The organism is Arthrobacter sp. HMSC08H08 (genome assembly GCF_001807575.1).
GTDB classification, from domain to species: domain Bacteria; phylum Actinomycetota; class Actinomycetes; order Actinomycetales; family Micrococcaceae; genus Pseudoglutamicibacter; species Pseudoglutamicibacter albus.
This window is the reverse complement of record NZ_KV789376.1, coordinates 107,116-164,786: the sequence shown is the minus strand read 5'-3', so window position 1 is coordinate 164,786 and position 57,671 is coordinate 107,116. Positions and strand designations below refer to the sequence as shown.

Below are 57,671 nucleotides of genomic sequence, written 5' to 3'. Positions count from 1 at the left end.
ACCGCCCAGCGAACCGGTACGTATGGGATGCGCAGAGCTTCGAAGATCTCATCCCAGAACTCGTCAGCGAGCAGCTGGTTTTCAATCTCGCGCAGGAACTCGCCGGATGCTGCACCCTGGATGACGCGGTGGTCATAGGTCGAGGTCAGGGTGATGATCTTGCCCACGGCATTGCGTGCTTTGACTTTTTCGCTGGTGCCGCGGTATTCGGCTGGGTAGTCGAGAGCGCCCACACCGATGATGGTGGCCTGGCCCTTGGATAGGCGCGGTACGGAGTGGACGGTCCCGAGCCCGCCTGGATTGGTCAGTGAGACGGTGGTGCCGGCGTAGTCTTCGGCAGTAAGTTTGCCTTCGCGGCCGCGCTTGACGATGTCTTCGTAGGTTTCCCAGAAGGTCGAGAACGTCATGTTCTCAGCGCCCTTGATGTTCGGTACCACAAGCAGGCGGGAGCCGTCAGGGCGTGGCAGGTCGATTGCGATACCGAAGTTCACCTGTGCGTTGTGGACTGCGACTGGCTTGCCGTCTTCTTCGTCATAGCTGACGTTCATCGCTGGGTTGAGCTTGAGTGCCCGGCAGATCGCGTAACCGATCAGGTGGGTGAAGGACACCTTACCGCCGCGTGCACGGCGCAGATGGTTGTTGATCACGATGCGGTTGTCGATCAGCAACTTCGCCGGGACAGCGCGGACCGTGGTTGCGGTTGGGACGCTGAGGGACTCGTCCATGTTCTTGGCGATCGCACGTGCTGGGCCGCGCAGACGCTCAACCTTGGTTGCGCTTGGCTCGCTCGGAGATTCTTCCTTAGCCGGCTGAGCTGGCAACTGGCTCTTCTGACGCGACGGGCGCACTGCTGGGGAGGCCTGCGCCGGGGTTGCGGCTGGGGCATCCTTCTTGGAGGCGGAGCTAGCCTTCTTTGACGTGGAAGCCGGTTTCGCAGGTTCCTTCTTGGCTGGCTTGTTAGCGGCTGGTGCCGCTTGCTTGGTAGAAGTCGCTGCGGTGTTCTTTTCGTTCTTCTCGGGTTTCACCTGTTCGAAGAGGGAACGCCACTTTTCATCGACCGACGACGGGTCAGAGAGAAACTTTTGGTAGAGCTCGTCAACGAGCCACTCGTTTCCCCCGAATTCCTCTTTGAGCTGGTCGATAGACACGTCAGACACTAGGGATACGCCTCTTTCCGATGTTTCGGCTCGGAGTGTTTGATGGTGCTTCTGAGACTTTTTGCCCGTGCTCTCTGGGAACACGTGTTGTGAGCGCACAGTTCAGGAGCGTGATTATTCGACTCAACATCATACCGAACACCGCGCGCTAGCGCAGTTGATCTTCGCCACTGGTTGTAGCGGATGTTTCGCGGCCAGATTTTCAGTTAATTCTGAGGGTTTTCCCGCGGTTTGCTGGGGGGCTTGTCCTGTATAGTGGAGCCACTATGACGTATAAGAATTACCTGGGTGTGCGAGCCTCTGCGGCCGGCACTGCTCAACGATCGGAGCCTTCTAGTCCGGGCTCCGGATGTTTTTTCTATAACGCTAATGTTCTACCCAGCGCCAACTTCTTCTATTGCGCTGAGTGCGGAGCCGACATCTGATGTCGTGGCTCATGCTTCTTCTGGGTCTCCTCTTGGTCTTGGGGACTGCGTTCTTCGTTGCTGTTGAATTCTCGCTTGTTGCACTAGATTCGACCTCTGTTAAAAAGGCCATCGACGAGGGCGATACGAAAGCCCGCCCGCTTTATAAGGCGTTGAAGTCGCTTTCCACTCAGTTGTCTGCGGTTCAGCTGGGCATCACGATTACGACGCTACTGACCGGCTATGTCATTGAACCCGCGTTTAGTGCGTTGTTGGGGCCAGTTTTGCTGGGGTGGGGTGTTCCTCAAGCTGCCGCGGGCGCTATATCGCTGGTGGTCGCGATGGTGGTTGCGACTCTGTTGTCGATGATTTTGGGTGAGCTGATCCCTAAGAACATTGCGATCGCGGACCCGTATCGGATTGGCCGCGCGCTGGCCCGGCCCCAACTGATTTTCACTGCGGTTTTCAAGCCCGTGGTGATGGGGTTGAACGGTTTCTCGAACTGGGTTCTGGGTCTGTTCGGGATTGAGGCGAAAGAGGAACTTTCTGGCGCCCGTACGCCTGCTGAGCTTCAGAGTTTGCTTGCGCGTTCTGCACAGCAGGGGACTATGGATGCCAAGACCGCTAAGTTCTTGGCACGCACCTTGTCCTTTTCGGAACGTACGGCAGCCGATGTCATGACGCCTCGCATCAAGGTCGAGATGATCGAGGACGAGGTCCCATTGCCCGCCTTGATCGATCTTGCACGCCGCACTGGTTTCTCCCGTTTCTTGGTGATCGGTGAGGATGCTGACGATGTACTGGGCGCGGTGCACGTGAAGAAGGCTGTTTCGGTTCCGCGTGAGCGCCGCGATGAGCTGGTTGCCGGAACGATCATGCAGGATGTGATCCGGGTTCCGGAGACGGTGCAGCTGGATGACCTGATCGGTGAGCTGCGTGAGGCCCCGCTGCAGATCGCTGTTGTGGTCGATGAGTATGGCGGCACCGCCGGCATGGTCACGTTGGAGGACTTGGTTGAGGAGATTGTCGGTGAGGTCGCCGATGAGCATGACCGCACGTCTCCTGGTGTTCTGCAGACTGCCGATGGCCGCTGGTTCTTACCTGGCTTGTTGCGCCCGGATGAGGCAACGGATCAGATTCCGCGGCTGAAGGTTCCAGAAGGTAACGCGTATGAGACGGTGGGCGGCTTTGTGATGTCGACGCTGGGGCGTCTGCCGGTTGTGGGCGACACGCTGGGCGTTACAGGTGGCGTGCTTCGGGTGACGCGCATGGAGAAACGGCGGGTGGATCGGCTCGAGTTCTCTCCCGCGCCGGAGCCTTCGGAGACGGATGAGCAGGCCGATGCTGAGGAGGTGCAGGCGTAATGGACTGGTGGGGTCTTGTATGGCTTGTGGTTCTCTTAGCGGCTAACGCGTTCTTTGTCGCGAGTGAGTTCGCTGTGATGTCGGCTCGCCGCGCCCAGATCGAACCGAAAGCTCAGGCCGGAAATAAGCGTGCGAAGACGGCTCTGCAGGCGATGGAACACGTCACGATCGTGCTTTCGGTGTGCCAGCTTGGCATCACGGTGTGTTCGCTTCTGATCCTCATTGTTGCCGAGCCTGCGGTGCATCACCTCTTTGAGATTCCGTTGCATGCGATCGGTGTGCCGGATGCGGCGATCTCCATCATCGCGCTGGCTATCACGTTGATTGTGGTGACGTTCTTGCACGTGACGCTCGGTGAGATGGTTCCTAAGAACTTCTCGGTTTCGATGGCTGATAAGGCTGTTGTGATTCTGGCGCCGCCGCTGATGTTGATCGATAAAGCGTTGCGCCCCATCGTCCTCGCCTTGAACTGGATCGCCAATCACTCGGTCCGGGCTCTGGGCCTTGAACCCAAGGATGAGGTTGCCTCCTCCTTTACGGTGGATGAGGTCCAGCAGATCGTTGAAGAATCCACGCGTACTGGCCTGGTGGATGACGAGGCCGGCTTGCTCTCTTCGGCTTTCGAATTCTCCGATCAGGTGGTGCGTGACCTTGCAGTACCTATCGATGAGGTTGTGACTCTCGATGTGGACATCACTCCGGAGGAGTTTGAGCGTGCTGTTGGCCGCACGGGCTTTTCCCGTTTCGTGATGGTCGACGAGGACGGCGACTTGATGGGGTATCTGCACCTGAAGGACGTTATGGGGGTCCCGTTGGCGGATTCGCACCGTCCGATGCCGATCACTCGCGTTCGATCGCTGGTCAACCTGGGCGCCGATGTGGAGGTTGAGAAAGCGTTAGCCGTGATGCAGCGAACAGGCTCTCACGTGGCGCGCGTCCTGGACGAGGCGGGGGAGACCACCGGGATTCTGTTCTTCGAGGACGTTTTGGAGACGCTTGTTGGTGAGATTCGCGATGCGACCCAGCAACAGGGACAGCGCCGCCGGAATGTGCCTACAGAATCGGAAGCGTCGGCCGAAGCCACGTGAACCCGTTGTTTCCGGCGTGAGTAAGGCATCTCACTTTTGTCAGTTTGCTTAGGCCCTGGCCCCGTGCGTTATTGTTACTGAGAATAGTTTGCAATAGCGATGCGGGGCCTTGTGGTGTCCATCGCGCTAACACGGAAGGTTCTACGCATGGCGTTCGCAACCCCAACGCGCACTCGAGGCGCTAAAGTCAAGGGCCTGCTCGGCCTGGCTACCGCTATCGGTTTCGGCCTGGCCGTCTCTGGTTGCTCAGCAACTGGCGGCGATAAGGCTACGGAAGAAAACTCCACTGATCAGCTCAACATCGTCGCAACCACCAACGTCTACGGCGATATCGCATCGAGCATCGCGGGTAATCACGGCGAAGTCACCAGCATCATCAGCAATGCGGCGCAAGACCCTCACTCATATGAAGCCACCGCGAAAGACAAGCTCCTGATCAAGAAGGCCGACGTCGTGGTCATTAACGGCGGCGGCTACGACTACTTCGCTGAACAGATCATCGAAGAGCTGGGAGACAAAGCCCCAACCTTGATCAAATCCTTCGATGGCGAAGGCCACAGCCACGATCACGGCGACCATGACCACGGTGATCACGACCATGACCACGGCAGCCATGACCACGGCGACCATGACCACGGCGAGAAGGGCCATGATGAGAAGGATCATGACCACGATCATGATCACGGCGAAGAAGGCCACGACCATGACCATGGAGATCACGACCACGGTCATGAAGGCCACAGCCACGATCACGGCGGGGAGAACGAACACGTGTGGTACGACTTGGATCACATGGAGGAGTTCGTAGGCGACCTCGGTAAGGAGCTTGCCAAGGCTGATTCGGATAACGCCAAGACGTATGAGGCCAACGCCGGCAAGCTGGCCGAGGAGATCGCTGGCCTGAGTGACTCGGATGAGTTCAAGTCCGCTAAGAAGGCCCTTGACGGTAAGTCCTTCATGATGACGGAGCCAGTTCCGGAGGCGCTGTTGAAGGAGCTCGGCATGAAGGATGCGACTCCAGAAGGGCTTTCCTCCGCGGTGGAAGCAGGCCAGGAGATCCCTGCTCTGGTGATTAAGCGTGCCGAAGATTCACTCAAGCAGGGTAAAGTTCAGCTGTTCGCTTTCAATTCGCAGACTGCTGACCCGCAGACCAAGAAGCTGTACGAAACGGCTAAGAAGGCGGGCGTGCCAACGGTTGATGTCACTGAGACGATTCCGGAAGGTAAAACGTTCGTTGAATGGATGAAGGACAACATCGCTGCCATCGCGAAGGCCGTGGACGCGAAGTAGTCTTCACCTGAACTAGTCCTGAACTGGATTAGTCGTGACTTAGGAATTCTGGAGTACACCTCACTTATGTCCGAGAACACCAAAGCTCCCGCAGTTGAGCTGATCGATGCTCACCTGTGCTTTGGGGACCGCGTCATTTTCGATCGGCTCAATCTCACGATCGAGGCGGGGGAGTTCGTCGCCGTCTTGGGGCCTAATGGCGCCGGGAAGACCACACTGTTGAAGGTTCTGCTGGGAATGCAGAACCTCACGAGTGGTCAAGCGCGGATTGCCGGGCATGGAGTGAGCGCGAACGCCCACGACGTTTCCGTGATCCCTCAGCAGCGTCCCATCCCCGAGGGGACCCCTCTTCGGGGATGGGACATGGTTGCCCAAGGCTTGGATGGGCAACGTTGGGGGCCGCGGCTGTTCGATCCCCGTCGGCGTAAGTTGAAGAAGCGGGTGGAAGAACTGATTGAACGGGTCGATGCGTCCTCATACGCGATGCGGCCTGTATGGCAGTTATCGGGTGGCGAGCAGCAGAGGCTACGTGCCGCGCAAGCGTTGGCGAGTAATCCGGCGTTGCTGTTGTGCGATGAGCCTCTGTTGTCCTTGGATGTGGCCCGCCAGCAGGAAGTGACCCAGCTGATTGCGGAGCAGGCCCGCCAAGAGGATTCGGCGATCATTTTCGTAACACACGAGATTAATCCGATCTTGCCTTATGTTGATCGGGTTCTTTACCTGGTTGAAGGCCAGCACCGCATCGGTGCCCCGGAGGACGTCATCAACACGCACACGCTCTCTGAGCTTTTCGGCCGCAGGATCGATGTTGTTCGTCTGGGTGGGCGCGTCGCGATCCTAGGCAGCGAGGATCACGCCCATCACGATCACGGCCACAGCCATGGTCACTACGGTGAGGAGTTGCGCCGTGGGGCCTGAGTTATGGGAGCGGATCTTTTCATTCGAGGATTATGGCGAGCTTCTCGCGCTCGTGTGGCCAAGCATTATCGCGGGCGCACTGCTCGCGGTGATGGGCGGTGTCGTCGGCGTCATGGTCATGACCCGCGATATGGGTTTCGCGGTCCACGGGATCGCGGAGCTGAGTTTCGCCGGAGCCTCGATCGCGTTGTTGCTCGGCTACGACGTGGTGACAGGTTCGATGGTCGGCTCGATCATGGCGGCCCTCATCATGGGCTTGCTGGGTTCTGGTGCGCGTGAACGTAACGCGATCACGGGTGTGATGATGCCGTTCGGCTTGGGTCTTGGCATCCTCGCGTTGGCCCTGTATCAGGGACGTAGCGCCAATAAGTTCGGTTTGCTGACTGGCCAGATTGTGGCGGTGGATGATTCGCGTCTGCCGTCGATCGCGATCGGAACCTTCGTTGTCTTGGCTTTGCTAGCGCTGATGTGGCGGCCATTGATGTTCGCTTCGACTGACCCGTGGGTTGCTCGCGCCCGCGGTGTTCCGGTGGCGGGTTTGTCCACAGCGTTCATGATCGTGTTGGGTGTAGCGGTCGCGTTGTCGATCCATGTCGTGGGTGCGCTGTTGGTTTTGGCGTTGCTGATCACCCCGGCTGCGGCGGCGATGCGGCTGACGGCTAGCCCCGGGAAAGTCGTGGTGCTCTCCGTTATATTCGCTGAAATTTCGCTCGTAGGAGGGATATTGCTTTCCCTGGCAGGATCGCTTCCGGTGAGCCCCTACATCACAACGATTTCGTTTGTGATCTGGCTGATCGCCAGGGCCGTGGGGTCACGCACGATGGCGTGGAAACAGTAACGCTGAACGCGGGCGGAACACTGGAGGCAACAACACCGGCGTTGTTTACCGGTTGCGGGAGCACGTCGTTTATCGGTTGCGGGAGCACTCAGGGCAGTAGCCGTTGAGTTCGAGGTTGTGGTCTACGCCGGTGAAACCGTAGGCGGCGGCGAGCTCGTCGGCCCATTCTTCGAACTCGGGGGCGTCAACTTCTTCCGCGGCGCCGCATTGGCGGCATACGAGGTGGTGATGGTGGCCTTCGTCGTGGCAGCGGCGAAAAGCCATCTCGCCGCTTTCAGTACGGACCTGGTCAACAACCCCGTCTTCATGCATTTGGGTGAGCGACCTGTAGATGGTTGCCAGCGAAACCGTATCGCCATGGCTGAGCATGCACTGGTGAATCTCTTGTGCGGTACGGAAGTCTTCGTGGCGGCGGAGCTCTTCCTCAAGAAGCGCGCGTTGACGAGTGTTACGACGCACAGTTGTTGCCGGTTTCTTCGACATGCGTTCTCCTAAACTCACAACCTGGTCAGGGTTACAGCTGCATAGGTTACAGCCTCGATGCTCTTTCAGCATGACAGTCATCTACAGGTGCCACCAGTTTAGTGCGCCCGTGTAGTGCACGTGCTTGCCCTAGGAGTACTGCAACACTCCTAGGCTTCAAGCAGGGCTTGCCCCACGTATCCTTCCGCGCCCACTCCCGGAGGGACTAGATACACCCCGGAGCCGGTGGTTTTAAGGTATTCGACGAACATCTCATCGCGTGACATGTTTCTATGTACCTGAGCGAATCGAGCGGGGTCGTTGACGAACGCAATGAAGAACAGGCCTGCGTTGAGGCGTCCTTGATCGTCGTTGCCATCCACAAAGTTGTAGCCGCGGCGCAACATGCGAATGCCGTTGTTGTTGTCTGGGTGCACACGAGCCACATGCGAGGTCTCCTCGACTAACGGATTCCCTTGGCTATCGAGCTTGTGGAAGTCCACGGCAGTGAACTCGTCGCCGCCAGAGAGGGGAGCGCCGTCATGCTTGAAACGGCCGGTGACCCGTTCCTGTTCGGCTAGTTGGAGTGTGTCCCATATTTCGATCGTCATATAGATACGCCTGGCCACCAGGTAGCTGCCACCGCGTGCCCATTCGGGGCCGGAGGTAATCCATACATGCTCGTTGAGGGCATCGGTGTCTTCGGCTTTGATATTGGCCGTACCGTCTTTCTGCCCGAAAAGGTTGCGCGGCGTTTCTTGGCTGCGCGTGGTTGAGGAGGTGCGCCCGAACCCTAGCTGTGACCATTTGATGCGGGTTTTGCCTACCCCTATCCGGGTGAGGTTGCGGATCGCATGCACCGCCACTTGGGGGTCGTCCGCACAAGCCTGGATGCATAGGTCGCCTCCGCAGCGGTGAGGATCCAGAAAGTCATTGGTCATCACGGGCATGTCGATGAACTCTTTGGGCATGTGCTTACGCAATCCGAAGCGGTCTTTCCCGTCTGCGGTAACGAACAGTGAGCGGCCAAACCCGAAAGTCAGCGTCAGGCCGGCCGGGTCGAGAGCGTATGCTTCACCGGTGTCATCTGGCGGGAAGTTCGGCCCGCCCCCAAAAGCGCCTCGCGCTGTTGTCTCACCACCCAAGACGAGGCGACGTGCCGCTTGGGTCCAGTCTTTTAAGACCGCGATAACGTCCTCGCGTGTGGCTCCGTCCACCATGTCGAAAGCGGCGAAGTGCATGCGGTCTTGCGCTTCGGTGGTGATTCCTGCTTGGTGCTCGCCTTCGAAAGGATATGTACTCGCTATCTCGGTGGGTTCTGTCTGGGAACGAGTTTTTCCCCAGGTGAACCCTGAAGCGCCTCCCAGGGCCAGTCCGGCGGCCCCGGCGCCGATCGCGCCGAGCAGACTGCGACGTCCAACGTTTCGGCTCGGTTCTGACTGTTCGGTTTCCGCCGATTTCTTATCCGGTTCGGTCATCACTTGATCTCCAAGACGGTTCCGGTGAGCTTGGATAGGGGTTCACGGAGTTTGTCGATCTGGTGGGTCAGCTCGGCTTGCTGTTCCGCTGTGACGGTGTCGTAGCTGACGAAGCCTTTGTCCAAGCTTCCGTATTTACCCAGTAGACGGTTGAGTTCGGTATATTCCTCCTCAATTTCTTTTATAAGCTTTTCGCCTTCGGCACCCTTGCGTTCAGCGATGGGTTTCACGAGGTCAAACGCAATCTTGGAGCCTTCGACGTTCGCTGCGAAGTCGTAGAGGTCGGTATGCGACCACCAGTCTTCTTCACCGGTGACCTTGCTGACGGCTACTTCTTCCAACAGATCTGAGGCCCCGTTAGAAACAGTTGCGATGTTGATCTGCTGATCTTTGATGAAAGTATCGGCCTCGACGGTCTTGCGAAGTTTCTTTACATCGGCTTTCAAAGAATCCGCAATCCGCTTGCGGTCCTTAGCGGTGGATGGTTTCCACTCGGCAAACGCATCAGAGCCGTCCGCGTTCTTCTCACCCTTCTTAGGTGGGAAGAGGTCTTTCTCCATGCGGTGGAAGCCGAGCCATTCCGTGAATGTTGGGTCGTCCTTCTTGAGGATGTCGGCCTCGGCGAGGTAGTCGACTTCGCGGTAGTCGATGCGCGGATCGAGCACACCCAAGGCTTCAGCGATAGGTTCGATGCGTTCGTAGTGCGTGCGTGTTGGCGCGTACAGCTTGCGTGCCTTATCGTCATCACCGGCCGCGTAGGCTTCAGCGAATTCAGTCACTTTAGGCTCAAGCTCGGTGACTTCCTTCTTCACGAACGCAACGTAGTCTTTGACGGCCTTGTCAAAGAGCTCCTTGTCCTGACCGGAGACCTCAACAGGCTTGCCGGTGACTGTGAACTGAGCTTCACCAACATTTGCTCCACGTAGCCCAGGCTTACACGCCGTGAAATACGTTCCTGGTTGGAGTGAAACGGAGAGCGTGGCTTCGGCGCCGGGAGCGATGTTCTCCTTTTCCGCTACGATGCGCAGTTTGTCTTCGCCTAAGAGGTAGAACTCCGTGACGATATCGCCTTCGTTTTTGATGGTGAATTGGCGAGAACCTGACTCCGCAGTATCGCTGGATACCGAGCATTCCGTATTCGTTGCCTTGACGTTGAGCGCACCATCAGATGCGTTAGGCTCACACGCCGTCAGCGCGGCCATCGTCAGGGCTATAACAGGCACGGAAGAAACGCGGATGATCTTTTTCATAGGTTGTCCTCACTCGTTGAGACTGATTGGGGATGTGGAACTGGTTTGGACTCGTTGGCCTCAGTGCGCCTCGGGTTCTTGGCTTCGCGTGCACGCCGAATAAACCTCGGGATCACAAGGACCATGTAGATAAACCATGCGAGTACTTCGAGCCACGACATTTGCGGAACGAATCCGACTGTTCCTTTGAGGAATGTGGCGAGCACACCGGAGGGGTCAAGCACATCGGAGATGTCGAAGGCCCACCCGAAAGGGAAAGCCGCACCCCAGAACGGGTAGGTGAAGAATCCGGTCAGGACTTCGCCGGTACGCGGGTGCGTAGGTGTGATGGGTGCACCGGAAAACGGTCCAGGCAGCACCGCGGCTTCCTGCAGGTCATGGATGCCGTATGCCAGCACACCGCCAGCCACCACGATGAGGGCGGCGCCTGACCACGTAAAGAAGGTGCTTAGATTGAAGCGGACGAGCCCTTTGAAGAGCGCCCAGCCCAGCGCAACCGCGACAATCACACCTGTCAACGCGCCCATGATCGCCAGTGGTTCGTTGACCCACCCCCACAAAATAATGGTGGTTTCGATCCCTTCGCGGCCCACGGAGATGAACGCGACAAAGAAGACGGCATATCCCACACTTTTGCGGCGGGCACGCAGCTTGTCGATGTCGCCTTCGAGCATCGAGTTCATTTTCTTGCCCGCGTTGAGCATCCAAAAGATCATGCCGGTGATCATGACAACGGCCAGGATCGACATCGAGCCGCCGATGATCTCCTGCGTGCGGAAGGTCAAACGCGAACGGCCAAAGGTACTCACTGCACCAATTGCTGCGGTGAGCACGAGGGCTATGATCACTCCGCTCCACATGGGGCGCAGGCTGTCACGGCGACCCAGTTTGCCGAGGTAGGCAACTAAAACGCCGATGATGAGCGAGGCTTCCAGGCCTTCGCGCAATCCAATCAACAGTGAAGCTAAGAACATTGAAATCCGAACTCGAGAACGGGGCACGGGGTCAAAACCCGCAGCCTCATCTAATTAGCGAATGATTCTATTCGCTAATTAGATGAGGCTAACCTATATCAGGCTGTTGGGTGAAAAAAGTCGGTTACGTTACACAGCCCAAGGGCTACCAAGCTCAGAGCCGAGTTGTGGGTCCAACGCAACGACTATGCAAGGGTGGAATCAAATAAAGTAGAGACATGACTCCTGCGAAGATCCCTTCCGTAGCCGTTCTCGCTGAAGCGCGCCGCCGCGCTGAACAAGCCGCCCACGATGCCGACGCCGCCAACAGCACTCAAGCCACGAGCGTTGATGCGCAACAAGACAAACCCAGCCCAGCGGCAGGGGAGCACGAAGACGAACCTGACCCGCGCATCGGGCGTAAGGACAAGGTTCTGCCAGCCCGTTTCGCCCAAGCAGGACAGCAACTCTTCACCTCTCAGGAATGGGAGGCCCAGCGGCTCGCCGCCTTCCAAGGCCACGCACACGAAGCGCTCGCCTTGGGCGTGCGGGAACTGGGTGGTCCGCTCGAGCAGTTCGCGATCCCACGTCGTGCGGCCGGGCCTCGGGACATCGTGATCGACCTCGAATACTGCGGCCTGTGCCACTCGGACGTCCACACCGCCCGCGGCGAATGGGGTTCCCGCGCGCTACCGCTGGTGACGGGACATGAAATGGTCGGGCGTGTGTGCGCGATCGGTTCTGAGGTCTACAACCGGCAGGTCGGCGAGCGCGTGGGCGTGGGGTGCATGGTTGGTTCGTGCCGTGTGTGTGAACCGTGCAAACGTCAAGATGAGCAGTTCTGCATTCATAACGCGGTGGGCACCTACGGTGCATGGGATGCCCCGCATTCGGAGCGGACGCAGGGCGGGTATGCGACGAGCATCGTGGTGCCGGAGGATTTCGTGCTGAGCATCCCGGAGCAGATCGGCCCAGCGCACGCCGCGCCGCTGCTGTGCGCAGGGATCACGATGTATGCGCCACTTGAGGATCTGCGTGTGGGGCCGGGGGACAAGGTAGCCGTAGCTGGTATCGGCGGTTTGGGACATATGGCGATCAAGCTGGCAGCCGCGATGGGCGCCGAGGTCACAGCGTTGACGCGGACTCCAGCGAAAGCTGAGGACGCCCGTCGGCTAGGTGCCCACGACGTCGTGCTCACCACGGATGAAGACGCTCTGGATGCTGCCCGTGGCCGATTCACGGTGCTGGTGGACGCGATTTCTGCGCCGCACGATGTGGGTGCACTGTTGGATCTGTTGGCTCCGCGAGGCACCGTGGTGCTCGCGGGCCTGCCGGCAGATACGGACGGCGCGGCGATGCCGTTGGTTGATCCGCGAACGCTAGTGAACCGGGGCCTGCGTCTGGCTGGCACTAAGATCGGCGGGATCGAGCAGACTCAGCGGATGCTTGAGTTCTGTGCCGCCCACGGTGTTGTCCCGGACGTCGAGATTGTGACCGCAGCGGACATGAACGAGGCATGGGACCGGATGGTCGCCGGTGAGCTCCACTACCGTGGGGTGCTCGATATCGGTAGCTTGGAATCCAACCTGAACGCCTAGCGAGGGCGTGAGGATTCAGGGCCCGCAATTCAGAGTAGACACTAAAAACTAGACGGCCCGCGGGGGCGGGTTGTTGGAGAGGAAGTTCCGTGGCAACGTTGTTTACCCGCATCATCAATGGAGAGCTTCCCGGCCGTTTTGTGTGGTCGGATGAAACGTGTGTGGCGTTCTTGTCGATCGGTCCCATCACTCAGGGGCACACGCTCGTGGTCCCGCGTGAAGAGGTCGATAAGTGGACGGATGCCTCGCCGGAGTTGATCGCGCACTTGTCTACGGTTGCTCAGACGATCGGTCAGGCGCAGCTCAAGGCGTTCGGTGCTGAGCGCGCGGGCCTCATGATTGCTGGCTTCGAGGTTGATCACTTGCACGTTCACGTGTGGCCGACCAACTCGCTTGAGGACTACAGCCTCGATAATGTTCAGAATGATGTGGCGGACGAGGTCTTCGATGAAGCCCAGCGCAAGATTCTCGATGCGCTCAAGGCGGCGGGCCACGAAGCCAACCTGCCTCAATAGCGCGGCGGATTGCCGCGGCAACTCCCGCAGTATGGCGGGGCGTTCCGCGGTTAGTGTTGGGCTTCTCGCAGCGCGGTTCGGATCCGTTTAGGGGATACGGACCGCGCTGTTCCCAATTCTTGGGCGAACAGCGACACGCGTTGCTCTTCGAGCAACCATTTGATGTCCAGGAGCTTCTCCGAGGGTGCGGTGCCTTGTGGGACGGCATCGAGGGCGTTGTCGTAGGCGTCTTCGAGCTCTTGGATGATGTCGGTGTTCTCGAGGTCGCGGGTCAGCGCCCCGGCCTCAACCTTCTCCATCCGCTTCTCAATCGCCTCCATATAGCGCGGCAGGTGCATCACGTTGTGACCGCCCGCCGCGGCAACGAACCCGGGATACAGCAGTCCGCGAAGTTGGGAGCGGATGTCTGAGACCGTATCGGCCAACGCGCTCGAGGTGTTCGAATCGAGGCGCGCCTGAACCCGGTTAGCGCTTGCCAGTGTCTTCTCGAGGCTCTTGATGAGCCCGAGTGTGGCCTCTATCAGCTCGCCACGCACGTGGTTAAACAGCGCCTTAAACCCGGCCTCATCCAGAGGCGCGTGCGGTGGGGTCAGCTGGTCGATCGCGGCGTAAACGGCGTCCTTGACGAACGTGTCTACGTCCCCGTGCGGGGTACGTGCGAACGCTATCTTTTCGCGGCTGGTCAGGTGATCCATGACGTAGCGCTGAGGTGAAGGCACCGTGAGCGCGAGCAAACGGATAGTCCCGCGGCGGTGGCCCGTGACGCGTTCGGACTCGGAGCGGTAGATCGTAACTCCCACGGCGTTCGTGAGGTCGCTCAGCCCCGGATAGCCGGTGATGTCACGGCCACGCACGGATGCTGAAACCTCGTGCGGGAAGCGGTTCTCAGGTAGCCCGGAAGGCCACTGGGTGAGCCCGCGCTGCTCCCACATACTGGATGCCTTATCAGCGCCCGATGCGGTGCCCGGGTTCTGTTTGGGCCCTGGCTTAGGTGCTGGCTTGCCGGCAGGCTTAGGCGTTCGCTTGCCCGCACCCTGTTTCTGGTTGCCGCCTCCCGCGCGCCGCTTCGCCTCACCGAGTTGCTCGGCAGAAACCCCGAGTTCGGATGCGATCGCCGCCCGGTTCTGGCTCGCAAGCTGAGCCTGCAGGGCGCTCAGGTCCTTCGAATCGCCGAGGATCTTGCCTCGGGCACCGATCACCTGGAACGTCGGTTTCAGATAGTCCGGCACCCGGCCCCAGTCCCAAGCCCCTTCAGGGATCACCTCGCCGCGCAGCCTGCGCAGAACCAGTTCGAGGCTCGGAAGCAACGCATCGGAGGCCGGATCAAAATCCTCAGCTAGCGCATCGGCGGCGGCCTGTGCAACATCGGGCGCTGGGACGAAAGCCTTCCGCACCTGTTTAGGCAACGAACGGATCAAAGCCGTGATCAGCTCGACCCGGAACCCCGGAACATGCCACTGGAACGGCTCGGGGCTCAGCTGGTTCAAGAACACGATCGGCACACGAACATACACGCCATCGCGGCCCGCGCCCGTGGGATCGAACGCATAACGCAACTCAAGCGAGAGATCATCATCCACACGCCACTGCTGCGGGTACGCATCGTGATCAAGCTCTTCACCATCGGCCTGCAGAAGCTTCTCCGGATCGAAATCCAGCAGGTGCGGATCCTCGCTGCGGGCCCCCTTCCACCAACGGTCCAGAGCCCGTTGATCAGAAACATGCGCGGGGATGCGCTGATCATAGAAATCAAAAAGCGCATGATCATCAGCCAATAAGTCATGGCGACGCATGCGGGTCTGCATCTCTTCAACCTCACGCAAACGCTTCAGATTGCGCCGGAAGAAAGCATGGCGCGTATCCCAATCACCCTCGACCAGCGCATGCCGGATGAACAGCTCGCGGGCCAGCGCCTTGTCAATGCGGGATAACTGTGCCCGGCGGCGAGCAACCACCGTGACACCGAACAGCGTGACCTTCTCATAGATCAACGCCGCCCCCTGCTGACGCGACCAGTGCGGCTCCGAATGCGAAACCTTGATCAGGTGTGGGGCGAGCTTCTCAACCCAGTCCGGGTTGAACTCAGCGACCGTGCGCGCCCACAGTCGCGAGGTCTCCACGAGTTCTGCGGCCATCGCGAACTCCGGTCTACGTTTAGCCAAAGCAGAACCGGGGAAGATCGAGAACCGTGTACCCCGGGCGCCAGCATACTCACGCTTGCGTTCATCCCACGAACCGATGTGAGAGAGCAACCCGCTCAGCAACGACATGTGGATCGCATCGTGCTTGCTGACCGGATCCACATCCCGGTTCGGTACCGAAATCCGTAGAGGCTTCACAAGTTTTCGCAACTGCTCGAACAGGTCCTGCCACTCACGCACCCGCAAGAAGTTGATGAACTCCGCGCGGCACAAACGCCGGAACGCCGAGGATGACAACTCACGCTGTTGCTCCTGCACGTAACGCCACAGATTCAGCAAGCCCGTGAAGTCTGAGGTCTTATCTGAAAAACGTGAGTGCATCTCGGCGGCTTTAGCGCGGTTACCGGATTCCTCCGATGGCCGCTCCCTCGGATCCTGAATCGACAGTGCGGCAGCGATCACCAGAACCTCAGTAGCCGCCGAATGCTTCGCGGCCTCCAGAATCATGCGGCCCAAACGCACATCCACCGGTAAACGCGCAAGATCCCGCCCAATGCGCGTCAACGGACCCCGCGGACGTTGAGGCACGCGGCCGCGACGGCCGCGTGGCTTGCGCTGTTGTTGCCGGCCGCTTTGATCCTGTTGCCCTGGCTCGGTGAGCGCGCCAAGCTCACGCAACAGGGTCACACCGTCACGCACCGCACGCGCCGGGGGAGCCTGGACGAACGGGAACTCGGCGATATCGTCCGGAGTCTGGATGACCTTCATCGCCGCCATCTGCAAAATCACAGACGCAAGATTGGTGCGCAGAATCTCCGGGTCTGTGAACTCCGGACGGGATTCGAAATCCTCTTCCGAATACAAACGGATAGCAATACCGTCAGCAACACGGCCCGAACGGCCCGAACGCTGCCGGGCAGAAGCCTGCGAAATCCGCTCGATCGGCAAACGCTGAACCTTGGTGCGGGTCGAATACCGCGAAATACGAGCCAACCCCGTATCCACCACGTACCGGATCCCAGGAACCGTCAACGAAGTCTCCGCGACGTTGGTGGCCAACACGATCCGCCGCTTGGAACCCGGCGCGAAAATACGGTGCTGTTCCGCCATCGACAACCGACCAAACAGCGGCAAAACCTCACTGTTACGCAACCTCGGCGTAGAACCAATGACCCCGTTGAGAGCTTGCTGCGCGTCCCGGATCTCACGCTCACCGGAGAAGAACACCAAGATATCCCCCGGTCCTTCCGCGGCCAGCTCCTTGACCGCATCGACCACCGCCGAGGTCATATCGACATCAGCCGCCGCTGAATCCGGATCCAGCTCATCCGCGCCGTCGTTCGGGTCTTCACCCACAGGCCGGTAGCGGATCTCCACGGGATAGGTGCGGCCTGAAACCTCGATGATCGGAGCCGGAGTGAGCTCACCAGCGGGATCCTTGGTGGCGAAATGCCGGGCGAAAGACTCCGGGTCGATCGTCGCCGAGGTAATGACAACCTTGAGGTCCGGCCGCTCGGGGAGGAGACGTGCGACGTGACCTAAGAGAACGTCGATGTTGAGCGAGCGCTCGTGCGCCTCGTCAATGATGATGCCCGAATAACGCGACAGCTGCGGATCGCCCGCGATCTCCGCGAGCAAAATGCCGTCCGTCATGAGCTTGATGCGGGTCTTCTTAGAGGACTCATCCGTGAACCGGACCTGATAACCCACGTCATTGCCGATGCTGGTGCCCAGCTCTTCAGCCAAACGCTCAGCCACGGAACGCGCGGCGATACGGCGAGGCTGGGTGTGCGCGATCATGCCGCGCTCACCCGGAGCGGCGTCGGCAACACCCAAAACCTCGGCGAGCATCTTAGGGAGCTGGGTCGTCTTACCCGAGCCTGTTTCACCCGCAACCACGATCACTTGGTGATGCGTGAGTGCCTCAACGATCTCGTCGCGTGCGGCAGAAACCGGAAGCTCAGGAGGGTAAGAAATGCTCATCGACATGGTGAGACCATTCTAAGGTCGGTGCGAGTTGTAAAGGCGGCAGGCCTGCGGTCTGCAACTGCGCGCAACCACGCTAAGCGCCAGGCAGGGAAGCCTCGGCGGCGGCTTCCCACGAGAAATCAGAAGCGAGAGGGGAGCGGCGCGTATGAGCGAGCGCCCACGGGCCACCCACCTCGATCAACGCGGACTCCTCGATCCCACCGATGATGCGCGGGGCGAAACCCATGCGAGTCAACAGATCCAGGACTGTGTGAACCCGGGGATCGCTCGCTGGCGCGGAAGCCACGAGCGGCAATGCCGCAGGAGCCGAGCCGTCGGCGCCGAGCGCGGCGGCCTCGGCCCACACCGAGGCATCAAGGTGAGTCAAACCATGAACATGAACACATCCGGCAGGCAATCGCTGAGCAAGCTCTTCGCCAGCGGAACCAGCCGGAACATACATCGCCTGCTTAGGGCCCAACGCGGTCATCTCAACAGGATTCGAGATATCCACCACCGCAGCACGAGCCAACGCCTCACCCAGGCCAGTAACAACGTCGTTGATCGCTGAACCAAACGGCAGAGCAAGAAACACAACATCAGCCGGCGGGACAGCCGCGCCATCCTGAGTGAAACCTGCAACAGCGCTCGCCGCATCGGGCGCCTGGACCACCACATCGTCTGCAACCGCCACATCGTCGACAACCACGCTGTCTTTCACCGCATCGCGGGCATCCTGAACAACCCACCCCAGCGTCTCAGCGTTACGCGACCACACCACCAAACGGCCACGCCCCGCCAACGCACGGGCACACAACGGAGCCAACTCCTGAGCCGCAAACCCAGAACCTAACAACGCAACCGTCGTCACGAAACCACCCTGCACAAACAACGAAACCCCATGCTTAAACGAAAAAGCGCCCCCGAAAGGATTCGAACCTTCGACCTTCCGCTCCGGAGGCGGACGCTCTATCCACTGAGCTACGGGGGCACAGCCATACAGAATGTAAAGCCGTCCTCGACAATAGCACCCCAGCGGGCGCCCGAGCGAATACGCCTCACCCGCAACCGTCACAACCGGTGCGCTACAACATCCTGCTGCGGCATCCGCACTGACACATCCCAACTGACACATCCGCAATCCGCGATGCAACCGGTGCCAAGCCTCGGTAGGATTGAGCTTTGTGACTCCAGAACAGCTTTCCGCGCACCTTACCGAGATCCTCAACACCCTCAGTAACGAGGGGCGACTGAACGTCGAGCTACCAGAAACCGTCAAGGTAGAGCGACCAAAGAACCGCGACCACGGGGACTGGGCGACCAACATCGCCCTCCAACTCGGTAAGCGAGCCGGGCTCGCACCACGCGAGCTCGCCCAGATGATCGCCGAAAAGCTCACCGCAATCCTAGGTGTCGCCGCCGTCGACATCGCGGGCCCAGGGTTCATCAACGTGACCCTCGACACCGCGGCGGCCGCCGAGATCGCCCGCGGAATCGTCGAAGCGGGCGCAACCTACGGTCACAACGATGCGCTCGCCGGCCACAAAATCAACATGGAGTTCGTCTCCGCTAACCCGACCGGCCCGCTACACATCGGCCACACCCGTTGGGCGGCACTCGGGGACTCGATCGTGCGGATGCTGCGCGCATCCGGCGCCGATGTGACCGCCGAGTACTACATCAACGACGCGGGCTCCCAGATGGACGTATTCGCGACCTCGATCTACCGGCGCATGCACGGCCTCGAAGTCCAAGAAGGTGGCTATCCAGGCCAATACATCGCTGATATCGCCGAGCAGATCCTCGCAGAAGACCCCAGTGTCAAGGAGCTCGCCGAAGCCGAAGCGATACCCGTGTTGCGTGAACGCGGCTACACCCTGCAGATGAAAGACATCAAAGACACCCTCGCCGACTTCGGTGTGTACTTTGACGTCTACTTCCCAGAATCCGATCTGCACAACCAAGGCAAGGTCGAAGAAGCAGTCGCCCGACTGAGGGAACAAGGCCACGTGTTCGAAGAAGACGGGGCAATCTGGCTGCGCACTTCCGAATTCGGTGACGATAAAGACCGCGTCCTGATCCGCTCCACCGGGGCGCCGACCTACTTCGCCGCCGATGCCGCCTACTACCTCAACAAGCGTGACCGCGGCTTCGCCGAGAAGATCTACCTGCTCGGTGCCGACCACCACGGCTACATCGGCCGCCTCAAAGCCATCGCAGCCGCCGCCGGCGACGACCCTGCTGTCAACCTTGAGGTGCTCATTGGCCAGCTCATGAGCGTCAACGGCGCCCGCCTGTCCAAGCGTGCCGGCAACATTATCGAGCTCAAAGACCTCATCGAATGGCTCGGGACCGACGCGCTGCGTTACTCGCTCGGACGCGTACCGGCTGACTCGCCGATCGACCTCGACCCAGAGGTTCTGCGCACCGCAACCAACGAAAACCCCGTTTTCTATATCCAGTACGCCCACGCTCGCTCCCGCCAAGCCGCCCGCGCGGCAGCCGACCGCGGTGTGGACCGCTCCGTGTTCGACGCGAGCCTGCTGAACCATCCAACCGAAAACGACCTGCTGGCAGCGCTCACCGCCTATCCGTCGGCCGTGGCCGCGGCAGCCGAGCGCCGCGAACCGCACCGTGTAGCCCGCCACATCGAATCAGTCGCGGCCGCCTACCACACGTGGTACGCCGCATGCCGCATCACGCCAGTAGGTGATGAGCCAGTCGAAGACGTGCACCGCACCCGCCTGTGGCTCAACGACGCCACCACCACGGTGATCGCCAACGGACTCGAACTGCTCGGTGTGAGCGCGCCAGAAAAGATGTGACACTACTAGAGCGCGTGCACTAGCAGACGTGACAGCACACTCGAAGTGAAGGATCTTGATGAGCACGACACACCCATCGCCGCTGGCCCCTGACTGGCTGGCAGTCCCGGAGAACTTCAGCGACCTGGCGCGCGCCAATGGGCCACGCTTGTTCCCGCGTTCAGCGCGGCGCGACCCCTCGGGCCAGGTGGTGATCGGCGGGGTTGCGGTTGAGACGATCGCGCGCACCTACGGCACACCGATCTATGTGATCGACGAGGACGAACTGCGTACCCGTGCCCGTGCCTTTAAAGAGGCCTACGATGAGGCCTTCGCTGACCTGTGTGGCGGCGCGGACGTCTACTATGCCGGGAAAGTGTTGCTGACCAGCGAAGTGGTCCGCTGGGTCACCGAGGAAGGCCTGCGCATCGACACCGCGTCGGGTGGGGAGATGGGACTGGCACTAGCGGCAGGTGCGGACCCAGCCCACATCGGCCTGCACGGCAACAACAAATCCGATGCCGAACTGCGGCGCGCGATCGACGCGGGAGTGGGCCGCATCATCGCGGACTCACTCGAAGAGATCGAACGCATCAACCAGATCGCCCACAGTCGAGGCGCCACTGCGCCGGTCATGCTGCGACTCACACCAGGCGTTCACGCCTCGACGCACGAGTTCATTGCGACTGCGCACGAAGACCAGAAATTCGGGCTCTCGATGACGCCACGGCCCGGCGCCGACCTCTCGGCAGCTGCGCAGGCGGTGGCTCAGGCCCTGGACGCCGAGAACATCGAGCTGATCGGCTTGCACTGTCACATCGGATCGCAAATCTTTGAATCCGCAGGCTTCGAAGAAGCGGCCCGTCGCTTGCTGGGCTTCAAGGCGTGGATCAAAGAAACCCACGGCGTTGAGCTTGGCGAACTCGACCTCGGCGGCGGCTACGGCATCGCCTACACCGAAGCCGACACCCCACGGGAACCACACGAGATCGCCGCCGGTATCGCCGCCGCGATCCGTGAGGAAACCGAACGCCTCGGTATCACATGCCCGCGCATCTCGATTGAGCCAGGCCGCTCCATCGCAGGCCCTGCAGGCGTAACCCTCTACACCGTCGGGACCATCAAGGACGTCACGGTGGAAACCGAGGCGGGGGAGTCCGCCGCTCGCCGCTACATCTCCGTAGACGGCGGAATGTCAGATAACGCCCGGCCGGTTCTGTATGACGCGGACTATTCAGCGGTGCTAGCCTCCCGCACATCGCATGCGCCTGGCGCGCTCTCTCGCGTGGTAGGAAAACACTGCGAATCCGGTGACATCGTGGTCCGCGACGTGTATTTACCCAACGACGTCATGCGAGGCGACATCCTGGCTGTGCCGGCCACCGGCGCATATTGCTTCGTTTTGTCATCGAACTACAACATGCTCACTCGTCCTGGCATTGTTGCTGTTAAGGACGGTAAGCACAGGCTCATCGTGCGCGGTGAAACAGTCGATGATCTCTACGCGCGCGACCTAGGTTTGCAGGACTAGGACTGCACACCTAGGACTGTACAGCTGAACCGTCACCGATCAGGCCCGCGTCCATACATACCGGGCCGGACACTCTTCTGCTGAGGAATTGAGGAACCAACAACCTATGACCACCACACTGAAAGTAGCCTTGCTCGGCGCCGGAACTGTTGGGGCCGAGGTTGCCCGGATTCTGCGTCAAGACCACGAGGTTTTGCAGGAGAAGACCGGGGCGGCACTCGAGCTGAGCCACGTGGTGGTTCGTAACACTGAGGCTGATCGTGGCCCGTGGATTGACCGCGGCATCATTTCGGACGACGCTTCTGCCGCGATCGCTGATGCGGACCTCGTGATCGAACTCATGGGCGGGATCGAACCAGCCAAGACCTACATCGTCGAAGCGCTCTCAGCCGGCAAGGATGTGGTCACAGGTAATAAGGCGCTCATCGCGGAGTCTGGCGCTGAACTCAACGCGCTGGCACGTAAGAAGGGCGCTCAACTGTTCTACGAGGCCGCTGTGGCCGGTGCGATCCCGATCCTGCGGCCCATCTACGAGTCCCTAGCCGGTGACAACATCACCTCGGTCATGGGGATCGTCAACGGTTCCACCAACTACATCCTCGACAAGATGGACCGCGAGGGAGCATCGCTGGAAGCCGTGATGGAGGAGGCTTCAGCGTTCGGCTACCTCGAAGCGGATCCGTCCGCCGACGTCGACGGTCACGACGCAGCAGCCAAGGCCGCGATCCTTGCGACCTACGCATTCGGAACCCCGTACACGATCGATGAGGTCTACACCGAGGGCATCCGCTCGGTGACCGCCGCTGACGTCAAAGCCGCGCAAGAGAACAACCAAGTCATCAAGCTGCTAGCCATCGTCAACAAGACAGAGACCGGGGTCAGCATGCGGGTCCACCCCGCACTCATCTCACGCGAACACCCACTCGCTGCCGTACACGGGGCGTTCAACGCGGTGTTCGTCGAAGCCGAAAACGCAGGCCAGCTCATGTTCTACGGTGCCGGGGCAGGCGGAGCCCCTACCGCATCGGCTGTCATGGGGGATGTTGTGACGGCCGTGCGGCAACGCATCAACGGGACCGCACTCCAGCCGTTCACCTTGCCGGAAGGTCTTCCGGCACTGACGATCGACGAAACCGTAACCCGCTACACCATCGGAATCGAGGTTGAGGACACCACGGGTGTGCTCGCCCGGATCGCCCAGACCTTCGCGCAGCACGGTGTTTCGATCGAATCGATGAAGCAAGAATCGCTGGCCGCTACTGACACCGAGAACTCTGGTGAGCCGCGCGCACTGTTGCGGCTCATCACCCACGCCGCCCAGGAATCCGGTTTCACAGCGACCGTGGAAGACCTTAAGAAATTGGACGTGGTCCGGGGCATCTCCTCGGTTCTGCGCGTTGAAGGAGGAGAAGCCTAAATGGCTCACCAGTGGCGCGGGGTCATCCGCGAATACGCTGACCGTCTACCGATCGGTAAAGACGATCGCATTGTCACGCTCGGAGAAGGCGGCACACCGCTGGTGTATGCGCCGGCTTTATCGGAAGAGACGGGCAATGACGTCTACCTCAAGGTTGAGGGCATGAACCCGACCGGTTCCTTCAAGGACCGCGGTATGACGATGGCGATTACGGCCGCGGTGAACGAAGGCGCCAAAGCCGTCGTGTGTGCCTCCACTGGCAACACGTCGGCTTCCGCTGCGGCTTATGCCAAGCAGGCGGGGCTGACGTGCGCGGTCTTGGTTCCAGACGGCAAGATCGCGATGGGTAAGCTTTCCCAGGCGATCGCGCACGGTGCGCAGATCATCCAGATCGACGGCAACTTCGATAACTGCCTCGATGTTGCCCGGAAGCTCTCGGAGTCATATCCGGTGTTCCTCGTCAACTCGGTCAACCCGAACCGCATTGAGGGACAAAAGACGGGCGCTTTCGAGGTGGTCGATTTCTTGGGCGACGCCCCTGACTATCACCTGTTGCCGGTCGGTAACGCCGGCAACATCACCGCGTACTGGAAGGGCTATAAGGAGTACGCGAACAAGACCGAGAACCACCACGGTGAGGTCATGGAACCGGTCGCGACCAAGACCCCGATCATGTGGGGCTTCCAAGCAGAAGGTGCGGCTCCCATCGTCAAGGGACACCCAATCCTTGAACCAGAGACCGTTGCGACAGCCATCCGGATCGGTAACCCGGCATCCTGGAAGCAGGCTGAAGCGGCGCGCGACGAGTCCGGCGGCCTGATCGATTCCGTGACCGACCAGGAAATCTTGGAAGCCCACCGCTGGTTGTCTTCACGTGAGGGCGTGTTCGTTGAGCCGGCCTCCGCATCGGGCGCTGCGGGCCTTTTGAAGATGCATCAGGCTGGGAAGGCTCCGGAAGGCAAGACGATCGTGATCACCGTGACCGGCCACGGTTTGAAGGACCCTGAATGGGCCGTGAAGTCCGCACCTGCTGAGGAAGCCGCCCCGCGCAAGCTGCCGTTCGATGTGCATACGGTCGCTGAAGCACTCGGCTTGGTCTCTTCCGGCGGCGCTACATCTTCAGGTGACTCCGCCGGCGCAGACGGCGCCAACACCGGCGACGCATAGTCATGGCGAGCGGATGTGAGCCGGTTCGTGATGAGTGCGGCCGCTTGAAGCTGGTTGCTGGCCGTTCCGTGACGGTCAACGTTCCCGCCACGAGCGCGAACCTTGGGCCTGGTTATGACAGTTTGGGTTTGGCGTTAGGTTACGGCGACCGCCTGGTGGTCCGGACGCTCGCCAAACCCGGTGTTTCGGTTGAGATCACCGGCGAGGGCACTGAGACGCTCCCGCGGGATGAATCGCACCTTGTGGTCAGGACTCTGCGCCGTGCATGCACCGACCTTGGGGTGGCCGCCGATGTGCTCGATTGTGTGGGCCTTGAGCTGATTGCCGAGAACCATATTCCTCACGGTCGCGGGCAGGGATCTTCGGCCGCGGCGATTGTGAGCGCGGTTTTCGCAGCAGCTGGCCTGTTGGGACTGGATGTTGACCGGGAGCGTGACGTTTTGTTTCAGCTCGCGGCCCACTATGAAGGGCATCCGGATAACGTTGCGCCGGCCGTGTACGGCGGCTACACGATTTCGCTTGCCGAAGACGCGGTGGATGCATCGGAACCGGTGAGCGTGGATGCGGCCCGGGAAGACAGTGAAGACCACAGAGCGGTTACTGCGTGCGGTGCGACGCTGAGCCCAGTCGCTGGGGTCGAGTTCTCCACGGTGGTTGCCAGAGTTCATCCGCAATTGACGCCTGTGGCCGCGGTTCCTCAAACCACGTTGTCCACCCACGCCGCCCGTAGCCTGTTGCCGGCGGTCGTGGATCACGCGGATGCCGCCGCGGATGCTGGCCGTGCAGCACTGCTGACATACGCGCTCACGAAGGATCCGCGCCATCTGATGCGGGCCACGCGGGATTGGTTGCATCAACGTTTCCGTGCTGAGGCGATGCCGGAGTCAGCCCGGCTGGTGCGTGCTGCCCGAGCCGCGGGGTGTGCGGCTGTGATCTCGGGCGCCGGTCCAACGGTGTTGGTGCTTGCCAACGGTGAAAACCATGCCGATGCCGCACTTGAGGTTTTGAAAGACGTCACATCGGGAGGCGGCTGGGATGTCTTCATGCCAGGTCTTGACGAACGAGGTGCTATGGTAGAGGTGCATCGGAACGCTTGTTGAGCGTATGAGATGCACGTTCCACCGAAGTACCGCGTCTAAGGCGCATGTGCGTTGACGTGTGTAGAAATGTACATCGGATGGATGGGAGTCTTGCTCTATCCCGGCTTCGATACCGGTCGAGGTATCAAGCGGGTCGGCGTGAGGCCACCGTCAGCGGTTGCTGGAAATACTTTGGTTTCTGTAACTGGTTTGGTTTCCAGGCCTACTGTCATGGTGCTCCTGGCAAGAATCCCGTTGCTGTGACCACCGTTCCGGGGTGCAGTATGACCAAATTTTTCCCAATAAGCACAGCTTCGAAAATGTTTCATGTGTGAAGTGTGCATGTGACGAGGGAAGGAACCTTCGTGTCCCAATCCACCGCCGAGAACACCGGCGCACCTGTTGAGCAGACTGAGACGAAAGCTAAAGCTCCAGCTAAGAAAGCTTCAGGGGGTTTGGCATCGTTGAAGCTCGCTCAGCTTCAGGAATTGGCTTCGCAGCTGGGTATCACCGGCGCTCGTCGCCTCCGTAAGGCTGATTTGGTGGCCAAGATTCAGGACCATCAGCGTGGCGGTGCCGTCGCTGACCGTGAGGCCGCTAAGAAGAAGGAAGAAGCTCAAAAGGCCCAGAAAGACGCGCAGAGCCAAGCGCGCAAGGGCGCTCAGAAGAAGGACGCCGATAAGGCTCCGGCTGATAAGGCTGGGGCGGCTGAAGGTGATTCCGCTTCCGCTAAGAGCTCTGACGCAACAGATAAGACCGCCGATGCGGCGGATGAGTCTTCACGCTCGGGCCGTGGCCGCCGTCGTCGCTCTTCCTCCGCTGCAGCCGGTGCACCGTCGAAGAACGATCAGCACGCCGGGGAAGAATCCTCTGCACACGCAGATGATAAGAACCGCGACGAGAACAAGAACAACAGCGACAAAAATCACAGCGACGACACAAACCGTGGCGGCAAGCACGAAAGTGATAAGCACCGCGGCGATAAGAACAACGCTGAGAAGAAGCACAGCGATAAAAACAGCGCTGAGAAGAACAACGGCGAGAACGACCGCTCCGAGAACGAATCCGGTGAGGACTCTTCCGAGGATTCGCACAACGAAGGGGGCCGTAACCGCCGCGAGACCCGCAATCAGCGCAACCGCCGTAACCGGCGTGGGCGCGACCGTGATCACAACGACTCCAATGAGGACTCTCACGAGGACTCGGATGATCGTGGTTCGCGTAACCAGCGCAACCGCCGCAACCGTAATCGTGACAACAACAACGACGATTCGCGTGGTAACCGCCGCGAACGTCAGCGCAACAACCGCCGTAACCGGGGCCGTAACCAGATCGAGGTTGAGGATACCGAGCTGACCGAGGATGACGTGCTCGCACCAGTCGCGGGCATCCTCGATGTGATGGATAACTACGCGTTCATCCGCACCTCCGGTTATTTGCCCGGCCCGAACGACGTCTATGTGACGATGAAGCAGGTTCGCCAGTACAACCTGCGCAAGGGTGACGCTGTTGTTGGTGCGATTCGTGCTCCGCGTGAGGACGAGAACAACAACCACTCCAATAACGGCAAACGTAACCGCTACACGCCGCTGATCAAGCTCGCGACCGTGAACGGTCTTCCGGCTGATGAGAACAAGGATCGAGTGAACTTCAATAAGCTCGTTCCGCTCTACCCGGAAGAGCGTTTGCGTCTTGAAGCCGGCGCTAAGTCGGTTGGTCCGCGCATCATCGACCTTGTTGCCCCGATCGGTAAGGGCCAGCGCGGCCTCATCGTTTCCCCGCCGAAGGCCGGTAAAACGATGATCCTGCAGTCGATCGCTGATTCGATCAAGAAGAACAACCCTGAGGTTCACCTCATGATGGTTCTTGTTGATGAGCGTCCTGAGGAAGTTACCGACATGCAACGCACGGTGGACGGCGAAGTCATCGCTTCCACGTTCGACCGCCCGGCTGAGGATCACACCACTGTTGCAGAGCTAGCGATTGAACGCGCTAAACGCCTCGTTGAGCAGGGCCGCGACGTCGTGGTTCTGCTGGACTCGATGACCCGTTTGGGCCGCGCCTACAACCAGGCCGCCCCGGCATCGGGCCGTATCCTCTCCGGTGGTGTCGATGCTGCAGCGCTCTACCCGCCAAAGCGTTTCTTCGGTGCTGCCCGCAACATCGAAAATGGTGGTTCGCTCACGATTCTTGCGACAGCACTGGTCGAGACCGGGTCCAAGATGGACGAGGTCATTTTTGAAGAGTTCAAGGGCACCGGCAACATGGAGCTGCGTCTGTCACGCAGCCTCGCTGAGAAGCGCATTTTCCCGGCAGTGGACGTCAACGCGTCCTCGACCCGCCGCGAAGAGAACCTGCTTTCACCTGAGGAATTGAAGATCATGTGGCGTCTGCGCCGGGTGCTCTCAAGCCTTGAACCGCAGCAGGCGCTCGAACTTTTGACGACCAAGATCAAGGAAACCGAATCGAATGCGGAGTTCTTGATGGTGGTCAACCGCACCACGCTGGACGGCAAGTAGCCGCGCAACAACGCTCCTTATGGCAGGCACGTGAAGGGCCTGCCATAAGGAGCGTTTGTTCTACCCTGGTGTTCTAAGACCTGGCGTTTTAAGAGCCGGTATTTTCAGAGCCGATCACCGTGAGCCGACCTACGTAGGAAACATGATGAGTGAAACGAACGATCCGATCCAAGCGATCCTGGACGAATACGAGCAACTACAGACCAGGCTTTCTGATCCGGACGTGTATTCAGATCAGGGGATGGCGCGCAAGCTAGGCCGCCGTTCCGCCGAATTGCGTCCGATCGTGGAGACGCACAACAAGCTGGTGCAGGCGCGTGAAGACCACGAGGCCGCTGCCGAGATGGCAGAACTTGATGAAGAGTTCGCGGCAGAAGCCAAAGAGCTCGAAGCCCAGATCCCGGAGCTTGAAGAGAAGCTGCGTCGTTTGTTGATCCCGCGTGACCCTAACGATGGCCGCGATGCGATCCTCGAAGTCAAAGGCGGTGAAGGCGGTGAGGAAGCCGCGTTGTTCGCTGGAGACTTGTTGCGCATGTACATCCGCTACGCGGAGAACCGCGGCTGGAAGACCGAAATGCTCTCGGCTACCGAATCCGATCTGGGCGGCTATAAGGACGCCCAGGTTGCGATCAAGGGGACCGGCAGCGAACCCGCCGAAGGCGTCTACGCCGCGTTGAAGTTCGAAGGTGGCGTCCACCGGGTCCAGCGTGTTCCTGTCACGGAGTCCCAAGGCCGCGTCCACACGTCGGCCGCTGGCGTCTTGGTGTTCCCGGAAGTCGATGAGCCGGAAGAGATCGAGATCCACGACAACGACCTCAAAATCGACGTCTACCGTTCCTCCGGCCCGGGTGGACAGTCCGTGAACACGACCGACTCTGCGGTGCGCATCACGCACTTGCCGACCGGCATTGTGGTTGCGATGCAGAACGAGAAGTCACAAATCCAGAACCGTGCCGCCGCGATGCGCGTTCTACGCTCGCGTTTGCTCGCCCACCAGCAGGAGCAGATCGAGGCGGAACAGGCTGATCAGCGCCGTTCGCAGGTGCGAACTATGGACCGTTCCGAGCGCATCCGCACCTACAACTTCCCGGAGAACCGCATCGCGGATCACCGCACCGGCTATAAGGCCTACAACCTCGACGCCGTGCTTGATGGCGACCTCCAGGCTGTGATCGACTCCTGCATCGAGATGGATGAAGCCGAGCGCCTAGCCCACGTAGGTGAGGGCAACTAAAACATAGGTTGTACCGAGATGTCTCTTCCTTCCGATGACGGCCGGGCGCCTTCGAACCCAGGAGCATCGCCTCCAGATTTATCGGCAGCGCCTCCAGATTTATCGGCAGCGCCTTCAGATCTAAAGGCTGCGCTCGGGTGGGCGAGTGCCCGTCTTGCTGAGGCGGGGGTTGCCTCACCGGCAGCCGATGCCCAATGGCTTGCCGCGCACGCGATGGGTGTTTCGCGCGGTGAGTTGATGGCGGCTTCGCTTCGGGGTGCCCCCACACCAGAGGGGTTCGAGCGTCTTGTTGAGCGGCGGGCGCGCCGTGAGCCACTGCAGCATATCCTCGGGACTGCCGGTTTCTATGGGCTTGAGCTTGAGGTGGGGCCGGGCGTTTTCGTGCCTCGGCCGGAAACCGAAACGCTCGTTGAACAGGCTTTGAAGGTCCTGCAGGGGCTGGCGGCGTGTGAACCTGCGCCTGAGAACGATGTGCCAGCTACCTACGATGCGCTAGTTACCTACGATGCACAAGCTGCTTCGCGGCAGGTGCGGATCGCTGACTGGTGCGCAGGTTCCGGGGCGATCGCGGCCGCGCTCGCGTCTCATGTCACAGAAGCGAAGGGGCAGGCGCCTGTTCATATCGAGGCGGTGGAGGCCAGCGGCGAGGCCGCGAGCTACGCAAGCCGGAACCTCGCCGGCACCGGCGTGGAGCTGATCGAGGAAGATGTTTTCACCCATTATGCGGCCAAGCCCGGGTGCTTGGATATGGTGTGCGTGAACCCACCATATGTTCCCGATGCCACGCCGATCCGTGATGTTGAGACCCAATTCTTTGACCCTCACACCGCGTTATATGGGGGAGGGGGAGACGGCTTGAGTATCCCGTTCGCTTTGATCGAGCTCGCTGGCCACACCTTGCGACCGGGGGGAGTGATACTGATGGAGCATGCAGAAGAGCAAGGCTCACCCTTGCGGCATGCGGCGTGCGCCACCGGGGCATTCAACCGCACCCAAACGATGACTGACCTGACTGGCCGGGACCGCGTCACGATCATGTGGCGCAACGGAGCAGAAGCGGTTGTGTAAATAAACCAGTCGCGGGAATGAAAGAATAGAAGAGTGAGCACTACATATGATCTGACCGACCCTGAAGCGCGCGCTGACGGTATCGCGCGAGCAACCGAGGCCCTCGGCGCTAGGGGTCTGGTCGTCATGCCCACTGACACCGTCTATGGTGTGGCTGCGGACGCGTTCAGCCCGCAAGCTGTCGCGACCCTTCTGGCGGCTAAAGGGCGGGGGCGTCACATGCCGCCGCCGGTGCTCATCCCACGCCCCGAGACACTCCAAGGGCTGGCCACTGACATCCCAGAAGGGGCGAGCGCGGTTGCCGAGAAGTTCTGGCCGGGCGCGCTGACCCTCATTTTGATGGCGCAACCCTCCCTGACGTGGGACCTCGGAGAGACCCGGGGCACTGTTGCGTTACGGATGCCTGATCACAAGGATGCGCTCGAACTGTTGTCGCAGACCGGCCCGTTGGCGGTCTCAAGCGCTAACCGTTCCGGGATGCCGGCCGCGATGAGCGCGCAGAAGGCACACGAGATGCTGGGGGACTCGGTAGCCGTCTACCTTGAGGGTGCTGCAACGAAAGAAGACGCCGCAACCAACGAGGATGAGGCGTCCGAGTCTGAGCTGTCCGAATCCGCGCCGTCCGAGTCCGAGCCGGCTCCGCCATCGACCATTGTCGACTACACGGTCACACCACCCAAGGTTGTGCGCGCCGGGGCGTTGAGCGTTGAACAGCTGCGTGAGGCAGACCCGAGCATCCTCGACATCGACGGAAACCCCGCACCGAACACCGAACCGGCACCAAACACCGTGGCAGAGGAGACGCCCGAACCATGAGGGTCTATCTTCTGCTCGCGGCTCTAGCGTTCGTGGTGTCTACAACGCTGACTCCGGTTCTGAGGGCCATAGGTAAACGCACTATGGCCGATATCCCGGTCCGTGCCCGTGACGTCCATTCCGAGAAGATCCCTAAGCTCGGTGGCGTGTCCATGATCGTTGCGTTCCTGGTTGCGTTGGCGGCCTCGGCTCAGGCACCGTTTCTGACCGGCGTGTTCATCCGGCCCGATGTGGTGGCGGGCTTGGTTCTGGCGCTCATCGTGATCCTGGTGGTCGGGGTCGCCGATGATCTGTATGAACTGCGGTGGTACTACAAGCTGCTAGGTCAGCTGTTGGCTTCATTCATCATGGCGGTTTCCGGGGTGAGGCTTGAGGTTTTGCCGGTCGGTTGGGTTCAGATCGATTCATCGGTGTGGCAGATCGGTGCGGCGATGTTCCTCATGATCATGATGATGAACGCGATCAACTTTGTTGACGGTCTCGACGGCCTCGCCGCCGGCATCGCAGCGATTGGCGCGAGCGCGTTTTTCATCTACTGCTATACGCTTGCCCGTCAGGTCAATCAGTACGATCACGCGAACCTTGGTGCGCTGCTGATGGCGATCCTGTTGGGTTCATCCCTTGGGTTCTTGATCCATAATTTCAACCCCGCCAAGATTTTCATGGGGGAGTCCGGTGCGATGATGATCGGGCTGGTCATGGCTGTTGCCACGATTGTTGTCACGGCAGACTTGCGTGCCCTTGATGGTGAACGTTTCAGGAACATCCCCGCATATATGCCGATCGTGCTCCCGATCGCGGTGATCGCCTTGCCTTTGGTCGATTTGTTCCTCTCGGTTTTGCGGCGTGCCGCACGCGGACGCTCACCTTTCACAGCAGACCGTGGACACCTGCATCACCGGCTGATCGACGGCGGCTACACGCATCGCGGCGCGGTCTTGTTGCTGTATTTGTGGAGCGCGATCGTCGCGTTCGGCGCCATCCTGATCAACCGGGTCCCCGCACCGATCATCTTGCCGATCTGGGGCCTTCTGTTGCTTGGGGCGGGGATCTTGACGATCCACCCGTGGATCCGTCGCAAGCTCGCCCATCGCACTGAAGCTGAACACAAGAAGCTGCATATACGTAGGAAGGGCCGCGTCTAGATGTCGCAACAACAGCCGCACCTCATCACCGAAGCCTCGGATTCCATTGCCTTTCCGTGGCTGAGGGTGCTGGCTTACTCCGCGGCTGCCGGCTCAGCTGTAACGGTAGTGATCACTGTCCTCGGGGCGGTCTTCGCCAGGTTCCCGGGCGCGTTCTCAGCGTTCGCCGCGGCGGCCGTCGTTATGGTGTTCTTTGCTATCTCCTTGCTCGTAGCTCACGTGGTTGGCAAGAGAAAGCCCGATGCCGTTCTTGCGGCGTTCATGATCACCTACGTGATCAAGGTGATAGCTTTCGGTTTCTTGCTTTTCATCCAACCGGATGAAAGCTGGTTTTCACGCGGATGGGCCATCGCAGGGGCAGTGGGGGCGTTCATCGCCTGGCAGGCTGCTGAGATGTGGGCGATGATGAAAATCCGTCTCCGGATCTACAACTAACGAAGTGGTGACAATGGCAAAAAAGAGGCTTAATTCGACCCAGCGCGGCTATGGGCCACCAGATGCTGCGGAACATCCTGTGCGCGAATACGTGACCTATCTACTCGGCGGGATCATCTCCTTCGGTTTGATAGGATGGTTGGCGGGTATGGCCCTGGACCGTTCGTGGCTGCTTTTCGTAGGAGCCGGATTAGGTGCCGTGGCCGGGCTCTATATCGCTTGGCGTCATCACGTTGACCGTCGTAGGGAAGCCGGACGCCTGAAATAAAGCCACACCCCAGCACGAGTCTCCGAATACCACGATGATCATCCCGATGATTCTTTGTGCGGAGACAGCCGTACAGCTTCTAGAGAGGAAACGCGTTGATCGCGCTTGCGCTTTCCACAGCCGCCGGTTCCGACGGTTTCATCCCACCAACCATCGATGACCTCCACCTTCCGGAGATCATCCCGTGGGGCGCCGAATACGGCACCGGGTTCGGCAAGCAGATGCTTGTCGTACTGCTTACTGTTTTGCTCCTCTCGTGGTTCTTTGTCGCTGCAGCACGCAAGCGTCAAATGATTCCAGGCCGCTTCCAGTTCTTCGGTGAAGGGTTCTACTCCTTCGTCCGGAACTCAGTGGGCCGTGACATGCTCGGCGAAAAGGAGTTCCGCAAATACACCCCGCTTCTGGTGGCGTTGTTTGCGTTTGTCCTTGTCAGCAACCTGATGGGGGCTGTGCCCTTCATCCAACTGCCCACCACGTCACACGTCGGTACAGCGTACGCGCTAGCCGGCATCGTGTACGTCTACTGGATCTACCTGGGTTTCAAGACCCACGGGATTGGCTACTTCAAGGTCGCACTCATGCCATCGGGTGTGCCGTGGCCTTTCTATTTCCTTGTGATTCCGATCGAGATCGTTTCGACGTTCTTGGTTCGTCCAATGACGCACTCGCTGCGTCTGTTCGCAACCATGCTTTCGGGTCACATGATCGTTGCGCTTGCTGGCTCAGCGATGAACTTCATGTTCCTGAAGATGGGTGAGTGGTATGGATATCCACTCGGTGTGCTCGTCTTCATCGGTGCAGTAGGTATGTTCCTGTTCGAGATCTTCATCATGGTTCTGCAGGCTTATGTCTTTGCCCTGCTGACCGCGGTGTATATCCAGAGCTCGATCGCGGAAGCCCACTAGCACTATCCAACAAACTGCCCTGTAGCGAGACGCTAGAGGGACAACCATCCGCCCTTGTCCGTGGATCCACAAACCAGTTCACAAACCGCGGACACCGTGAAAGGAAAATCATGCAGATCTCCGGAAACCTCAACGCCATCGGCTACGGTCTCTCCGCCATCGGTGGTGGTATTGGCGTGGGCCTCGTGTTCGCTGCCTTCATCCAGGGTGTCGCACGCCAGCCGGAACTCCAGAACAAGCTGCAGCCACTCGCCTTCATGGGCCTGGCGTTCACCGAGGCACTTGCAATTCTGGGTCTCGTCTTCGCGTTCGTCTGGAACTAATCGCGTGAATTCCCCTTCCAACCCTTAAGGGGTGAGGGAAAACCACGCTGATGGACCATTACGCAAGAAAGACGGGTGAAACATGGATAACGCAGTGATCCTCGCGGCAGGTGCCGCTAATCCGCTGCTGCCGAACTGGTGGGAGGTGCTCGTCACCCTCGTCGGCTTCCTGGTTCTGCTGATCATCGTCGGCAAGGTAGCGACCCCGATGTTCGAGAAGACCTTCGAGGAGCGCACCGCCGCTATCGAAGGTGGCATCCAGAAGGCTGAGGCCGCACAGGCTGAAGCTGAAGCTGCCAAAGCTGAATACCAGCAGCAGCTGCAGGAAGCCCGCACCGAAGCAAACCGCATCCGTGAGGAAGCGCGCGCAGAAGGTGCACAGATCCTTGCTGAGATGAAGGCTAAGGCCGCTGAGGATGCAGCACGCATCACCGAGCAGGCGCAAGCCAGCATCCAGGCAGAGCGCGTTGCAGCACAGGCCTCCCTCCGCACTGAGGTTGGCTCGCTGGCAACCGACCTCGCTTCGAAGATTGTCGGCGAAGCCCTTGAAGATGACGCACGCTCGCAGCGCGTTGTTGACCGCTTCCTGGCTGATCTCGAAGCACAGCAGCAGGGGGCGTCGAACTAATGGCAACTGCGACGAACGAGGCGCTGGCGAACGCGCTGGCAGCACTCGAGTCTTCGGCATCCACTGCCGAGCTTTCGTGGGCGACCGATCTGTTTGGCGCTCTGAACGTCATCGACGAGAATGCAGCTTTGCGTCGTGCGCTGACGGATCCTTCACGGGAGCCGGAAGCCCGGGCTTCGCTGGTACGCAGCCTCTTTGGGGAACGTGTCGGTGATAAGGCTCGCGAGGTCCTCGAGGGGCTGGCGCGCTCGCGCTTCTCCACCGAACGGGACCTAGGCGACACCCTCGAACTCGTCGCCGCCATCACCGCGACGACCGTTGCCGAAAAGGTAGACGGCGCCGCTGGACTGGACAAACTCCAGACCGAGCTGCTCGGTTTCGTTGACCTGGTCGCTTCCGATCACGAGCTCCAGTGGGCTCTGACTGATCCACAAGCACCAGTCGACGCGAAGGTTGAGCTCGCACAGAAGCTTGCACCACAAGCCTCTGATGTGACCCGCGCACTGCTAGCGCAGGCGGTATCTCATCCTCGCGGCTTGCGACCTACCGCACTGGTAGAGCGTTTCGCTGAAATCGCGGCACACCGGCAGCAGCGTTTCATCGCTACGGTGAGTGTGACCCGTCCGCTGACCGATTCGCAACGCGAGCGACTGCAGGCCGGGCTGAACTCGATGTACGGTCGCGAACTTCGCCTCAACGAAGTGATCGACCCAAGTGTCGTAGGTGGCGTCCGGATTGTTGTAGGCGACGAAGTGGTTGACGCAACCGCTGCAAGCCGCCTGGCAGATTTGCGCCGCAAGCTCGCAAGCTAAGTCCGCAACCGAGTAGTTTTAAAAGCATGACGTCCCAACGACCGGTCGGAAACCGGTAGGGACCACCAATCTAGAGAGCAGGGAGAGGCAGATGGCCGAGCTGACCATCAATGCCGAGGAAGTCCGTAACGCACTCAACAGCTTCGCAGAGTCCTACACCCCGGATTCCGCAGAGCGTGTAGAGGTCGGACACGTTGTCTCGGCAGCTGACGGCATTGCCCACGTAGAGGGTCTTCCCTCCGTGATGGCGAACGAACTGGTTCGTTTTGAAGACGGAACCCTGGGCCTGGCCCAGAACCTGGACCGCCGTGAAATCGGTGTTGTTGTCCTGGGTGACTTTGAAGGTATTGAAGAGGGCCAGGAGGTCCACCGCACCGGAGAGATTCTCTCCGTGCCAGTCGGTGACGAATTCCTGGGCCGTGTAGTTGACCCGCTGGGTCAGCCAATTGACGATCAGGGCGAGATCAAGGCTGAAGGCCGTCGCGCGCTTGAACTGCAGGCTCCAACGGTGACCCAGCGTCAGTCGGTTAATGAGCCGCTGCAGACCGGCCTGAAGGCGATCGACGCGATGATCCCTGTCGGCCGTGGCCAGCGTCAGCTGATCATTGGCGACCGCCAGACCGGTAAGACCGCCATCGCGATCGACACCATCTTGAACCAGCGTGAAAACTGGGCATCCGGTGACGTCACCAAGCAGGTCCGTTGCGTCTACGTCGCAATCGGCCAGAAGGCGTCCACGATCGCGGCTGTGAAGTCCACCCTGGAAGAGCACGGCGCGATGGAGTACACCACCATCGTTGCTTCCCCAGCATCCGACTCCGCAGGCTTCAAGTACCTCGCACCATATGCGGGTTCCGCAATCGGTCAGCACTGGATGTACGGCGGCAAGCACGTCCTCATCATCTTCGATGACCTCTCGAAGCAGGCTGAAGCCTACCGTTCCGTGTCCCTTTTGCTGCGCCGCCCACCGGGCCGTGAAGCATACCCAGGTGACGTCTTCTACCTGCACTCCCGCTTGCTCGAGCGTTGCGCGAAGCTCTCGGATGAGATGGGTGCCGGCTCGATGACCGGCCTGCCGATCATCGAAACCAAGGCAAACGACGTTTCCGCGTTCATTCCAACGAACGTTATTTCCATTACCGATGGTCAGATCTTCTTGCAGTCCGACCTCTTCAACGCCAACCAGCGTCCAGCTGTCGACGTGGGTGTCTCCGTCTCCCGCGTTGGTGGTGCCGCACAGGTCAAGGCTATGAAGAAGGTTTCCGGTACCTTGAAGCTCGATCTGGCACAGTACCGCGACATGCAGGCGTTCGCGATGTTCGCATCGGACCTCGATGCCGCATCCCGCCAGCAGCTGACCCGCGGTGCACGCCTCATGGAGCTGCTCAAGCAGGGCCAGTACCAGCCGTACTCGGTCCCAGAGCAGGTCGCTTCCATCTGGGCAGGTACCAACGGCTACCTCGACGACGTCCCGGTTGAAGACATCAACCGTTTCGAAACCGAGTTCCTGGAGAACCTGCGCCACCGCACCTCGATCCTGACCACGATCGCAGAATCGGGCAAGCTCGAGGACTCGACTGTTGCAGAGCTCGAATCTGCAGTGACCGAGTTCAAGCGTGGCTTCTTCGGTGAAGGCCACGACACCCTGGTGACTGCCGGCAACGAAGAGCATGACGCTCTGGCTGCCGAAGACGTCAACCAGGAGCAGATCGTCAAGCAGAAGCGCTGATCGCACATCCGCTGAAGGTGGCGGCGAACCAGCGAAACCTCGAAGGTTCGCCGCCCACCACCAGCGGGGCATGAAAGGACATCCATGGGAGCCCAAATCCGGGTTTACCGCCAGAAGATCGCATCGACATCTTCGATGAAGAAGATCTTCAAGGCGATGGAGCTGATCGCGACCTCGCGCATTACCAAGGCGCGTAACGCCGTTACTGCAGCCCTGCCTTATGCCAATGCGATCACTCGCGCTGTATCTGCCGTATCCTCGCAGTCCGAAATCGACCACGTACTGACCCGTGAGAAGGAAACCGCTAAGCGTTCCGCTGTAGTGGTGTTCACCTCCGACCGTGGTCTGGCTGGTTCCTACTCCGCATCCATCATGAAGGAAGCGGAAGAGCTCATCACAGCTCTGAAGGAAGAAGGCAAGGAAGTAGACGCATATCTGGTGGGCCGCAAAGCTCAGCAGTACTACGACTTCCGCGGACGCGAGTATAAGCGAGTGTGGACAGGTAACACTGACGCACCTGAATTCGATACTGCTCAAGAAATTGGCGCCGCCGTGCTCGAAACTTTCGAGCGTGAATACGAAAACGGTGGGGTAGACGAGATCCACCTCGTGTACACCCAGTTCAAGTCCATGGTGACGCAGGAACCAAACGTGACCCGTTTGCTTCCACTCGAAGTCGTTGAAGAGGAAGTTCAGGACGAATCCGAACTCCATCCGCTCTACGACTACGAGCCGGAACCAGAGCAGGTGCTTGACGCACTGCTCCCGCGCTACCTGGACTCTCGTATCTTCGCAGCCATGTTGCAGGCTGCAGCATCCGAGCTTGCAGCTCGCCAGCGTGCAATGAAGAACGCAGGCGACAACGCAGAAGAACTGATTGAGAAGTACACGCGACTGCGTAACAACGCCCGCCAGGCAGAAATTACGCAGGAGCTCACGGAGATCGTCGCAGGCGCCGACTCGCTCGGCGGCTAAGACCCCTCAACCGAAGACCACCCCAGCTATAACAGCGAAGTGAGAGACATGACTGCTCAAGTTACCGAAGCGGCAGCGACCGCGACGCCGGGCGCAACCGGCCGCATCGCTCGCGTGATCGGTCCGGTCGTGGACGTCGAGTTCCCGGCTGACGCGATCCCAGCGATCTACAACGCACTGACCTGTGAGGTCACCCTCGCAGGCGAGACCCGTAAGATCACGTTCGAGACCTCCCAGCACCTGGGTGACAACCTCGTTCGTGCAATTTCCCTGCAGACCACCGACGGCCTGGTTCGTGGCACCACCGTACAGGACACCGGTGCACCGATCTCCGTCCCAGTTGGCGACGGTGTCAAGGGCCACATCTTCAACGTTCTGGGTGAATCCCTCGACGTTGACCAGGACGAAATCAAGGCCGACGCCCACTGGCCGATCCACCGCAAGCCTCCGCACTTCGCAGAGCTTGAAGGTGCAACCGAGATGCTGGAAACCGGTATTAAGGTTATTGACCTTCTGACCCCTTACATCAAGGGTGGAAAGATTGGTCTGTTCGGTGGCGCTGGTGTTGGTAAGACCGTCCTGATCCAGGAAATGATTACCCGTGTTGCCCGCAACTTCGGTGGTACCTCGGTATTCGCCGGCGTTGGTGAGCGCACCCGTGAAGGTAACGACCTCTGGGTTGAAATGGAAGAGGCCGGCGTTCTTAAGGACACGGCACTGGTATTCGGCCAGATGGACGAGCCACCAGGCACGCGTCTGCGTGTTGCACTGACCGGCCTGACCATGGCGGAATACTTCCGTGACGTGCAGAACCAGGACGTTCTGCTCTTCATCGACAACATCTTCCGCTTCACCCAGGCAGGTTCCGAGGTTTCGACCCTTCTGGGCCGTATGCCTTCCGCAGTGGGTTACCAGCCGAACCTCGCTGACGAGATGGGTCTGCTGCAGGAACGCATTACCTCGACCCGTGGTCACTCGATTACCTCGATGCAGGCGATTTACGTCCCTGCGGATGACTACACCGACCCGGCGCCAGCAACCACGTTCGCGCACTTGGATGCAACCACTGAGCTCTCCCGTGAGATCGCCTCGCGTGGTCTGTACCCAGCTGTGGATCCGTTGACCTCGACCTCCCGCATTCTGGACCCACAGTACGTGGGTAAGGATCACTACGACACGGCTGTCCGCGTCAAGCAGATCTTGCAGAAGAACAAGGAACTCCAGGACATCATCGCGATCCTCGGTGTTGACGAGCTCTCGGAAGAAGACAAGATCGTCGTTGCACGCGCACGTCGTATCCAGCAGTTCCTCTCCCAGAACACCTACACTGCTCTGCAGTTCACCGGTGTTGAAGGTTCGACGGTTCCGATCAAGGACACCATCGAAGGCTTCAAGGCGATCGCAGACGGCGACGTCGACCACCTGCCAGAGCAGGCGTTCTTCAACTGTGGTGACATGGAAGACGTACAGCGTCAGGCACACGAGATCGAGAAGGCCACTAAGTAATTATGGCTACGTTGGATGTGGAAGTTGTCGCAGCAGACCGCCACGTGTGGTCCGGTGAGGCACGTTTCGTGAAAGCAACCACGGTGGAAGGTGAGATTGGTGTCATGCCATTCCACTCGCCACTGATGGCTCTGCTGGCCAGCGGCGACGTGGAGGTAGAGCCCGTCGATGGCGCTCGCATCCACATTCAGGCCGCTGGGGGTTTCTTCTCGGTCGACTCGAACCGAGTGACCATCGTTGCTGACCGTGCGTCGCTCGTGGATTCGACCGAAGCCTGATTCACCATGTCGATCGCACAGGGCTTGCTCCTGCTTGGAGTACTCGTTCTTGTGCTGATCGGCGCCTACTTCGTTGCTATGAGGGTACGCCGCAACCAGTTGCGGCGTACCCTCGGCACGTTTAAAGGTGCATTACACAACGAACAGGAGCGCTGGACGCGCGTCATCTGCAGATACGGCGACCATCGACTCGATGTTCTACGCCTCTTTTCTGTCAGCCCCATCCCAGTGCTGAAGCTGCAACGGCCGGACATTCAAGTGCTCGGGTGGGAACCGTCCGAGACGGTGCCTGGACGGTTCCCCTCCGACTGGGTTGTGGTCGAGATCAAAAACCGCGAGCAACAGATCAATCTTGCGATGAGCTATGGCGACTACACCGGCCTCGCCTCATGGGTTGAAGCCGGACCGGTTGCCGGTATGGGGACCTGGCGTCAATCGCCATCAAATTAGTACAGAAGGCCGCCGACAGTGGGCCGGAACGGTAGCACTCGGCTTCATGCGAGGGTTTATGCGAGCCTGAGCTCAGAACAGACGCGACTCGACGTCATCGACGCCGCGCATCGCATCGTAATCCAAGACCAAACATTCGATATCGCGGTCCTCAGCGAGAGTGCGGGCCTGAGGTTTGATCAGCTGGGCGGCAAAGATCCCGCGGACAGGCGCCAGATGGGGATCGCGGTTCATCAGCTCAAGATACCGCGTCAACTGCTCAACACCATCGATCTCACCGCGACGCTTCAGCTCGATCGCCACATAGCCGCCGTCAGCGTCCCGCGCGAGAATATCGACAGGCCCGATAGCGGTCATGTACTCACGGCGCACCAGGGCCGCGCCGTCGCCGATGAGATGGATCTGCTCGGCTAAGAGGCGCTGCAGATCAGCCTCAACACCATCCTTGATCAGGCCCGGATCCACGCCAAACTCATGCGTGTCATCGGCGAACACCTCATAGATGCGAATCGTGAGCGCATCCCCGGTCTTGGCGTTGCGGACAATCCACATCGACTCAACACCTTCTGCGGCATCCACCTCATCAGGTTCACTCACATGCGTGTGAACAGGCGCGCTCATCCAGTTCAGCGGTTTATACGAGCCGCCGTCGTTATGGATCAACACTGAGCCATCGGCTTTGACCATGATGAGCCGCTTGGCTTTAGGGAGGTGGGCGTTCAGCCGCCCCGTGTAATCAACAGCGCATGTAGCAATCAGAAGTCGCATCGTGGATAGTTTAGCCCCCGTGGGTGTTTGTCTCCATCCGGTCAGGTGAGCGAGCGGCTCGGTAGGGTAGTAGCAGGTTGTCGGGCCACACAAGGATTAGGCCAAGAGGGGAGAACAGCGTGGGACGTAAAAACCGCAGAGCTCCGCAGGCTCGTGGCGCAAGCCGCAGGAGCTCGGGTTCGCGTTCTTCTGCCTCCCGCAGAGGCCCTCGCCCTGTACGGACCCGTGCATGGGACTTAGATACAAGTAGTGGCTGGCTTCACTACGGCCACGAACCGTTACAGGACTTCAGCGACGGGCTATGGCATGTGCGCGCAGTACCAGGCTATGGCGCGAGTAAACATTACCGCTGCCCGGGCTGTGATCAGCTGATACCACCGGGCATCGCACACATTGTGGCGTGGAGAGCGGACGGTTCACGATCGGACGCGGACGCCCAAGCAGACAGGCGCCACTGGCATAGCAGATGCTGGGAGAACCACGCGCCGCGTCGTTGAGGCCGCGCTAGCGAACCCGAGACGGTAGCTGCACTGGAGGGCCCGATCTGGGTTAGCGGGCGTCTTGCCTGCGGAAGAAGACTTCCTTGATCAGCGTGATGGCGGCAGCAGCGACCGGGATTGCCATGAGCGCACCCAACACGCCGAAGAGCGCACCACCGGCGATCACTGCGATCACCACCACCGCGCCTGGAACCTTGACGGCACGCGACATGATCCTAGGCGAGATGAAGTAGGCCTCTACCTGCAGGTAGACGATGTAGAGGATCGCGTACAGCAGTGTGGACTGCCAGCTGAGCGAGAATAGAGAGACAATCACAACCAAGGTTCCCGCGGCCACGCCACCTACGAGCGGAATGAATGCGAGCATCGCAACACACAGTGCAAGTAGCAGCGAATAGGGGATCCCGAAGATCGTCATCAGGATGAACGAGAAGCAAGCGTTGACAATGGCGACTGTTGCTTGCCCCATGACGTAGTTGCCTACCGAACGCGTGATGTTCTCTGACAACACGGCGACCCGCTGTCTGCTGGAAGCCGGCGCGAAAGAGAAGACAAACAGTTTCAGTTGTGGCAACGAAGCCAAGAAATAGGTTGCCAGAACGAACACGATGAGTGTGCCGAAGAAGAACTCACCCACAAAGTTACCGGCGTTGATCACATTCGCTAGGGTGTCAGGGCTGTTGATGATGGACCTGACTTCTTCACCGACTTTGTCGATGAGGTGGAACTGAGCATCCAGTTTCTGAACCATCGGTTTGGCGGTGACGTCATCAAGGATCGCGGGCGCGCGTCGAGTTAGCTCAGAGATCTGGGTGATGAGCGCGGGGATCAGCAAACTCAAGAAGCCAGCCACGAACGCGAGAAGTACGAGCACGACCACGAGCACACCGACCCAGCGCCGCCACCCGCGGGATACGAAGAAGCGCACGATGGGGTCCATGCCTAACGCGATGAACAATGCCAGCGCGATCCACGTCAAAAGCTGAGATAGCTCCGCCAGTATCAGCCACGCCATGACGGCAAGCGCTACACCTACTGCAAGACCGAAACCGGACTTCACGGGGGTCTGGAGTGCGGGGCTGTCTGGCGAACTTTTCGCTGTTCCAAGCGCCGAGCTGGAGGTTTCGTCCGCTTCAGAATTGCTGGATGCACCGGATCCATCGATGGTGGCCTGCGGGGACCCGGGATCATAGGGTAAGGGTCTATCCGTGGTGGTGAGCGCGCGGCCTAGCCAGTGCGGAACAAACTTGCGGAACCGTGCAGACGCCGCGGGGGCAGGGGTAGGGGCTGGTATGGGGCCGGGGTTGAGCGAGTTTGTTGCGTCGATATCGGGCGCTCGCACCGCGAGCGTGTCCTTCTCCGGTTCAGGCCGCCCGGTTTGGCCGGTGGAGGGCTCAGCCTTGCTGTGTTCCGCCGTTACGTCGGGATCCTCGCTGTCAGATGATGCCGGCGTGTCGCTAGAGTCCGGGTCGCTAGGTAGGTCACCGCCGAGGCGTATCTCATCGGGGAGGTCTTCGGGTTGCATGCCCGGAGGCCTGGAGGTTTGGCCATCAAGCTCCGAGGCGTTGGGCTCATCTGAACGCGCAGTCATGTCGGCTAGACTACCTAAGTTTGGAGCGAATTACGGGAAAGACGAGGGTCTACTCGTTAGACTCTTAGTAGACGCGGCATCGCCCGCGATTGTGACTTGACCGAACTGCGGTGCTGAGCGCCGCGGCTGATACGAGGATGATTGACCTATAGTGCGCAAAATTATTAGCACGGCTGCCCTGGTGATAGGCGTGGTGTGCCTCATTATCGGTATCGGACACATGACCTGGTGGTCTCCGCAGGATCGCCTCAGCGCTGAGATCCCGGACGATACCCCGGATGCGCCGATCACCATGATTTCTTCAGAGATTCATTTGGCGCCGGATTCCAACCCAGAGGTCAAACTGGGGGAAGAAGGCAAGTTCACGGTCGCAGTCGCACGCCCCTGGGACATCCAGGAGTGGGCGGGGTCCTCTGCGATGAACGTGATCGAATCTGTGGACACCGGTTCGCGCACGTTCAAGGTCGAGCACAAGAAGGGCGATGCAAAGGCTCCTAATCCTCAGGGCTCTGACCTCTGGATTTCAGAGTCTGAGCAAGAAGGCCGGTGGGATGTGGCCTGGCCTGAGGAGATTCACGGTCCTGTCGCGCTGCTGGTCATTAAGGACGGGACTGAACCTGCGCCGAAGGATCTTGTGGTGACGTGGGATAACCCGGAGGCTGAGATGTCAGCCAAGTGGGCTAAAGCGACTCCGTGGTTTGTTGCCGCTGTCATCTTGTTTGGTCTTGCCCTGATTCTGGCGATGTCTCGTCCGAAGCGGCGCGGTGGCCGTCGCGTTGCTGATTCTCCGCGCCGTGCCGCAGCGGCTCGTCGAGGAGAGGACGCTGACCGGCGGGCTAACCACACCGGCCGCGCCGCTGGCGCAGGTATCGGTGCCGGTGTCGGTGCTGGCGCCGCCGCTGGGCATCCAGACGGCCAGCCGGGGGCAGATGCTGGATACGACGGTGACTCCTTTGAAGGTGCCGGCGATACGGCTGAATACGAGTTGCCTAACTTTGGCGGTAGCGATCCATATGTTCCGCAGTCGGATGACACGATCGTTGCAAGCCGCAGGCACGGCGTGGTTGCTCCCGCTGATTCTGAGGAACATGACGGTAACGACCAGGACCGCCGCGACGACGATGACGACTATTACGGCGGCGGATCTGCCGCACCGGCTCACGGCGAACAATCATGGGGAGACGATGAGCGCAACTGGCAGGAGGGCGATGACGTGAACCCTGAAGAAGATCCACGATTCCGCTCTGTTGCTGAACCTGCTACAACTAAGAGCCTTGGCCAACGTGAGGGTCGGCGCTCTCGTGCCTGGAAGGGCCTGATTGCTGTGGGTGCGGCCCTCGGCCTTGCGCTCCCGTCTCAGGTCGCGTGGGCGGACACCTCGGCCGAGAAGTCTGAGGAGGCCACCGCTAAGGCTGAAGAAGAGGAAGCCTATTCGATCCTGGTCACAACCCAGCTTGAGCGCATCATGAGTGATGTCAGCGACGTTGCTGCTGAGGGCGATAAGAAGCGTGACGCGAAGAAGCTCGAATCACGTTTTGAGGCAGACGCTCTGAACCTGCGCCAGGATCTTTACAGCGCGTTGAAGAAGAAGGTCAAGCTCAACGACAATCTTGTTCCGCCGATTTCGAAGAAGGTTGTGACCGCCGCGGTTCCGGTAGACCGTGGCTTCCCTCGAACCATCATGGCTGTGACCACGGGCAGCAACAAGGACCTGCCGGTCATTGTGACCCTCAAGCAGGCGAACGCCCGTTCCCAGTACAAGGTTGTGTCCGCAGTCCCGATGGTCGAGGGGGCAACGTTCCCGGGTATCGCAGTGGGGGACCCGGAGGTCCGCGCAGTTTCTGGGGGAGGTAAGAAGGGTGGCCCGATGTCACCTGAAGATGCCCTGAAACAGTTCTCTTCTGCACTGGGTGATGCGAAGTCCGGCGCTGCGAAGAAGTTCGCTAAGTCCCCGATGGTCGATCAGCTGCGTAAAGCAAACTCGGAGACCAAGAAGAGCTACGAGGGCGACGGCAAGGGTAAGTTCACGACCGATTACAAGGTCAACGCGAAGTCTGCTAACGCTTTGAAGATGCCGGATGGCAGTGTCATGGTCTCCGGTTTGGTCACCGAAACCATGAGGATGACCCCGGAGAAGGACGGCGGTAAGACGAAGCTCGCCGGCTTCATCCGCGAGTTTGTTGGCAAGGAAGAGACTGACAAGCCGGTCGAGGCTCGCCTCACGATTCCTGTGGTCATCAACATCAAGGACGGCAAACCAGCCGAGGTCGTTGGTATGTCGTATGTCCCTGTTGGTGTAGAGCTGAAGTAGCGACCGTGCGCCCCGAGGAACCTGCGGGGCACGACTGAGAGGATGAGGCACGCAGTGTCGATGGATTCTTCATCATTTGATGCACAGCCTGGGCAGGCGCACAACCCGAATGCGAGTGTGGGTGCTTCCGGAAGGCAAGCTGAGTTCGCCGCTCCAGCGTCCTCGGCAGGTGCTGTGGACTTATCATCGCTAGGCCAGCAAACCCCAGGCCAGGCTACTGAGGCATCGGACATGGAAGCCTCGCTGGGCCAGTGGGCCACGATGGTCACGGAAGAGTCGCTGCAGGAGTTCGCGCAGCTCAGCACGCGGGTCCCGGCGTTCTTGGTCGCGTATTCGGCGCGCTCTGAAGCCGCCGACTCCGTGGTCCGGGTTGTGGATGATGCGGTTGAGGCTCAGGCGGGTAAGTTCGTTCTGGGTGTTGTGGATGTCGATGAGCATCCGCGTGTGGCTCAGGCCTTGCAGATTCAGCAGGTGCCGATGCTGCTTGCGGTCTTAGGTGGCCGACCGATGCCGCTCTTCGCAGGCACCGTTGATTCCGAACAGATGGCGGCAACACTTCAGGAGTTGCAGCAGGTTGCGGTTCAGCAGGGGATGGCTTCCACGGTCGCACCTATTAACACGGCTGGCGCCGAAGCGGCTGGTGGCCGGTTCGCTGAGGCTGATGCGCTGGTTGCGCAAGGGGAATATGATGCGGCGCGGGCTTTGTATGAGCGTGCCGTGGAGGAGAACCCGGCTGATGCGGAGGCTGAGGCCGGTGTGCATCGGGTTGATTTGTTGAAGCGGGTCTCTGGTTTCGATGCGCAGGAGGTCCGTGATACTGCGGCTTCCAACCCGGATGATGTTCAGGCCCAGATCGATGTCGCTGATCTTGACGTCGTGGGCGGGCACGTGGATGATGCCTTCTTACGTCTGATTCGTTTCATCGGAGCGCATCGCGGTGATGACCGTGAGACGGCACGGGTGCACTTGGTTGAGTTGTTCAGCGCGGTGGGGCAGAACGATCCACGCGTTGCCGCTGGTCGCCGCAAGCTGGCGATGAGCTTGTTCTAGTTGAACCGGTGAAGTAACCGGAGAAAATGTGTCAAGAGCCACACATTCTAGTGTGGCTCTTGATCTGCATTAAATCGCATGGTTCGATTTTTATATGACGCATATTGCAGGCGAACCTGCGCATAACCATGAACGTGGGGTGGGGCCTACGCATAAAGGTCATGAAACAACATCACATCAGACGCAAGGAAGTTATCAGATGCAAGGTTTAGCGGATCCGTCCTCGGCGGCGGTGAGTTTCCGTGGGCTAGGTAAGAGTTTCGGGGATAAGGTCGCGGTCTACCCGTTCGCCTTCGACGTTCCGCGTGGATCGTTCTATGGACTGGTGGGGCCTAACGGGGCAGGTAAGACCACAACGTTGTCCATGCTGACCGGCTTGCTACGCCCGGATACCGGACATGCCTATGTTCATGGAGTCGATGTGTGGAAGGAACCACTCGTAGCGAAGAAGAAGCTGGGCGTTCTGGCTGATGGTATGCGGCTTTTTGACCGGCTTTCGGGCCGTCAGTTGATCACATACACGGGACGTTTGCGTGGCATGGATGCCGAGGTGGTTAACGCGCGCGTTGAGGATCTCTTGCGGGTCATGGACCTACAAGAGGCGGCCGATAAGCAGGTTGTGGATTATTCCGCGGGTATGCATAAGAAGGTCGCGCTCGCGTGTGCGATGATTCAGGCGCCGCAGGTTTTGGTTTTGGATGAGCCTTTCGAGGCCGTGGACCCCGTTTCGAGTGCCAATATTCGTGACATCTTGAATAACTATGTTGAGCAGGGCGGTACGGTCCTGATTTCGAGCCACGTCATGGCGATGGTTGAGCGGATGTGCACGCACGTTGCGGTGATCGCGCAGGGGCAGCTCAAAGCTGCTGGGACGGTGCAGGATGTATGCGACGGTATGACCCTTGAAGACCGCTTTGTTGACTTGGTGGGTGGCCGCGGCGAGCAGGAAGGGTTGTCTTGGTTGCACAGCTGATCAAGCTGCGGTGGAGGCTGTTCATTAACGGCCTGATCCGCAATAAATGGCAGCTCTTTGGCGTGATCCTGGGCGGGCTGTACATGGGGTTCCTGCTGGTGATCGGTGCGTTGGCGTTGGCGGCGATGACCCCGGAAGATGCGCCTTTTGCTCAGATGATCGTGGTGACGCTGAGCGCACTGGTAGTGCTGGGTTGGACTGTTGTGCCCGCGTTCTTCACGGGCATGGATGGGGCGATGGAGCCGCAACGCTTTGCGTTGTTCCCAATCAGCGCCGGAAGGCTCGCTCCAGGGTTGTTACTCGCCGGTTTCATCGGAGTCCCTGGCGTGGCAACGCTGATCTTCATGCTGATCGCTGCCTTCTCCTTTAAGTTCAACGCTGACTTGCTCGCGTGGGGGATTGTTGCCGGGCTGTTCTCAGCGTTGGCGGCGCAGCTTTTTGGGCGTACGTTCATGACGTGGTTTAGCACGGTGGGTGTCAAGCGTGGTGTGCGTGAATTAGGGACTGTGGTCTTGTTCCTCCCGGTCATGTTCATGGGGCCGATGATGGCCACGTTGGGTCCGGAGACGGATCACCACCTGATCGTGAACGTTCTAAACACGTTAGCTACCGTGAGCTCATATTCGCCGTTCGGTGCGTTCTTTGGCGCTGTGTGGGCCTTTGCATCGGGGAACATGGTCCACGGCGTGATCAGTGGCGCGATCGGTTTTGTGAGCATTGTGGTGTGCTGGGTTCTCTATGTTCGCATCGTCAAGAAGGCCGCGGTGTCTCCTCCGCATACGGCCGCATCGAAAGACGTGAAGGGGCTGGGCTGGATCGGACGCATGCCGGCAACTCCGTGGGGTGCGATTGCCGGCCGCGCGCTGATCTATTGGCTTAAGGACGCCCGCTATTCGGCCTCTTTGATCATGGTGCCGGTCCTCATCGTGGTGATCGGCATATTCATGCCACTGTTCCAACCGGAGGCTGCTTTCGGTGGCCACCTCGCCGGCATTATGGTTGGCGCGCTCATGGGGTTCAGTATTTCTGCCGATATTTCTTATGACTCAACGGCGTTCCATACACATGTTCTCACCGGGGTGCGTGGCTGGCAGGACCGGCTGGGCCGTGTAGTTGCGGTGCTACCGCTCTCATTCGTAGCAGTCGGACTATCCGCGGTGGTTCCGTTGCTGATTCTGGACCGCGTCGAAATGATTCCTGATTCGCTACTGGCTTCGCTGGCAGCACTCGGTGTTTCATTGGGGCTGTCCGCGCTGGTATCGGCACGCTGGATTTATGCTGTTCCACAGCCGGGGGACTCCCCGTTCCAAACGCCACCGGGGTCCGGTATGCGGATATTCATTACCCAGACCCTCTACCTCGTCGCGGTAGCCATTCTGCTCGCGCCTACCGTGGTCTTCTACCTCATGGCGTGGAACGAGGCGCGCGTGGTTCCGTTCGCGGTAACCGCCGCGTTCGACATCGTGTGGGGCCTGGTGATCTGTGTAGTAGGTATCTGGCTAGGCGGGAAGTGGTACGACCGTTCGACGCCTGAGCTGATGCAGACCGTTATCCGCCACGCGTGATCAATCATCTTTCCTCGTGTGCGCTCGGGCCGGGGCGGCATAGAATGGGTGGCATGAGTTCTCTCAACGATCCCTATGCCAACGATCCTGCCTCGCCTGACACCGCCTCACCTGGCGGCACTGCTGTGATGGACCGGCAGCTGCAAGAGCAGTTGTCGGAACCAGGGGACCATGAACGTTTTGCGCACTACGTGCAGAAAGACAAAATCATGGAGTCCGCCCTCACGGGTGAACCGGTGATCGCTTTGTGCGGCAAGGTTTGGGTCCCAGGCCGTGACCCGCAGAAGTTCCCGGTGTGCCCGGACTGCAAGGAAGTCTATGATTCGATGATGGGCGACTAAGCTAGCCCAGCGTCCGCGCGGGTTGACCCAGCGGTTCACTGTCGCGCTGTTTCCAAGCCGTGTTCGTTGCACGCGATGCTTGTTTTGTTGCGCCCGTTTCCGCATAGAAACCGGTGCTCTGTTTCTGATGGTTGAAGAATGATTGTGGAGTGATGCCTTTATGTCCGATGCCCTGTTTTCCGTGGGCGAGGACATGCCACCGGCGTATCCGGAACGAGCCGCGTGGGGCACAGCTCCTAAGCTGCGGCAGTGGCAGGCAGAGGCTCTTGAAGCGTTCTTCAACAGTCCAGAGAAGGACTTCCTTGCAGTTGCAACCCCAGGCGCAGGTAAAACAACGTTCGCGTTGCGTGTAGCCAAGACCCTGGTTGAGCGCGGCACCATCAACCGCATCACTGTTGTAGCGCCGACCGAGCACCTGAAGACGCAGTGGGCTGACGCCGCCGCCCGCATCGGGCTCTCCATTGACCCGAACTTCAAGAACTCCGATGGCCGCCACGGCCGCGGCTTCATCGGCGTTGCCGTGACATACGCACAGGTTGCGAACAAGCCGCTGCTGCATCGAGCACGCACTGAGGCCGGGAAGACGCTCGTGATCCTCGATGAGGTCCACCACGCAGGCGACGCGTTGAGCTGGGGCGACGGTATCCGGGAGGCCTTCGAGCCTGCGGTACGCAGGCTATCGCTTACGGGTACGCCGTTCCGTTCGGATACGGCGCAGATCCCGTTCGTTGAGTATGTAGAAGACGAAGAGGGCATCCGCCGTTCGAAAGCCGACTACACCTACGGTTACGGTGAGGCGCTCAAGGATCACGTTGTTCGCCCTGTCATGTTCATGGCCTATTCCGGTTCGATGCGGTGGCGCACCTCAACAGGTGAAGAGATGGAAGCCCAGCTGGGGGAGGCCGCGACCAAAGACATCACACAGTCCGCGTGGCGTACCGCTTTGAACCCTGAAGGTGAGTGGATCCCGAAGGTTCTTCGCGCAGCGGATCAGCGTTTGACTGAGGTGCGTCGAAGCGTTCCGGATGCCGGCGGATTGGTGATCGCAACCGACCAAGACAGCGCGCGTGCGTATGCGGCGATCCTGGATCGCATCACAGGCGAGAAGACCACGGTTGTGCTCTCCGATGATGCCGGGGCCTCGCAACACATCGAGGACTTCACAGCGAACACGAAACGGTGGATGGTCGCCGTGCGCATGGTGTCTGAGGGTGTTGACGTGCCGCGTTTGGCAGTCGGCGTTTATGCGACCTCTACGTCCACGCCACTGTTCTTTGCTCAGGCGATCGGACGTTTTGTGCGCTCCCGCAAGCGCGGCGAGGTCGCGAGCGTCTTCTTGCCCTCGGTGCCTGTTTTGACGCTTCTTGCCAACGAGATGGAGGTAGAGCGCGATCACGCACTGGACCGGCCAAGTAGCGGTGAAGACCAGACGATGCAGGAAGTCGAGGCGGAACTCGCTCAAGCCAACCGTGAAGAGCGCGCATCAAGTGAGCTCACTCATGGCACCTTCCAGGCCCTTGAATCGGATGCGAGCTTCGACCGTGTTCTCTACGACGGCGGCGAGTTCGGGCTAGGCGCGGGCGTGGGTTCCGAAGAGGAACTTGATTTCCTTGGCATCCCGGGCCTACTGGATGCCGAACAAGTCGGTGAGCTGTTGCGTCAGCGGCAGGCCAAACACCTGAGCAAGCGGAAGACCGCGGCACAGCAACAAACACCGGGGCAAGAAACACAGGGAGTCGTGGATCACCGCCAGCTCATGGACTTGCGTACCCAACTCGCTAAGTCTGTTGCGGCGTATGCGAATAAGACGGGTATTCCACACGGTCAGATCCACAACAAGCTACGCGCCATTAGTGGTGGCCCGCCGGTGGCGCAGGCTTCCGAAAAGCAGTTACGTAACCGCATCTCGACGCTACAGAAATGGTTTGTCGGCCAAAAATAAGGGCCGAAAATAAACGCCGTGGACGGCGCCTAACCGTGGACGGCGCCTAACAACAGCGGCGGCGTCCAGAACAAATATGCCATCTATGCCCTGGGCGCCGCCGGTTGTGTGTGCTTCGTTTCTGTGGGTGTTTTGTTTCTGTGGGTTTCGTCTTTCTGTGATCTTAGTCCTCGATCAGCGTTGGGATCACGGGTTCGCCCCGCATCAGCTGGCGTGCCCGCCCCGGCATTTCTTCGATCGAGGATTTACGCCGCTCGATCGCTGCCTCGACACCAGCAGCGCCGGTCAAACCGTCCTGGATTTCGCCGTTCACCACGAGTGGGATCTGCAGCGGGCGGTCGCTATCGGTGGCCCCGGAAGGAACCCGGTTCACACCGATCAGCTCAGCGGTTGCGCGGCCGCGTTCATTGATCTGGCGGTACGCATACTTCTTACCACCCACCGATTTCTTACCGGATGCCGATTTCGCGACCGGAACCCACTGGCCGTCATTGCCCTGACGCGCAACCAGCTTGTACACCATGGAGGCGGTCGGTGCACCCGAGCCGGTCACGAGCTGGGTTCCGACCCCGTAACCATCCACTGGGGCAGAACGCAGCGCTGCGATCGCGTACTCGTTGAGGTCCGAGGTCACGATGATCTTAGTATTCGGGTTGCCGAGATCATCGAGAAGCTCCCGCACCCACACCGCCTGGGACAGCAAATCACCTGAGTCCAAGCGCACACCACCAAGCTGGGGCCCTGCTACTTCAACGGCGGTGCGCACGGCCTGCTCCACATCGTAGGTATCCACGAGCAGGGTCGTGTCAACACCCATCGAATCAATCTGGGCTTTGAACGCCTCACGCTCAGAATCGTGCAGCAGGGTGAAGGAATGCGCGGCCGTGCCCGCGGTTGTGAGACCGTAGCGGCGGCCCGCTTCAAGGTTGGAGGTGCTAGCAAAGCCTGCGATGGCGGCCGCGCGTGCCGCCGCGATCGCGGACTCTTCGTTGGCCCGCCGCGATCCCATCTCAATGCATGGCCGTCCGCCCGCTACAGCGATCATGCGGGACGCCGCTGAGGCGACCGCGGTGTCATAGTTGAGCACTGAGAGCAGATAGGTTTCCAGGATCACCGCTTCAGCGAACGTGGCCTCGACCTGCATGATCGGGGAGTTCGGGAAATAGATCTCACCTTCGGCGTAGCCGGTGATATTGCCGGAGAAACGGAAATCGGCGAGCCAGTTGAGCATCGCATCGCCAACCACTTTGTTATCCGAGAGGTAATCGAGGTCTTCGGTGGTGAAACGGAAGTTTTCAAGCCCCTCAAGGAACCGTCCGGTACCGGCCAAAAGGCCGTAGCGGCGTCCCTCCGGGAGACGGCGTGCGAAAACTTCAAAAACACTCTTACGGTTTGCTGTACCGGAGGCCATCGCGGCCTCGATCATGGTCAGCTCGTAGCGGTCGGTCATCAGTGACGTGCTCGTTGACATGCCCCCAGCCTAATATGTCAAGCCCTCTGAGGTGGCACTCGGGTCCCACCACTACAATGTGTCGTATGGCTGCCGCAACCTCTGTGAGTTATCAAGTGGAGAAGGACAACGCGTTCGCACCCGCTGCCTCGCGCCCTTTCGAGCTTGTTGTGTGGGATGACCCGGTCAATTTGATGTCCTATGTTTCCTACGTGTTCCGCACGTACTTCGGCTATTCGGATTCGGTTGCACAGAAACTCATGCTTGAAGTGCACCATTCGGGCAAGGCCGTGGTGGCTCGCGGGCCGCGGGAAAAGATCGAAGCCGATGTTGAAGCCATGCACGGTTTCGGTTTGCAGGCCACGATGCGCGGAGGCGACGCCTGATGGCACGTCCTTTCAGAGCTACACGAAAAGGCTATTCAACTGAACTTGACTACGCAGAGGCCCAGCTGTTGGTGATGCTGGCTCGCGACATCGACCAGTTGCTTGCCGGGCGTGAAGCCGAACACGTCGATGCGGGTCTGAAGGCCGTATCGGGCACAACGGGCGCCGCTTCAAGGACAGCCTCAGACTCCGTAGAAGAACCAACAGTTACAGCAGCCGACGGGGCAGACCGCTGGTGGGAAGAACTGGGGCTCAGTAACGACATAGCGGACGCGGGGGCCTCGCTGCTAGGCGGGTCGGCTACGTTGGATGACCCTCAGGACCCAGCGCTTTTGGCTATCTTGCCGCGTTCGATCCATACCGATGACGCGGTGGGCGCCCTTGACGGTGCGGATGCAGCGATGCGTGCACGCACCGAGCCGGGGCTCATCGCTCGTCAAAGGGAAGGCTTGAAGTGGCTTGCGCGTGCTGTGATGAAAGACCCATTCTTGGTTCCGCATGAGAAAGCGGGGCAGGTGGCCTCGACACTCAACGTCATGCGGCTTGTATTGGCAGCCCGCCTGGGCATCGAGGATCAACAGGACGCCGATCGCGTGCAGGAAGCCATGGAACAAGGAGTGTCCGATGACCCGGACCAAGGCATGGTTATGCTTTACGGCTTCACCTCGTGGCTGCAAGACTCACTCATGCATGCGTTGTTGCGTGGAAAGGCTTAGCCTAGATACGCATCAAGCACCTCATTTTCTATGTGCATAACGGAGACCATGAAACCGGCATTGAACTCTGCCTTAGCAGATAGCGCCCGAGCGGATAGCGCCTCAGCAGAAAACGCCTCAGTGGAAGGCAGCGTCGCAACAGAAAACAACGCCGCGGCTACGGTGACTCGTGCGTTGCGTGGAGAAGCTTCAGCGAGTGATCCCACGTTGGCGCCGATCGGCGTGTTCGATTCCGGGGTTGGCGGGCTCACGGTGGCTCGCGCGATCATCGATCAGCTTCCACAGGAGTCCATCCTCTATGTGGGGGATACCGGGCGCGGCCCGTATGGGCCGTTGCAGCTTGCGCAGGTGCGCGCGAATGCGCTCGACATCATGGACCAGCTGGTCGAGGCCGGTGTCAAGCTTTTGGTGATCGCATGCAACACAGCCTCGGCCGCTGTTTTGCACGATGCACGCGAGCGTTACACGGTGGGTTACGGCATCCCGGTGGTTGAAGTGATCAAGCCGGCCGTGCGTGCGGCGGTGCGTGCAACCCGTACGGGCCGCATCGGTGTGATTGGTACGCAAGCCACGGTACGCTCACGAGCCTATGAGGATGCGTTCGCGGCCGCCCCGCATATTGAGGTGCGTGCGGCTGCGTGCCCTCGTTTTGTGGAGTTCGTTGAACGCGGCGAAACCTCAGGCGAGGAACTATTGGATGTTGCCCAGAGCTATCTGCAGCCGCTCAAAGAATATGGCGTGGATTCGCTCGTGCTGGGGTGCACGCACTACCCGTTGCTCACGGGCGTGATCTCTTACGTCATGGGGGAGGACGTGAGCCTGGTGTCCTCAGCGGACGAGACCGCGAAAGACGTGTTCCGTTCCCTCACCGAGGCAGGCCTCATCGCCCCGCCCGAGGCGAGCGCGCGCCACACGTTCATGGCTACCGGTGACACCGAGCATTTCTCGGTCATGGCTCAACGATTCCTCGGACCCGAGGTGACGGGTGTAACCCACATGATCCCGCGATATCCCGACAACACTTAATCGGAGCTCATGACATGAAACTGACGATCATCGGCTCCACGGGATCATTCCCAGGCCCCGGCTCGCCTGCATCGTGCTATCTGCTGACCGCACACGACGGAACCCGCCCGTGGCGCGTGCTACTGGATTTCGGGTCCGGATCCCTTGGCGTACTGCAACGCTACATGGACCTCAAAGACATCGACGCGGTCCTGATATCCCATCTGCATCCAGACCACTGCATGGATCTGTGCGGGTTACACGTTGCAGTGCACTGGGACCCAGAAGGCTGGGGCAGGGACCGCGTGCGGGTCTATGGCCCAGCCGATACCGCAGACCGCATGGCAGACGCCTACGGCCTACCGCGCGATCCGGGTATGCGTGAAGACTTCGACTTCCGGGATTGGGTTGCGCACAAAGCCGTCACGATAGGGCCGCTGACCGTAACACCGTATCCGGTGGTCCATCCCGTCGATGAGGCCTATGCGTTCCGCATTGAAGGACACGAGATCCTCGAAGGCCGGCAAATCCACTCCGTATTGACCTATTCAGGAGACACGGACGAATGCCCCGAACTCGTCGAAGCCGCCCGTGATGCCGACCTCTTCTTGTGTGAGGCCGCATTCCAAGAAGGACGCGACGACCACATCAAGGGAGTCCACCTGACCGGAAAGCGAGCCGGGGAGGCAGCGAAAGCAGCCGCAGTCCAGCGGCTCCTGCTCACCCACATCCCCGTTTGGACCGACCACACCACCGTCTTAGAAGAAGCCCGCGCCGAATACAGTGGCGAACTCGCGGTGGCCGTCTCAGGGGTAACCTACGGCGTACGTTCAGGCGAACGCATCGGCGACCCACGCACTGCAACCATGTCCCGCGTCCCAGAATCCCTAGCACGCGCACTTCAAGAGGCCGGCGTGCGGCACCGGCCCATCCCAGGCCACCGCGGAACCCGCGAAAACCCTGTCCAACCGGGGCCACACGATCCATCGCCATAAAATCCCTCGCCATAAATGCAGGCGACCCTTGCCGCACCAACACATAACAAGCCGATTACAAAACACCGTGAAACCACCAAAGAACGGATACGATGACCGCATGGGCATAACTAACACACGCGCCGATGGTCGCCGAGCAGACCAGCTGCGCCCCGTCACCATCACCCGGGCATGGTCAAAAAACGCTGAAGGCTCAGCTCTCATCGAATTCGGTAATACCCGGGTTCTGTGCACCGCTTCCTTCACCGAGGGCGTACCCCGCTGGCTCAAAGGAGAAGGGCGCGGCTGGGTTACCGCTGAATACGCGATGTTGCCGCGGGCAACCAACACCCGCAATCAGCGTGAATCCGTCAAAGGGAAAATCGGGGGCCGAACCCACGAAATTTCCCGGCTCATCGGCCGATCCCTTCGCTCCGTGATAGACACCAAACAGCTCGGTGAAAACACCATCGTGCTCGATTGCGATGTACTTCAAGCCGACGGCGGCACCCGCACCGCCGCCATCACCGGCGCATTCGTCGCACTCGCCGACGCAGTCGAATGGGCACGCCAAGAAGGCCTAGTTGATCAGGACGCGCAGGTGCTGACCGATACCGTCGCGGCAGTCTCGGTGGGCATCATCGACGGAACCCCTGTTCTGGATTTGCCGTACGTTGAGGACGTCCGCGCGGAGACGGACATGAACGTTGTGGTCCGCGGCTCGGGCGATTTCGTTGAGGTACAAGGTACCGCCGAGGGTGCGCCATTCAACCGTTCAGAGCTCGATGCACTGCTGGATTTGGCAGTGACGGGAGCGGCAGAACTAGCCGCAATGCAATGCGAAACACTGGGATGGCAACGATGAACGCAAACCCTACCGAAACTGTGAACCCCAACGAGGAAACAGCCCCGCGGATCGTGCTGGCATCCCATAATCAGGGAAAGCTAGCGGAGCTACGCGAACTGTTGCGCGGCAAGGTCGAAGGCCTCGATGTAGACACCCAGCTCATTGATGCGGCAACCGCGGGCGCTGCCGATGTGGTCGAAAGTGACGTGACTTTCGAAGGCAACGCGCTGCTCAAGGCCCGCACCGTGGCCCGAGAGACCGGGCTGATCGCGATCGCCGACGACTCCGGCCTGGCCGTAGACGTCATGGGTGGATCCCCAGGTTTCCTCTCTGCACGCTGGGCAGGGGTGCACGGCGACGATGAAGCTAATAACCGCTTGTTGCTAGCGCAGATGGCCGACATCACCGACCCGATACAGCGGCGCGCTTACTTCGTGTGTGCTGCCGCAGTGGCAAGCCCCGACGGCTACGAAGTCGTGGAACGCGGGGAGCTCGAAGGAACCCTCTTGACCGAGCCCCAAGGTGAGGGCGGCTTCGGTTACGACCCCATCGTGCAACCGCTGGGCTCCAGCAAGTCACTCGCCGAACACACCCCAGAGCAGAAGAACAGCATCAGCCACCGGAAGAAAGCGATCGAGGCGCTCTTGCCCTCGATTATCGCTGCCTGCTCTAACAGCTAAGGGAAGATAGCTGACGGAAAACAGCGACGGGCGGATTGCGTTGATACGCAATCCGCCCG

Annotated in this window: 50 protein-coding genes and 1 tRNA gene (1 of these 51 running past the window's edge); 40 read left to right on the top strand and 11 right to left on the bottom strand. The window is 59.9% G+C overall.

What is annotated here, in order from left to right:
• Positions 1 to 1,157: the start of a multifunctional oxoglutarate decarboxylase/oxoglutarate dehydrogenase thiamine pyrophosphate-binding subunit/dihydrolipoyllysine-residue succinyltransferase subunit gene (locus HMPREF3175_RS02055; RefSeq protein ID WP_070490446.1), read on the bottom strand. 2,587 nt of this gene lie to the left of the window's left edge; the window shows 1,157 of its 3,744 coding nt (coding positions 1–1,157); it begins with the start codon at positions 1,155 to 1,157; the stop codon falls past the left edge of the window.
• Between the two features lie 424 nt (positions 1,158 to 1,581).
• Between HMPREF3175_RS02055 and HMPREF3175_RS02050 the strand changes: the two genes are divergently transcribed.
• From HMPREF3175_RS02050 to HMPREF3175_RS02030, 5 genes are all read left to right on the top strand, one after another.
• A complete protein-coding gene (locus HMPREF3175_RS02050) occupies positions 1,582 to 2,925 on the top strand; it encodes a hemolysin family protein (RefSeq protein ID WP_070490444.1) in 1,344 nt (447 codons plus the stop codon).
• On the top strand, positions 2,925 to 4,013 hold the full coding sequence (locus HMPREF3175_RS02045; RefSeq protein WP_070490442.1) for a hemolysin family protein: 1,089 nt from the start codon (positions 2,925 to 2,927) through the stop codon (positions 4,011 to 4,013). Before HMPREF3175_RS02050 ends, HMPREF3175_RS02045 begins: the two co-directional genes overlap by 1 nt.
• Positions 4,014 to 4,160: 147 nt before the next feature.
• On the top strand, positions 4,161 to 5,303 hold the full coding sequence (locus HMPREF3175_RS02040) for a metal ABC transporter solute-binding protein, Zn/Mn family (RefSeq protein WP_176745110.1): 1,143 nt from the start codon (positions 4,161 to 4,163) through the stop codon (positions 5,301 to 5,303).
• A gap of 66 nt (positions 5,304 to 5,369) precedes the next feature.
• Positions 5,370 to 6,221 (top strand): metal ABC transporter ATP-binding protein, encoded by an 852-nt coding sequence (locus HMPREF3175_RS02035; protein WP_070490440.1) that lies wholly within the window; start codon positions 5,370 to 5,372, stop codon positions 6,219 to 6,221.
• Positions 6,184 to 7,059, top strand: coding sequence for a metal ABC transporter permease (locus HMPREF3175_RS02030; RefSeq protein ID WP_070490438.1), 876 nt, complete (start codon positions 6,184 to 6,186; stop codon positions 7,057 to 7,059). The genes HMPREF3175_RS02035 and HMPREF3175_RS02030 overlap by 38 nt, the downstream gene beginning before the upstream one ends.
• Positions 7,060 to 7,128: 69 nt before the next feature.
• Here HMPREF3175_RS02030 and HMPREF3175_RS02025 read toward each other — a convergent pair whose 3' ends face one another.
• The 4 genes from HMPREF3175_RS02025 to efeU form a co-directional block, all read right to left on the bottom strand.
• Positions 7,129 to 7,542, bottom strand: a complete 414-nt coding sequence (locus HMPREF3175_RS02025; RefSeq protein ID WP_070490436.1) for a Fur family transcriptional regulator — start codon at positions 7,540 to 7,542, stop codon at positions 7,129 to 7,131.
• 149 nt (positions 7,543 to 7,691) lie between these two features.
• The gene (efeB, locus tag HMPREF3175_RS02020) at positions 7,692 to 8,999 is read right to left on the bottom strand and encodes an iron uptake transporter deferrochelatase/peroxidase subunit (RefSeq protein WP_070490434.1); all 1,308 of its coding nucleotides are present in this window, start codon (positions 8,997 to 8,999) and stop codon (positions 7,692 to 7,694) included.
• Positions 8,999 to 10,249 (bottom strand): iron uptake system protein EfeO, encoded by a 1,251-nt coding sequence (efeO, locus tag HMPREF3175_RS02015; protein ID WP_070490432.1) that lies wholly within the window; start codon positions 10,247 to 10,249, stop codon positions 8,999 to 9,001. Before efeO ends, efeB begins: the two co-directional genes overlap by 1 nt.
• Positions 10,246 to 11,223 (bottom strand): iron uptake transporter permease EfeU, encoded by a 978-nt coding sequence (gene efeU, locus HMPREF3175_RS02010; RefSeq protein WP_035754572.1) that lies wholly within the window; start codon positions 11,221 to 11,223, stop codon positions 10,246 to 10,248. Before efeU ends, efeO begins: the two co-directional genes overlap by 4 nt.
• A 218-nt stretch (positions 11,224 to 11,441) precedes the next feature.
• Here efeU and HMPREF3175_RS02005 point away from each other — a divergent pair, with 218 nt between their 5' ends.
• Together HMPREF3175_RS02005 and HMPREF3175_RS02000 are read left to right on the top strand one after the other, a co-directional pair.
• Positions 11,442 to 12,800 (top strand): NAD(P)-dependent alcohol dehydrogenase, encoded by a 1,359-nt coding sequence (locus HMPREF3175_RS02005; RefSeq protein WP_083289348.1) that lies wholly within the window; start codon positions 11,442 to 11,444, stop codon positions 12,798 to 12,800.
• An 89-nt stretch (positions 12,801 to 12,889) separates the two neighbouring features.
• Positions 12,890 to 13,315, top strand: coding sequence for an HIT family protein (locus HMPREF3175_RS02000; RefSeq protein ID WP_035754574.1), 426 nt, complete (start codon positions 12,890 to 12,892; stop codon positions 13,313 to 13,315).
• A gap of 50 nt (positions 13,316 to 13,365) precedes the next feature.
• Here HMPREF3175_RS02000 and hrpA read toward each other — a convergent pair whose 3' ends face one another.
• The 3 genes from hrpA to HMPREF3175_RS01985 all read right to left on the bottom strand — a co-directional run bounded on the left by hrpA (position 13,366) and on the right by HMPREF3175_RS01985 (position 18,415).
• Complete coding sequence (hrpA, locus tag HMPREF3175_RS01995; protein ID WP_070490430.1) at positions 13,366 to 17,445, bottom strand: ATP-dependent RNA helicase HrpA; 4,080 nt, start codon at positions 17,443 to 17,445, stop codon at positions 13,366 to 13,368.
• 73 nt (positions 17,446 to 17,518) lie between these two features.
• Positions 17,519 to 18,295: an NAD(P)-binding domain-containing protein gene (locus HMPREF3175_RS01990; protein ID WP_176745107.1), complete on the bottom strand. Its 777-nt coding sequence runs from the start codon at positions 18,293 to 18,295 to the stop codon at positions 17,519 to 17,521.
• Positions 18,296 to 18,342: 47 nt separating this feature from the next.
• Positions 18,343 to 18,415: transfer RNA gene (locus HMPREF3175_RS01985), tRNA-Arg, on the bottom strand.
• Positions 18,416 to 18,608: 193 nt separating this feature from the next.
• Here HMPREF3175_RS01985 and argS point away from each other — a divergent pair.
• The 21 genes from argS (at position 18,609) to HMPREF3175_RS01885 (ending at position 40,513) form a co-directional block, all read left to right on the top strand.
• A complete protein-coding gene (gene argS, locus HMPREF3175_RS01980; RefSeq protein ID WP_035754578.1) occupies positions 18,609 to 20,249 on the top strand; it encodes an arginine--tRNA ligase in 1,641 nt (546 codons plus the stop codon).
• Positions 20,250 to 20,307: 58 nt separating this feature from the next.
• On the top strand, positions 20,308 to 21,759 hold the full coding sequence (lysA, locus tag HMPREF3175_RS01975; protein WP_070490426.1) for a diaminopimelate decarboxylase: 1,452 nt from the start codon (positions 20,308 to 20,310) through the stop codon (positions 21,757 to 21,759).
• A 106-nt stretch (positions 21,760 to 21,865) separates the two neighbouring features.
• Positions 21,866 to 23,176, top strand: a complete 1,311-nt coding sequence (locus tag HMPREF3175_RS01970) for a homoserine dehydrogenase (protein ID WP_070490424.1) — start codon at positions 21,866 to 21,868, stop codon at positions 23,174 to 23,176.
• Positions 23,177 to 24,343 carry a threonine synthase gene (thrC, locus tag HMPREF3175_RS01965; RefSeq protein WP_070490422.1) on the top strand — a complete coding sequence of 389 codons (1,167 nt, stop codon included), beginning with the start codon at positions 23,177 to 23,179 and terminating at the stop codon, positions 24,341 to 24,343.
• Positions 24,344 to 24,345: 2 nt separating this feature from the next.
• On the top strand, positions 24,346 to 25,443 hold the full coding sequence (thrB, locus tag HMPREF3175_RS01960) for a homoserine kinase (RefSeq protein ID WP_070490420.1): 1,098 nt from the start codon (positions 24,346 to 24,348) through the stop codon (positions 25,441 to 25,443).
• Between the two features lie 344 nt (positions 25,444 to 25,787).
• On the top strand, positions 25,788 to 27,941 hold the full coding sequence (gene rho, locus HMPREF3175_RS01955; protein WP_035754649.1) for a transcription termination factor Rho: 2,154 nt from the start codon (positions 25,788 to 25,790) through the stop codon (positions 27,939 to 27,941).
• Positions 27,942 to 28,083: 142 nt separating this feature from the next.
• Complete coding sequence (gene prfA / locus HMPREF3175_RS01950) at positions 28,084 to 29,175, top strand: peptide chain release factor 1 (protein ID WP_083285372.1); 1,092 nt, start codon at positions 28,084 to 28,086, stop codon at positions 29,173 to 29,175.
• A gap of 18 nt (positions 29,176 to 29,193) precedes the next feature.
• The gene (locus HMPREF3175_RS01945; RefSeq protein ID WP_083285371.1) at positions 29,194 to 30,243 is read left to right on the top strand and encodes a N5-glutamine methyltransferase family protein; all 1,050 of its coding nucleotides are present in this window, start codon (positions 29,194 to 29,196) and stop codon (positions 30,241 to 30,243) included.
• Positions 30,244 to 30,276: 33 nt separating this feature from the next.
• On the top strand, positions 30,277 to 31,059 hold the full coding sequence (locus HMPREF3175_RS01940; protein ID WP_070490418.1) for an L-threonylcarbamoyladenylate synthase: 783 nt from the start codon (positions 30,277 to 30,279) through the stop codon (positions 31,057 to 31,059).
• Complete coding sequence (locus tag HMPREF3175_RS01935) at positions 31,056 to 32,204, top strand: MraY family glycosyltransferase (protein ID WP_035754586.1); 1,149 nt, start codon at positions 31,056 to 31,058, stop codon at positions 32,202 to 32,204. Before HMPREF3175_RS01940 ends, HMPREF3175_RS01935 begins: the two co-directional genes overlap by 4 nt.
• Positions 32,205 to 32,639, top strand: a complete 435-nt coding sequence (locus HMPREF3175_RS01930) for a Cg1360 family ATP-synthase-associated protein (RefSeq protein WP_070490416.1) — start codon at positions 32,205 to 32,207, stop codon at positions 32,637 to 32,639.
• Positions 32,640 to 32,652: 13 nt separating this feature from the next.
• The gene (locus tag HMPREF3175_RS10090; protein WP_141739803.1) at positions 32,653 to 32,907 is read left to right on the top strand and encodes a disulfide bond formation protein B; all 255 of its coding nucleotides are present in this window, start codon (positions 32,653 to 32,655) and stop codon (positions 32,905 to 32,907) included.
• 95 nt (positions 32,908 to 33,002) lie between these two features.
• Positions 33,003 to 33,812 carry a F0F1 ATP synthase subunit A gene (gene atpB, locus HMPREF3175_RS01925; RefSeq protein ID WP_035754589.1) on the top strand — a complete coding sequence of 270 codons (810 nt, stop codon included), beginning with the start codon at positions 33,003 to 33,005 and terminating at the stop codon, positions 33,810 to 33,812.
• Positions 33,813 to 33,922: 110 nt separating this feature from the next.
• Complete coding sequence (gene atpE / locus HMPREF3175_RS01920; protein ID WP_035754591.1) at positions 33,923 to 34,135, top strand: ATP synthase F0 subunit C; 213 nt, start codon at positions 33,923 to 33,925, stop codon at positions 34,133 to 34,135.
• 82 nt (positions 34,136 to 34,217) lie between these two features.
• A complete protein-coding gene (locus HMPREF3175_RS01915) occupies positions 34,218 to 34,763 on the top strand; it encodes a F0F1 ATP synthase subunit B (protein WP_070490414.1) in 546 nt (181 codons plus the stop codon).
• Complete coding sequence (locus HMPREF3175_RS01910; protein WP_035754595.1) at positions 34,763 to 35,575, top strand: F0F1 ATP synthase subunit delta; 813 nt, start codon at positions 34,763 to 34,765, stop codon at positions 35,573 to 35,575. The genes HMPREF3175_RS01915 and HMPREF3175_RS01910 overlap by 1 nt, the downstream gene beginning before the upstream one ends.
• A gap of 91 nt (positions 35,576 to 35,666) precedes the next feature.
• The gene (gene atpA, locus HMPREF3175_RS01905; protein WP_035754597.1) at positions 35,667 to 37,304 is read left to right on the top strand and encodes a F0F1 ATP synthase subunit alpha; all 1,638 of its coding nucleotides are present in this window, start codon (positions 35,667 to 35,669) and stop codon (positions 37,302 to 37,304) included.
• 84 nt (positions 37,305 to 37,388) lie between these two features.
• Entirely contained in the window at positions 37,389 to 38,279 is an 891-nt protein-coding gene (locus HMPREF3175_RS01900) for a F0F1 ATP synthase subunit gamma (protein ID WP_035754599.1), read from the top strand.
• Between the two features lie 48 nt (positions 38,280 to 38,327).
• Positions 38,328 to 39,785 (top strand): F0F1 ATP synthase subunit beta, encoded by a 1,458-nt coding sequence (atpD, locus tag HMPREF3175_RS01895; RefSeq protein WP_035754601.1) that lies wholly within the window; start codon positions 38,328 to 38,330, stop codon positions 39,783 to 39,785.
• Positions 39,786 to 39,787: 2 nt separating this feature from the next.
• The gene (locus HMPREF3175_RS01890) at positions 39,788 to 40,063 is read left to right on the top strand and encodes a F0F1 ATP synthase subunit epsilon (RefSeq protein ID WP_035754603.1); all 276 of its coding nucleotides are present in this window, start codon (positions 39,788 to 39,790) and stop codon (positions 40,061 to 40,063) included.
• Positions 40,064 to 40,069: 6 nt separating this feature from the next.
• Positions 40,070 to 40,513, top strand: a complete 444-nt coding sequence (locus HMPREF3175_RS01885; protein ID WP_035754605.1) for a DUF2550 family protein — start codon at positions 40,070 to 40,072, stop codon at positions 40,511 to 40,513.
• A 72-nt stretch (positions 40,514 to 40,585) separates the two neighbouring features.
• Here the strand turns inward: HMPREF3175_RS01885 and nucS are convergent, their stop codons facing one another.
• Together nucS and HMPREF3175_RS01875 are read right to left on the bottom strand one after the other, a co-directional pair.
• Positions 40,586 to 41,281: an endonuclease NucS gene (nucS, locus tag HMPREF3175_RS01880; protein ID WP_070490412.1), complete on the bottom strand. Its 696-nt coding sequence runs from the start codon at positions 41,279 to 41,281 to the stop codon at positions 40,586 to 40,588.
• 549 nt (positions 41,282 to 41,830) lie between these two features.
• Positions 41,831 to 43,372: an AI-2E family transporter gene (locus tag HMPREF3175_RS01875; protein ID WP_083285368.1), complete on the bottom strand. Its 1,542-nt coding sequence runs from the start codon at positions 43,370 to 43,372 to the stop codon at positions 41,831 to 41,833.
• 220 nt (positions 43,373 to 43,592) lie between these two features.
• Between HMPREF3175_RS01875 and HMPREF3175_RS01870 the strand changes: the two genes are divergently transcribed.
• From HMPREF3175_RS01870 to HMPREF3175_RS01845, 6 genes are all read left to right on the top strand, one after another.
• On the top strand, positions 43,593 to 45,683 hold the full coding sequence (locus tag HMPREF3175_RS01870) for a DUF8094 domain-containing protein (RefSeq protein ID WP_070490410.1): 2,091 nt from the start codon (positions 43,593 to 43,595) through the stop codon (positions 45,681 to 45,683).
• Between the two features lie 60 nt (positions 45,684 to 45,743).
• Complete coding sequence (locus tag HMPREF3175_RS01865; RefSeq protein ID WP_176745109.1) at positions 45,744 to 46,733, top strand: tetratricopeptide repeat protein; 990 nt, start codon at positions 45,744 to 45,746, stop codon at positions 46,731 to 46,733.
• A gap of 199 nt (positions 46,734 to 46,932) precedes the next feature.
• Positions 46,933 to 47,706, top strand: coding sequence for an ABC transporter ATP-binding protein (locus HMPREF3175_RS01860; protein ID WP_070490408.1), 774 nt, complete (start codon positions 46,933 to 46,935; stop codon positions 47,704 to 47,706).
• A complete protein-coding gene (locus HMPREF3175_RS01855; protein WP_070490406.1) occupies positions 47,691 to 49,271 on the top strand; it encodes a hypothetical protein in 1,581 nt (526 codons plus the stop codon). Before HMPREF3175_RS01860 ends, HMPREF3175_RS01855 begins: the two co-directional genes overlap by 16 nt.
• A gap of 53 nt (positions 49,272 to 49,324) precedes the next feature.
• Positions 49,325 to 49,612, top strand: coding sequence for a DUF3039 domain-containing protein (locus tag HMPREF3175_RS01850; RefSeq protein ID WP_035754612.1), 288 nt, complete (start codon positions 49,325 to 49,327; stop codon positions 49,610 to 49,612).
• A gap of 160 nt (positions 49,613 to 49,772) precedes the next feature.
• Positions 49,773 to 51,554, top strand: coding sequence for a DEAD/DEAH box helicase (locus HMPREF3175_RS01845; protein WP_035754615.1), 1,782 nt, complete (start codon positions 49,773 to 49,775; stop codon positions 51,552 to 51,554).
• Between the two features lie 163 nt (positions 51,555 to 51,717).
• On the opposite strand, the gene HMPREF3175_RS01840 is transcribed toward HMPREF3175_RS01845, so the two are convergent.
• On the bottom strand, positions 51,718 to 53,025 hold the full coding sequence (locus HMPREF3175_RS01840) for a nicotinate phosphoribosyltransferase (RefSeq protein ID WP_070490404.1): 1,308 nt from the start codon (positions 53,023 to 53,025) through the stop codon (positions 51,718 to 51,720).
• Positions 53,026 to 53,090: 65 nt separating this feature from the next.
• Here HMPREF3175_RS01840 and clpS point away from each other — a divergent pair, with 65 nt between their 5' ends.
• From clpS to rdgB, 6 genes are all read left to right on the top strand, one after another.
• Complete coding sequence (gene clpS, locus HMPREF3175_RS01835) at positions 53,091 to 53,390, top strand: ATP-dependent Clp protease adapter ClpS (RefSeq protein WP_035754619.1); 300 nt, start codon at positions 53,091 to 53,093, stop codon at positions 53,388 to 53,390.
• Positions 53,390 to 54,106 carry a DUF2017 family protein gene (locus HMPREF3175_RS01830; protein ID WP_070490402.1) on the top strand — a complete coding sequence of 239 codons (717 nt, stop codon included), beginning with the start codon at positions 53,390 to 53,392 and terminating at the stop codon, positions 54,104 to 54,106. The genes clpS and HMPREF3175_RS01830 overlap by 1 nt, the downstream gene beginning before the upstream one ends.
• A gap of 120 nt (positions 54,107 to 54,226) precedes the next feature.
• Positions 54,227 to 55,132, top strand: coding sequence for a glutamate racemase (gene murI / locus HMPREF3175_RS01825; protein ID WP_370977398.1), 906 nt, complete (start codon positions 54,227 to 54,229; stop codon positions 55,130 to 55,132).
• 14 nt (positions 55,133 to 55,146) lie between these two features.
• Positions 55,147 to 56,106 (top strand): MBL fold metallo-hydrolase, encoded by a 960-nt coding sequence (locus tag HMPREF3175_RS01820; protein WP_083285362.1) that lies wholly within the window; start codon positions 55,147 to 55,149, stop codon positions 56,104 to 56,106.
• Positions 56,107 to 56,206: 100 nt separating this feature from the next.
• Complete coding sequence (gene rph, locus HMPREF3175_RS01815; protein WP_035754623.1) at positions 56,207 to 56,950, top strand: ribonuclease PH; 744 nt, start codon at positions 56,207 to 56,209, stop codon at positions 56,948 to 56,950.
• The gene (gene rdgB / locus HMPREF3175_RS01810; RefSeq protein WP_070490579.1) at positions 56,947 to 57,612 is read left to right on the top strand and encodes an RdgB/HAM1 family non-canonical purine NTP pyrophosphatase; all 666 of its coding nucleotides are present in this window, start codon (positions 56,947 to 56,949) and stop codon (positions 57,610 to 57,612) included. Before rph ends, rdgB begins: the two co-directional genes overlap by 4 nt.
• The last annotated feature ends 59 nt before the right edge of the window (positions 57,613 to 57,671 follow it).

Coding starts and splice junctions, on each gene's coding strand:
- HMPREF3175_RS01885 (WP_035754605.1), top strand. CDS start 40,070: ATGTCGATCGCACAGGGCTTGCTCCTGCTTGGAGTACTCGTTCTTGTG.
- lysA (WP_070490426.1), top strand. CDS start 20,308: ATGAGCACGACACACCCATCGCCGCTGGCCCCTGACTGGCTGGCAGTC.
- atpA (WP_035754597.1), top strand. CDS start 35,667: ATGGCCGAGCTGACCATCAATGCCGAGGAAGTCCGTAACGCACTCAAC.
- hrpA (WP_070490430.1), bottom strand. CDS start 17,445: ATGTCGATGAGCATTTCTTACCCTCCTGAGCTTCCGGTTTCTGCCGCA.
- rph (WP_035754623.1), top strand. CDS start 56,207: ATGGGCATAACTAACACACGCGCCGATGGTCGCCGAGCAGACCAGCTG.
- rdgB (WP_070490579.1), top strand. CDS start 56,947: ATGAACGCAAACCCTACCGAAACTGTGAACCCCAACGAGGAAACAGCC.
- HMPREF3175_RS01910 (WP_035754595.1), top strand. CDS start 34,763: ATGGCAACTGCGACGAACGAGGCGCTGGCGAACGCGCTGGCAGCACTC.
- HMPREF3175_RS01870 (WP_070490410.1), top strand. CDS start 43,593: ATGACCTGGTGGTCTCCGCAGGATCGCCTCAGCGCTGAGATCCCGGAC.
- HMPREF3175_RS01865 (WP_176745109.1), top strand. CDS start 45,744: ATGGATTCTTCATCATTTGATGCACAGCCTGGGCAGGCGCACAACCCG.
- HMPREF3175_RS01945 (WP_083285371.1), top strand. CDS start 29,194: ATGTCTCTTCCTTCCGATGACGGCCGGGCGCCTTCGAACCCAGGAGCA.
- HMPREF3175_RS01930 (WP_070490416.1), top strand. CDS start 32,205: ATGTCGCAACAACAGCCGCACCTCATCACCGAAGCCTCGGATTCCATT.
- nucS (WP_070490412.1), bottom strand. CDS start 41,281: ATGCGACTTCTGATTGCTACATGCGCTGTTGATTACACGGGGCGGCTG.
- HMPREF3175_RS02030 (WP_070490438.1), top strand. CDS start 6,184: ATGGTCACTACGGTGAGGAGTTGCGCCGTGGGGCCTGAGTTATGGGAG.
- HMPREF3175_RS01915 (WP_070490414.1), top strand. CDS start 34,218: ATGGATAACGCAGTGATCCTCGCGGCAGGTGCCGCTAATCCGCTGCTG.
- thrB (WP_070490420.1), top strand. CDS start 24,346: ATGGCGAGCGGATGTGAGCCGGTTCGTGATGAGTGCGGCCGCTTGAAG.
- HMPREF3175_RS02045 (WP_070490442.1), top strand. CDS start 2,925: ATGGACTGGTGGGGTCTTGTATGGCTTGTGGTTCTCTTAGCGGCTAAC.
- HMPREF3175_RS01830 (WP_070490402.1), top strand. CDS start 53,390: ATGGCACGTCCTTTCAGAGCTACACGAAAAGGCTATTCAACTGAACTT.
- HMPREF3175_RS01890 (WP_035754603.1), top strand. CDS start 39,788: ATGGCTACGTTGGATGTGGAAGTTGTCGCAGCAGACCGCCACGTGTGG.
- efeB (WP_070490434.1), bottom strand. CDS start 8,999: ATGACCGAACCGGATAAGAAATCGGCGGAAACCGAACAGTCAGAACCG.
- thrC (WP_070490422.1), top strand. CDS start 23,177: ATGGCTCACCAGTGGCGCGGGGTCATCCGCGAATACGCTGACCGTCTA.
- clpS (WP_035754619.1), top strand. CDS start 53,091: ATGGCTGCCGCAACCTCTGTGAGTTATCAAGTGGAGAAGGACAACGCG.
- HMPREF3175_RS01845 (WP_035754615.1), top strand. CDS start 49,773: ATGTCCGATGCCCTGTTTTCCGTGGGCGAGGACATGCCACCGGCGTAT.
- HMPREF3175_RS01850 (WP_035754612.1), top strand. CDS start 49,325: ATGAGTTCTCTCAACGATCCCTATGCCAACGATCCTGCCTCGCCTGAC.
- HMPREF3175_RS01860 (WP_070490408.1), top strand. CDS start 46,933: ATGCAAGGTTTAGCGGATCCGTCCTCGGCGGCGGTGAGTTTCCGTGGG.
- HMPREF3175_RS01840 (WP_070490404.1), bottom strand. CDS start 53,025: ATGTCAACGAGCACGTCACTGATGACCGACCGCTACGAGCTGACCATG.
- HMPREF3175_RS10090 (WP_141739803.1), top strand. CDS start 32,653: ATGGCAAAAAAGAGGCTTAATTCGACCCAGCGCGGCTATGGGCCACCA.
- HMPREF3175_RS01820 (WP_083285362.1), top strand. CDS start 55,147: ATGAAACTGACGATCATCGGCTCCACGGGATCATTCCCAGGCCCCGGC.
- HMPREF3175_RS02005 (WP_083289348.1), top strand. CDS start 11,442: ATGACTCCTGCGAAGATCCCTTCCGTAGCCGTTCTCGCTGAAGCGCGC.
- efeO (WP_070490432.1), bottom strand. CDS start 10,249: ATGAAAAAGATCATCCGCGTTTCTTCCGTGCCTGTTATAGCCCTGACG.
- HMPREF3175_RS02025 (WP_070490436.1), bottom strand. CDS start 7,542: ATGTCGAAGAAACCGGCAACAACTGTGCGTCGTAACACTCGTCAACGC.
- atpD (WP_035754601.1), top strand. CDS start 38,328: ATGACTGCTCAAGTTACCGAAGCGGCAGCGACCGCGACGCCGGGCGCA.
- HMPREF3175_RS02040 (WP_176745110.1), top strand. CDS start 4,161: ATGGCGTTCGCAACCCCAACGCGCACTCGAGGCGCTAAAGTCAAGGGC.
- HMPREF3175_RS02050 (WP_070490444.1), top strand. CDS start 1,582: ATGTCGTGGCTCATGCTTCTTCTGGGTCTCCTCTTGGTCTTGGGGACT.
- HMPREF3175_RS01875 (WP_083285368.1), bottom strand. CDS start 43,372: ATGACTGCGCGTTCAGATGAGCCCAACGCCTCGGAGCTTGATGGCCAA.
- efeU (WP_035754572.1), bottom strand. CDS start 11,223: ATGTTCTTAGCTTCACTGTTGATTGGATTGCGCGAAGGCCTGGAAGCC.
- HMPREF3175_RS01900 (WP_035754599.1), top strand. CDS start 37,389: ATGGGAGCCCAAATCCGGGTTTACCGCCAGAAGATCGCATCGACATCT.
- prfA (WP_083285372.1), top strand. CDS start 28,084: ATGATGAGTGAAACGAACGATCCGATCCAAGCGATCCTGGACGAATAC.
- HMPREF3175_RS01970 (WP_070490424.1), top strand. CDS start 21,866: ATGACCACCACACTGAAAGTAGCCTTGCTCGGCGCCGGAACTGTTGGG.
- HMPREF3175_RS01935 (WP_035754586.1), top strand. CDS start 31,056: ATGAGGGTCTATCTTCTGCTCGCGGCTCTAGCGTTCGTGGTGTCTACA.
- atpE (WP_035754591.1), top strand. CDS start 33,923: ATGCAGATCTCCGGAAACCTCAACGCCATCGGCTACGGTCTCTCCGCC.
- HMPREF3175_RS02035 (WP_070490440.1), top strand. CDS start 5,370: ATGTCCGAGAACACCAAAGCTCCCGCAGTTGAGCTGATCGATGCTCAC.